We start from the raw sequence: 57671 nt of genomic DNA, 5'->3' as shown, positions 1-57671 counted from the left end.
AACGCGACGAAGATAGCTCCCCCTACTAGATTTCCCAAAAAGACAGGCACAAAATTTTCTACATATTGTGTCCATGTAATATCCGAACCTGCAAAAATAGCGGCTGGAATCACAAACATATTAGCAATAACGTGCTGAAATCCGATAGCAACGAACGCCATAATCGGGAACCAGATCCCTACAAATTTACCGACTGAATCTTTGCTACCATAAGCGAGCCACACTGCCAAACAGACCAACCAGTTACAACCAATCGCCGATACAAAAGCTTCACCAAAACCTTCACCCACTTTGGCATGAGCAATAGCGAGTGTTTTTGCTAAAAAATCGCCTTCTGTTAATCCAACCACATGTCCAAAAAAGTAAGCAACAGCAATAGCACCGATAAAATTAGACAGCAATACCAGTACCCAATTTACCACTACTTGAGATAACGTAATTTTTTTGGCAAACCATGACATCGCCATAACCATCATATTCCCTGTTAATAGCTCTGCCCCTGCAAGAATCGTTAACATAAGACCGACAGGAAACACCGCTGCTCCAAAAAATCCAGTGATCGAACCTAATTCTTTGGGTGCTGTCCCGATCACACGTATATCTGCCAAAAATCCAAGCGAAATAAAAGCGCCTCCAAGAAACCCTAAAATAAGTACTGTCCAGAACGGTAATTTTGATTTTTTGAGACCATTTTCAGCGGTGATATTCATAATTTCTTGCGGGGTGTAAAAAGACATTGTAAACCCTCCATGTTCATCGTGGTTGTTACTCATCGTTGGTATTATCAGTTCAAAAACGCCAAAAAACCACCATTAACAATGCCCTAATATTCCTCTTATATATGGCTAAGCATCAAGAGGGCTAGAGAATAATTAATGCTGGTTAATGCCCTTACAGACTCCTATAAGGATATCAATCAACGGTCGATTCAGGTTTAAAGCAAAAACATCACATGAGTCTGCTTCAAACACATATTGCTACTGCTCATTAAGATTAATCTCGCCTTAGAAATTTGTCAATACTGTGACAACTAAAATTTTGCAATATACAATTCTGCTACATTTTGAAATAAAAAAATAGAAGGGTTGCCCCTTCTATCCTCCAATATGCGACATTTCTACTTTATGACCATTCGGATCATTTTTGTCAGAAGCTAATCCTCGTTCTAACGAATACTGGTCTTTACGATTGGTCCATACCGCTTGTATATAATCGGCAATCTGTTCATCACTACGATCTGAACGCAGCCATTCTCTTAAATCATGACCTTTTGTAGCAAATAGACAAGTGTATAATTTGCCTTCTGCTGACAATCGTGCTCGTGTGCAAGAAGAGCAGAATGCTTCTGTTACTGAAGAAATAAAGCCTACTTCTCCAATACCATCTGCAAATTGATACCGTGTAGCAACTTCTCCATCATAATTTGGCGCAATCGGTTGAAGTGGGAAATGTTCTCCGATCCGATCCAGTAATTCTTGCTTGCTGACTACATGCTGACGATTCCAGCCATTGCTATTGCCTACGTCCATATATTCAACCATCCGCAGAATATGACCTTTTTGCCGGAAATAATCGACCATCGGGACGACAGCATTTTCATTGAATCCTTTTTGTACGACCATATTCACTTTGACTTGAAGTCCCGCTTCTGCCGCCGCATCAATCCCATCAAGCACAGGCTGAACACGACTTCGTCCTCCATTCATCTGTAAAAACATATCGTCTTCCAGACTGTCCAGACTCACAGTGACACGATGAAGCCCGGCTTGTCGCAGACTTACAGCCATACGAGATAACAGACTGCCATTGGTCGTTAGCGAGATATCTTCTGCATCCAATCGAGATAGACGCTCTATAATATTAGGCAAGTCTTTACGCAGTAAAGGTTCTCCGCCGGTAATTCGTAATTTTTTGGCTCCTAATGATACAAATATTTTAGCAATTCTACCGATCTCTTCCTCTGTCAGTACGCTTTCTTTAGGTAAAAAAGAATAATCCTTACCAAAAATTTCTTCTGGCATACAATATCGACAACGGAAGTTACAGCGGTCTGTGACAGAGATGCGTAAGTCTCTTAATATACGATTATGCTGATCTTTTGAAGTCATAGACACCTCTCCATTCCTCACTTATACCGTGTTGCAACGACTTCGAACTGTATATTTATTTTTCGGTTTCCTACTAGAGTATCATAGAATCCGGTGCTATGTCCTGACATTCCAAAATTCTTTGTGAATGTGTATATACATTGCAAGAATCTCCGCGAATAAATCCAACTGTGGTTATACCCAAATGATCGGCTAACTCTAACGCTAACCCTGTAGGAGCAGATTTGGACAAAATCACTTCACAGCCAATCTTAGATACTTTCGTCAAAATCTCGGAAGACATCCTTCCGCTAAATACAATAATTTTACCTTCTAGACTTAGATTCTGCTTTAAGCACCAGCCATAAATTTTGTCCAAAGCATTATGACGACCAATATCACTTCTTGCTACAATAATCCCATCAGGATCACACAAAGCAGCGGTATGCACACCACCGGTATGCTGAAATAATTCTCCACTGTGTTGCACTTCATCCATCAGCCGAAAACAATCTTCAAACGACAACGTAACATTTACTGTATCCATCACTTTGGCTGTACGAGCATCGTTAAAAAAAACAAATCCTTGCCGGCTTGTTCCGCAACATGAAGTGATATAACGCTTCGTAAACAATTGACGGTGCTGAGGTTTCCAGCGATCTGTGCGTACATGCACAAACCCTTCTTCTGGCTGTACCCACAGTTCTTGAATATCGTCATATTGTTTAATGACTCCTTCAGAAGCTAAAAATCCTACAGTCATATCTTCAATATATTCAGGCGTACAGACCAACGTAACAAATTCTTCGCCGTTTACTTTGACTGTAATCGGTTGTTCACGAACAACCTGATCTGTGGTCGTGGTGACTTGCCCGCGCCGATAACGCACAATCGTACGGTCTTGTTGCAATTCTTGATCCATCTGCCTCATCCTTGCTCAATATTTTTTTCAAAAACGAATACAGAGATGGCAAAATCATCTTCCACCTTAATATCGGTAAACAAATGCTGTAGTTTAGAACCGCATAATTCTTCCATTCCATCCGGAACATGCTGATCATATAGCCCTTGAACCATCTGTGTACGTGCACGGTGTACCATTTCTTTGCCTTCAGGAGTAAGAGCAATAAATTTTTCGGTAGGTGTAAAATTACCCCACATTTTAGTAATCGCCATATTATCAACAAAGGTCGTATGAATCCGTTCAGGGCCTTTGCCAAATGTATCTTTACGCACTTTACGTACGATTTCATTGAAAGTTGTTTCTTTTTTCATCAATAATCCTCCTTGCTCTGATGTTTTGATCATACACCTCATTTTGTAGATTTCAACTATTCCAAGCTAGCATATCGTGTTAATTGTGTCTTGAAATTTCACAAAAGAAGAGTATAATTTAGAGTATTCACATTTTCGTCATAATATAATGGGATTGGTCAGTTAGTATGTCATTGCTAAACGATTACTCCACTTTAAAAGTGCTACCTGAAAAGAGGTAGTGATTTTAAGGTGGAGTTTTTTTATGCTCTTTTTTCTATACCCTTTATATGTATCTAATAGATAATAATACATATAAAAGAAATAAAAGTATAAATATTATACTACAATTATCCGTTATCCATTATATTATGCGCTAATGCTGGGCGATATTTTGTTTCACAAAAATCATTTTTGATTTCACTAGAAGAAGCCGCATTTATATTGCCAAATGCTTACATCTAGAAATACAACTGTTAAATAAAGGGGTATCTGCATGAGCGAACAACCTATCAAAATTACAATCAATGGCGAATCGTATGAAGCTGGTTCTGGATTAAGTGTACTGAATGTGATCAATCTTGCTCAAATTGAGCATCCACAAATCTGTTATGTTCCTGAAGTCGATCCTATTCAGACGTGTGATACGTGTATTGTTGAGATCGATGGCAAATTAGCACGTGCCTGTTCGACTATCATTACAGAAGGCATGAATGTGCAGACGGACTCTGTCTCTGCCAAAGCGGCACAAACAGAAGGTATGGATCGTTTACTTGAAAATCATATGTTGTACTGTACCGTTTGCGACAATAATAACGGCAATTGCAAACTCCATAATACGGTCGAAGCGATGGGTATTGAACATCAAAAATACCCTTTCCAACCTAAAGTGCCTACAACCGAAGTGGATATGTCACACCCATTTTATCGCTATGATCCCAATCAATGTATCGCTTGTGGTCAATGTGTAGAAGTGTGCCAGAATTTACAAGTCAATGAGACATTGTCGATCAACTGGGAAGCCGAACGTCCATACGTAATGTGGGATGAAGGCGTTTCTATCAACGAATCTTCCTGTGTAAGTTGTGGGCAATGCGTCACGATCTGTCCATGTAATGCTTTGATGGAGAAATCAATGCTTGGCGAAGCTGGATTTATGTCCGGGATTGGCGAAGAGATGCTGAATCCAATGATTGATCTAATCAAAGATGTAGAACCAGGATACAGCGGTATTTTTGCTATTTCTGAGATCGAAGCAGCAATGCGTGATACACGTACTCGCAAAACCAAAACTGTCTGTACTTTCTGCGGAGTTGGTTGTTCATTTGAGGTCTGGACCAAAGGTCGTGAGATTCTTAAAGTACAGCCTTCTCATGATGCACCGGTAAATGCTATTTCTACTTGTGTTAAAGGTAAATTTGGTTGGGACTTTGTTAACAGTGATCAACGTTTGACCACTCCATTGATCCGTCGTAATGGTGAATTTGTAGAAGCGACATGGGATGAAGCACTGGATCTTGTAGCTGAAAAAATGTCAGCAATTAGCAAAGAACATGGTAGTGACAAATTAGGATTTATTTCTTCTTCCAAAATTACAAATGAAGAAAACTATGTGATTCAGAAATTAGCGCGTCAAGTATTTGAAACGAACAATGTCGATAACTGTTCTCGTTATTGCCAATCTCCTGCTTCCGATGGTCTGATGTCTACTGTAGGTATCGGTGGAGATGCAGGTACGATCAAAGATATCGCCGCTGCTGGTCTGGTTATTCTAATCGGCTGTTCACCGGCTGAAGGTCATCCGGTACTGGCAACTCGTATCAAACGTGCACACAAATTGCATGGTCAACAATTAGTTGTCGCTGATCTACGCAAGCATGAAATGGCTGAACGTGCAGATCTATTTATTCGTCCACAACAAGGAACAGACTTTGTCTGGATTACAGCGATTATGAACTATATGGTTGAACAAGGCTGGCATGCAGCAGACTTTATCCAGCAACATGTTAACCAATTTGATGAATATCTCAAAGCATCGGAACCGTATACACTGGCTTATGCAGAAGAAGTGACCGGAATAGCTCAAGCTGAATTAATCCGAATTGCTGAAATGATTCGTGATGCAGATGGTACTGTTATTTGTTGGGGTATGGGCGTTACGCAAAATATCGCCGGATCACATACATCGGCAGCCATCTCTAACTTGCTGTTAGCAACAGGTAACTATATGCGTCCAGGTGCAGGAGCGTATCCACTTCGTGGTCATAACAACGTACAGGGTGCTTGTGATATGGGTACTTTGCCACCATGGTTGCCAGGTTACCAACATGTCTCTAATGATGAAGCACGTGCTAAATTTGAAAAAGCTTATGGTGTATCGATCTCTTCTGCTCCTGGTAAAGATAATATTGCTATGGTTGATGATATTGCGCGCGGAGAACTTAAAGCGATGTATCTTGTAGGGGAAGATATGGCATGGGTCGATTCCAATGTGAATCATGTACATGAAATGCTAGCTCAACTTGAATTTTTTGTTGTTCAAGATGTATTTTTGTCCAAAACGGCTCAATTCGCAGATGTTGTGTTACCTGCTGCTCCATCACTTGAAAAAGACGGTACATTCTCAAATACCGAGCGTCGTGTACAACGTCTATATCAAGTGCTTGAGCCTTTGGGCGATTCCAAGCCAGACTGGTGGATTACAACCCAACTTGCCAAACGTTTAGGATTCGATTGGGGTTATACTCATCCTTCTCAAATTTTTGATGAAATGGCAAGTCTGACTCCTTTCTTCTCTGGTTGTAATTACGATGTATTGGAAGGTTGGGGAAGCTTCTTATGGGGTTCAAGCACAGGCGAAAGTACACCTTTGCTTTACACCGATGGTTTCCATTTCCCGGATAAAAAAGCTCGTTTCTCTCTCGTACAATATGTTCCTGCGGCAGAGTTCCCGGCTGAATTCGATCTGGTGCTCAATAATGGACGTTTACTTGAACATTTCCATGAAGGCAATATGACGAACAAATCTAACGGAATTAATCGTAAATTGCCGGAAGTGTTTGTTGAAGTCTCTCCTGAGCTTGCAGTAGAACGCGGTGTTGAAGATGGTACACTCGTTCGTCTGGAGTCTCCATATGGAGCGATCAAATTAAGAGCAGTCGTTACTGATCGGGTACGTGGTAATGAAATCTATGTACCGATGCACTCTACTAGTCACGAAACAGCGGTCAATCTGTTAACCGGTTCTGCTGTTGATGTACGTACACATACACCTGCTTACAAGCAAGCTAAAGTACGTATGATGGTCTTAAATGTTAAAGGGGTTAATCCATTACCTTCCTCTAATCCTCGTAACAAAAAACGCCATCCGCAAAATGGTGTTGAGGTGCAACGCAAATGGAATCGTGATGATTATGTTTCTTTGGTGGATATGTAGGTGGGAGGGTTGATGGCGCTTCGTGAGTGAATTGTTCTTGTCGTCGCTGTTGTAACAGAATCCCTTGATTTACCGCTGGGCGGTAGGGATTCTATTACAAAGGCGAGCGCTTCGCTCTTTCAGAACAATCTCACTCCCTTCGCTGGTGCAACTTGGGGTTGTGGAGCAGGGTAAGGCATAGAACCTTTTAAAGAGTTTAGTCCTTAATTGCTTTAGAGAATTTAATAAAGTAGTTTGTTTTTTTGTTTTATAGAGATTGGTTTTATAAGGATTGGGTTTTACTTTTATCTGTTCTTCATTTTATCTACTTTCATTTTATTTGTTCTTTTTTATTGTTGGGCTTGTGGTTTGGATGTTTGATGGTGAATTTATATGTTTTGTAGTGGTATATCTTATTAGATGTGTGGGAGAAAGGAGAATGAATATATGGCGACTCCGATTACTACGATTCGGAAGCGGGTGCTGACGGAAGAGGAACAGCAGCAACAGACGATTGATGAATTGAAAAAGGAATTAGCTGAATCTAATGCGGCTCTGGCACGTTCGATGTCGATTTTGCGGGAGTTGAATGATAGCGGGATTTTGGAAGCGGCGGAATCTATGCTCAAAGCAAAAGCACATATTGCAGAGATTGCACTCGGGCAAGTATCACGTAAAGAAATCACTAATCTAATTAACAATGGGATGGCGGCAGCGGGTGCGTTAACTGCGGTTGATCCTGCGCAGACTACCCAGTTAATGAACAGCGTTACCAAAGGATTAGAAGAAGCAGGCAAAGACGATAATACAAAAATAGGTGTATTTTCGCTGATGAAAGCTTTGAAAGATCCTGATATCAATCGAGCGATCCGATTCGGTATGCGATTTATGAAAGGACTTGGTCAAGGATTGAAAGAAAAAAATCCTACAGATCATTCCTAATATATAGCATTAACTATAGCAGACAGTACAAAGTTTATTGACTTTGTACTGTTTTTTTATATCCAAGTAGTCATATCATATCTATATAATCATACCTATAAAGTAGCCTTTAAAAACTTGACAATTGGTTGTTAATCGTTTATTTATAATAGTGATTGCTACTTTATTACTCAGGAGGGATATTTAATGAACAAAAAGGTTGGTTTGGGGATTCTAGCAGCTACATTGACATTTGGAATAGGGACAGGTGCTCTAGCGGCGACAGGATTAGAACCTATCAAAGCTTATTTGAACAGTACAATTTCTCTGAAAATGAATGGTACTACAGTTACTGCTAAAGATGCGAATGGCAAAGCTGTTCTCCCTATTACTTATAACGGTACAACTTACTTACCTGTACGTGCAGTCGGCACTCTAATGGGAACTTCTATTACGTATGACAGTGCTTCTTCTTCTGTTATTATCGGAGGTTCAGGTAACACAGGATCACCTACAACTCCTGTAGAAACAAGCGCACAATCTTTAAGTACACTGGGCACTAAAGTATTGGGTAGCTCTGACTGGCATACCAAAGATCCAAGCAATACTGTGTACAAAGATAAAGATTACAAAGACGTTTTCCTATATACAGGCGAAAATAACCAGAGTAAAAGCTTTCAGATTATGACTGAAAATAAATATTCCAAACTACATCTAGAACTAGCAGCACTTAGTGGTAACCAAAAAATTGTGATTACGAATCAGGATAATACAACACTCAAAACGTTATCTGTTAATCCTGACAATGGCATGGTGAGTGCTGACGTAGATATTGCTAATACCCAAGCCATTTATGTTGACATTAAAGATGCTGATAATGATTCCAAATTATTTGTGCCTTTAACAACTTCTTCATTAACTAAATAATCTATAATCAATTTATGTTGCAAAAGAACGAGAGAATAGTGTTAACGATAGATAGAGTATTCGTTGACTTATGATCTCGTTCTTTTCTATATACATCTACTCTTTAATGATCTGCGCAAATTAGTTAAATAGTGAATCTTCTGGCTTTGACTATGATTTTATAGATTGACTCTCCTGCAAATGCTCTATCAATTCATTTCCCATCTCTACTACTATTTCGATCACTTGATTAATCTCTTCCCCACTGATCTGATCAATATGAACTCCTCCACAGATTACAAAATTCCCACGCCATTGTTTACGTAAATGGATAGCGATTTCTTCTGTAAAATAAAATTCTTGATGTTGTTGAAATTGGATCGTTTGCAGTGGTTGGTTCGGAGTGCCTGCGGTAATGGTTCCTATATGAGGACGATCTCCTCCACTGATCAATATCACGATATCGTCTGTACCCATATAATAAACATCCATTTGAATCTGGATTCTTCCTCTACTTTTATGTATATGAATCATAATCTCTCCTCGCTTTCTTTAATTATTAAAAGCGACCAGATCTAATGACACAATGAACTTTATAACAATGATATGTATTATCTTTCTGCCAACCCAAACAAAAAAAGCCAACGCTCGGGGGAACGTTAGCTTTTTTATATATAAACTACTCCATAAGCATTTGGCAGATACTTAAGGGTAGATAATATTTAAGCCGATCAGATGGCAGTTGATCGAGAATGTCTAAATTCTTATTTTTGAGGAATAGTCAATTGGTATCCAGCAGGTAGAAGGTTGTTGGCAGCAACCAATTCGTCTACAGTTACACCATATTGAGCAGCGATTTCAGTAAGGCTAGCACCTTGTGGAAGAACTACAGTGATTTTGTTGTTTGTTACTGGCTCAGTTGTTTTTGTAGGCTCAGTAGTTGTGTTGTCTGTTGGTGTAGTAGGTTCAGTTGTTTCGTTAGCAGTTCCGAACATAGAGTTGATTTGTGCACTTACAGAATCTACATAAGCTTGGTTGTTAGCACGTTGTTCTGCTTTGTCTTTGTTTTTCTCGTGGTTGCTTTGATCGTTAGAAGCTGCAGATACTTGGTTAGCTCCGATTGGTGCTACAACTGCTACTGCTCCAAGACCTAGTGCTAAAGTAGTTGACAATAAAACTTTTTGAAATTTGGTATTCATGATTAATTTCTCCTTTGGGATGTTAGCTGTTTTTTGGTAACTAATTTTCTCTTAGTAACCTTATGAATTAATAATAACATTAATTCAAGAATATTGCAATACTATTTAAAAATATTTTATTATATTTTGTACAATTATTCTTCGATATTATTTATTAACCAACCTATCTAAATTTTAAACAGCTCTTTCCTACTATTTTCGTACTATTTTTACTTTCCAATAACGCTTCTATCTCTTCTTAATCGAAGCTTTACTTGGTGATACGGTGTACTCATTCGCAAAAAATGCTACAATACGAAAGATGATGTAAAAAGTGAAAGCGAGGAATCCTCTCTATGATTATTAAACCTAGAACACGTGGTTTTATTTGCACGACAGCTCACCCTGTCGGCTGTGCACGTCAAGTTCAAGAACAAATTGAATATGTACAATCTCAACCTAAAATTAGCGGACCACGCAATGTACTTGTGATCGGTGCTTCTACTGGATACGGATTGGCTTCTCGCATTGTAGCAGCATTCGGTGCAGGCGCTAATACGATTGGTGTTTATCGTGATGGTGGTTCTGTCAAAGGACGTACTGCTTCTGCTGGTTGGTATAACTCGGCAGCTTTTGAACAAGAAGCTCAAAAAGCAGGTCTCAAATCTTGCAGTGTGATTGGCGATGCTTTTACCAACGAAATCAAAGCCAAAACGATCGAAGCGATTCGCAAAGAATTCGGTCAAGTCGATACTGTCATCTATAGTGTAGCGGCTCCACGTCGCACAGACCCAGCAACAGGTGAAACATTCAGTTCTGTTCTTAAACCTATCGGTGCTGAGTATACGAACAAAACGGTTAACTTCCATAATGGCGAAGTGACTCCAATCACGATCGAGCCTGCTTCTGAACAAGAAGTACAAGATACGGTCAAAGTTATGGGCGGTGAAGATTGGAAATTGTGGATGGATCAATTACACGAAGCAGGTGTATTAACTGAAGATGTAACCACAGTGGCTTACTCTTATATCGGTTCTGAAATTACACAAGCGATCTATCGTCAAGGTTCGATAGGTCAAGCAAAAGATGATCTAGAACGCACTGCTCAACAAATGAATGATCAATTGAGTGCAACAGGCGGACGTGCTTTTGTCTCTGTAAGTAAAGGATTAGTGACTCAATCCAGTTCGGCGATTCCTGTTGTTCCTCTTTATATCTCAGCATTGTACAAAGTCATGAAAGAAAAAGGTATTCATGAAGGTTGTATCGAGCAAATGTATCGTCTATTTGCAGATCGCTTGTATACAGAAGGCCCTGCTCCTGTCGATGAAAAAAATCGGATTCGTATTGATGACTGGGAGTTGCGCGAAGACGTACAAGCAGAAGTTGCTGAAATCTGGGATAACTTAACATCAGAAAATATTTATGAATTGACTGATCTGGAAGGATATCGTCGTGAATTTTTCCAATTGTTTGGTTTTGAGACCGATCATGTTGATTATGAAGCTGATGTAGAACCCGATGTAAAAGTTCCTAATATTTATTCAGAATAAGCTTGTCATACCAAAAAGCACATGCCTATCTCATATAGGATGTGCTTTTTGTGTATAACTATAGTATAAGGATCAAAATGATCTACATCTCTTCTATCCCTCATCGCGTAGCTCCAAATACATGTTGTAGATCAGCAGACTCCGATTGTAGTGATAGCACTAATTGGGATGGATCTTCAGGCAAATAGATAACACGAATAATCTGTCCTTGTTGAACTTGAGCTAGACTGCTTTTAAAAATTTCTTTTTGCACATTTACAGTTAATGTCTCTCCTAATGGTTGAGTGATACTAAGTGTAAGTTGAAGACTTATTTTATGTGCGTCGATATCTCCTAAAGGTACAACATCAATTATTTTAGCGTACGCTTGTTGACCCTGTGTAGCGATATTCATCATTTCTGGTGATACGCCTTGTTTGATCATTTGCTCATTTAATAATTGCTGTGCTTCTGCTTGCGAGACCTGCCCTTTCCAATCGATTCCTACTTTAGATGGATCTTTAGGAGAAACGAGTAATGGAATCAGTGCACCTGGTTGAAATTGAGCCAACGATGTAAGCGGCACTACAACTCGCAATTCAGCAGGATATGAATCTTCACCCTGACAGGTCACAATCACTTTACACTGAATCTGCGGTTGCTCATTGATATAAGTACCTGTTTGTTGAATAGACTCAATAAGACCAACTGCGGACTTGCCAGATTTGACAGTTTTGAGACTGAATACTGTAGAAAGAATCGTGGGTATAAAAATAAGCGCAATTCCAATATAAAGCAAAGGATGATACCACGGTTGATCTATAACTTCTAGCACATCGCCCCCTGTGATATTCAAGTACATCGGTAGTCCCCATACAAGCACTATACATAATATACCTATTGTTAGCAGAATTTTTTTCATTATTATGGCTCCTTATTTGTTCAAATGGTTGTTTGTTTGGTTGTTAATTATGAAGAAGATATGATTCCCATATAAATAAAATTAGCAGGTGAAGATGGATGAATGCCTAATCCTATATGATCACCCGGACGTGGAATATGCATTTTAGATACCATTGTTTCTAATGTTTTCTGATATCGGGTTCCATTGTTCTCAGTCACATCTAAGACCAGAATAATAATAGGATCAAAATTTACTAACTTGCCTGTATCTTTTACAGAGATAACCTGTGCGGTAGCAGTGATCGGAATTTGTCCACTTGCAGAGGATTGGGCTTGGCGTGCCATCTCTAGGCTAGCATTTATCTGATCTCGCTGTTCTTTAGGAACTATACTTTTCATAATTAATCCGCTTAATCCTTTGTTCATAGCTTGATCTGCTTGCTCCATATGATCTTGCTCTTTTTTATTTCGTTTAAAAAATCCCATAAGTGTATGCTCCTTCTGTTCAGGTATATTGTGGTTCTGCTTTTATTATATAAATGCTTTTGACACACAACAATAGATACAGGCACATACAAAAAAAGCAGACAAATCGTCTGCTTAATCTATCTTTTCTATCAAAATAGGGTTCGTTTCAGTAAATATTCGCAAACAATACGTACAAACCTTTGCTTTAATTCTTTTTCACACTTAGATATTTGTAAATTAATCAATATTTTTATTTAAATAATATAGATATATGAGCCAATAATATTAATAAGTACGTAACAAATAGACTAATTTTCGATAATACTGAGCAGCTTCTTTGTATCGTCGCTGATCTTCTGATACAACTGCTAAAGCTTCATATAATATACTGAGTCGGGTAGATTGATGGATTGATTCAAAGTAAGGCAAACACACCAAAGCTTTTTCAATAAACAGTTCTGACTGTCCTTGAGACAAAGCTATCTGACTTTCATAAAATGTAACAGCCATCTGCTGATCCTGATGAAGAGTGAGCGTATTCAATTGTTCGATATGATTTATTACGGATGCCCAATCTTTGGTCGCAAGTGCTATCTCACAACGATAAATAAGTAACACAGGCAACATATTTTGCTTTGTTTCTTCAGACTGATGATCCACAATCGCTTCAAATCGTAGAATCTCTACTTCTGCCTGTTCTAGTTGCTCTGTCATGGTTAACATCATAATCCGATTATTCATAATCACACTTAACATATCACTTTGATGTTCTGCATAGACGAGATGAGCTTCTGCCATAGAGAGAGCAGTTAGCGATTCTTGTATAAATTTCATCGAAAAGCAGTAACCACTATAGATGATATACAGACCGGATAATCGGTGAAACCATCGCTGTTCATACACTTGCTTCATAATTTGTTCAAAGGTTTTTTTCGCTTCTTCAAACTGCTTGGTATGTACATATGCTTCCATCCGAATATGTTGCGCTGTAAGCCATGTTTCACTACCGGTCTGAAGCAATGCAATCCAGCGTTCTACTTGATGCAGAACATCGTAATATTGATGCTTGGAGCGGAAATGTTGAATTTTATAAAATAACAACGCTTTGAGTAATGGAATAGGCAACAGAATATCGTCAGGTCGTCCAAACTTATCCAGATAAAAATTCAAGTACGATTGATGCAAATAGTCGTACGCATCATGATCATTCAATTGTTGAAAATAGGTCGCTTTCATCAAAGCCGTTGTTAATTCTATCGTTAAAGTATCATCACGATCAGGAAGATCATTTACTTCTTGCTCAGGAATACTGGAAGCTTGCATCGATAATCGTTCAAAAATCTGTTCAGCACGTTGTAATGTCTCCAGATCATCAGCTGCTGTACGTTCCAAATACACCTTACTCACACCCAGACGTTCAGCAATCTGCTCTGCCAAATCTTCTGGTAGTGGATAACGTTCTGCTAAAATATTGGCAAAATGAGCTTGAGTGACTAATCCTTCTACCAAGTCTTTACGAGTAATCTCCTTTTTTTTGCACAAATAATCAATACGTTCTTTTAGCATAATATAACCTCCTTGAACGATTGTTGTAGACATGTAGCTACTGCTCATTGTAATCAAAAACAACCTGACGGTCATCTATTCTGTTAGTTTATGCACAGAATAAATGATCATCAGGTTGTGAGAGATTGATTATATTTTGAAGCGACTTACTAATGCTTGTAAATCTTCGGCAAGGCTTGTTAAAGCGACAGCAGAATGTAAAACTTCTTCACTAGAAGCTAATTGCTCTTCGGTTGCCGCTGCAATTTCCTGTGTGCTATCTGATATTTCTTGCGTGCCTTTAGTCATCGTTTGCATAGAATCGGCAGAGTTTGCAAACGAATCGTTAACATGTGAAGCATTGGAAGCAATACTTTCAGTTTTAGTAGAAATTTCTTCAACAGCACGTAAAATATCATGGAATTGCTGTACTGTTGCTTTGGTCATTTGATTACCTGTTGCCACATCTGTTTGAACAGTTTGAATAGCAGACATCGTAGATTGAGTTTCTAACTGAATATGACTAACCAGTTCTTTGATCTGTTTACCTGCATTAGCTGATTGTTCTGCTAATTTTCTAACTTCTTCTGCGACGACTGCGAATCCACGTCCATGTTCTCCAGAACGAGCTGCTTCTATAGAAGCATTTAAAGCAAGTAAGTTCGTTTGAGAAGAAATTTCATTGATTAGGGTAGTAACTGTATCTATCTTAGTGGCATGTCCTGCCAGTACGCTAACACTTTGATCTGCACGAGACACTGAACTTTGGATAGACGTCATTTGCTCGCCTACACGTTCTATAGACTCTGTTCCTTTTTCAGACTGCTGTTTCATCAATTGCGAGAAGTTCACCATCTGAGCTGTATTATCTGAAATTTCAGACAATTTGTGGAATGAATTTTGTAACGATGTAGATTGATACCCTAGTTGTTTGGCTTGTCCACCTGTCTGATCTGCAATCACTTGCATCGATTCAGCAACCTGTTGGGATGTAGACTTGGATTGCTCTGCACTGGCTGAGAACTCTTCTGCTGAAGCTGCAACCATATCAGATGATACCCCGATCTGGCTAACAATCGAATGTAATGTAGCTACAAAAAGATTAAAACTAGAAGCCAATGTACCAAATTCATCTTTTTGCTTCAAATCAATCGTTTGAGTCAAGTCTGCTTCACCTTGAGCAATCTCTAACATTTGACGATTTAATAGATGTAACGGTTTGAGGATAGCACGTAATAAAAGAATACCTAGAATAATGCCTATTACAGACGAAACGATAATGACAACGACAATAACGACTTTACTGATATGTGCTTGTGCTTCGTTTTGCGCTTGTAATTGAGCTACTTCTTGATCCAGTTTGGTAATCACATCATTGACTACTGGTGTTAATGCTGTTTTGCGTAGTGTACGTTCTTCGCCGAAATGATATTGACTAGCAGCGGTAGGATTTTCGCTTTGTAATTTGACAACATTGGCATTTAAATCCACGACTTTAGCAAAAGTAGTACTGATGTTTTGCAAAGACGTTTTATAAGGTGCACCTGCGGATGATTGTTGTAACAACTGTAATATATTATTAATTTCAGTGATCTTTTTCTGCATCTCAGGTACGTATTCTTGTTCACCTGTAAGTAAGTAACCACGTTCATCATTTGAAAGTCCTGCTAACCTAAAATCGATTTGTTTCATATTTTTTTGCATTTCCATTTTCGATTGCAATAGAGCACTTTGTTCAATCGTATTAGAGATGGTGACATAAGATAATATCCCGCTCCCTAAAATAGTAAAAATCAATAAACTGATAGTGGTGATTAATCGTGTTCTGACTGTCATGGTGTATCTGCCTCCGGTATATTCTTGTATAAAAATATTAGTTAATAAGACCTAATAATATTATCGAATTTTGTCGTATTATGTATTAGCTTTTTTCAAAAATTTTACACTGCGTTAACAAATCAAAAAAACTTTATCTCTGGTATGATAAAGTTTCGTGTTTATTTTATATTTTTTTCTAGATTGCGGTCATTCTTCATACAAATATAAGTAAATCTGACATGCCATTCGTACGTTAAACCACTCATCTCCATGATCAAAAGAATAACCTAATAATTCTTGAATCCTTCCAAGACGATAATACAGCGTATTATGATGAATATTTAACGATTGAGTAGTATTTTTAAGATTACGGTCATATTTTACAAATGAGACTAACGTGATCATTAGATTGGCTTTTTTTTGCTGATCATATTGAATAATTGGTTCTAATACATCATTCAAATACTCTTCTAACTCTTCATGCGATTGTTGCATAAAAAAGCGAATCACACCTAGATCACCAAAATAAATCAATCGCTGTTGATTGCCTTCTTTGAGCAATAACTGCATACATTGTTCTGCATCTTTGTAAGACCGACTCACTTTATCTAACCCTTGATACATTCTACCAACACCCGATGACAATTGACGATCTCGGCGAAGCTCTCGTAACAATAATTGAAATTGGGATTGACGTTCTTCTTTATTTAGATTTCCTGCAATATTAACAATAATAATCGTATGATGATGCCGTTCAACCAATAGATAATGGATATGTAGCTGACTCATAATAGATTCAAACGAATGTCGCGCAGTCACTGACAGGGGTTGCATTAACATCACTGCATAATGATCTTCCTGTTCAAATCCAAGTACACGAGCTTGTTCTTGTAAAGACATATTCATTTCACCCGATAGAATACTTTCGAAAAAAACATCTTTGGCACGCATCTGAGATTGTTGAACGGCTTCTTTTTTCACCCAATCTAGCGCAAGCACAGTAGCGCTGTATTCAAAAATCATTTTATTGGTACTCATCACTTCCTGACTTCCTGTCCAAGCACACAAATAACCGAGCAACCGATCAGTGCCAACAATCGGAGTAACAATAATAGATTGAGAATTATCTTCTTCCAGTACAATTCGTTGCCACTTTTTGCTACGTTGTACCCACTGCATCGCAGGATGTTGCAGAAATTGATCAGGTAAATGAGGGGTCACTTCAGCAGGTAAATAATCAATCGGTGTGAGTAATAGATCAAATACAGCGATAGGCATTTTGACATTGCGATATAAAGCAGACAAAATTTCAGGCGTTCCATATCCTTTGGCTGCTAAGTTATTAATCTGATTATGAAAATCCATTGTGATTTGCAAACGTTCATGTTCTTGACGTAAAGCATCATGAGTCAAAAATAATTCATGATTCTGCTCTTGCACCTGTCGAAATAAACGATGATGTTCAATCGCTATCGTTGCCAGATCACAATAGATTTGTAACGTTTGAAGATCATGTTCAGTTAAAGCTTGTGAATCAGTAAAATTATCAAGCGTTATTACTCCTATACAACGATTATCAGATAATAAAGGTACTGAAATACAACAACAAGGAGTTTCTCCTTGAGTAGATGATTCTACATAATATTTGTAATTAAAAGCACTCATATTATCCATAGCGCTTTGTAGCTCAGAAAGATTGTTGATTCGAATAGGCATACGTTCTGCAAAGACTTTGCCTGATATCCCTTCACCTGAAGACAAGCGAGTCATCGTCATCACTGCCGGAAGATAGCCGACTGTAGCTTGAATAATCAACTTATTAATTAACGGATCATGCAAAAATAAAAATCCTGCCCCTGCGGCTGGAATACTATCTATCGCTGTCTGCAAAATCAGTTGAAGCATCTGTTCTTCATGAACAGGAGACATAATCGTCTTCATGAAGCGCATCAGAGAATGAATCGGTGGATGCTCCATCGGTTACGCCTCCTTTAAGTTCATTTTGTGCTATAGATTACAAGTAATTGTTGTGTATCTATGCGGGTGATCCAGACTGTTCAAATGTAATCTGTCCACCTGCAATTGTGAATGCCACTTCGCCGGAATCGGTTAATGGATGTGTATTCCAGATCACGATATCTGCATCTTTGCCTACTTGTAATGAACCTGTAGAATCTGCTAGATGCAAATGACGAGCAGCTTGAATCGTCAACGCTTCCCATGCCGCATCTAGTGGTAATCCTGCTTGAATAGCCATTTTGGCAGACGTTGGCAAATATTGAATAGGTAATACAGGATGATCGGTTGTGATCGATATTGGCACTCCTGCTTGGTACAAAGCAGGATACGTTCCCCACGAAAGGTTACGCAATTCTACTTTACTACGTGCAGATAATGTAGGCCCTATACTGCAATAGCGACCAGATGCTGCTAATTCTTTGGCGATTTTGATCCCATCCGTTGTATGTTCAATCGTAAGATCTAATCCAAATTCATCTCCTAATCGCAGTGCTGTAGCGATATCATCGGCACGATGTGCATGAAAGCGAACAGGGATTTTCTTTTCTAATGCAAGCCCTAAAGCTTCCATACGTAAATTACGTGGTGATGTTGGTATCGATTGTTCTGTCTCTATCGATTGCCGCTCTGCTAAGTAATGTTGAGCCTGTACTAATTGTTCACGAATAATACCAGCTATCCCCATACGAGTCAATGGGGCTCGGCCACTCGCTACTCCATGATATTTTTTAGGGTTTTCGCCTAATGCCATTTTAAGACCGGATGGATGTAGTACTACCATCTGCTCTACAGTTGAGCCTGGAAGTACTTTGAGACAACACATTAACCCTCCAATCACATTAGCACTACCCGGTAACACTTGAACGGTAGTCACCCCTGTTCTAGCGGCATCGACAAACCCATCATCATAAGGATTGATTCCATCTAAGGCGCGCAGATGAGGAGTCACCGCTTCAGATGTTTCATTGTAATCCGCGCCTTCCCACCCGATACCTTGTTCATCTATACCGATATGAGTATGAGGATCGATCAATCCGGGTGAGACTAAGCGATGGTGTGCATCAATGATTCGAGTATTTGATACATTGCTCACTTGTTGTTTGTACAATTCCCATTCAGTTGTATCGCCTAAGCCTGCAATTTTATTATCTACGATATGAATCCAACCTTCATTTATCGTTGTTCCTTCCATCGTTAACAGAGTTGCATTGGTAATCAGGATAGAGGATGTGTTCAAAAGAGATGGTGTAGTAAAAGAAGGATCATGTTCTGGAAAATAACTCATCGACTCAACCTTTCTTTTCGAGTGGAATGCCTTTCATAACGGTGTCCACCCAGTCGTAGTATTGTTCAATTAGTACTGACCGATTGCTGTAATAAATTCTTTCTAATTCAAGAATAGGCTCAGGATGATCATCTACACGAAAATCGACATAAGGGAAACCAGGCGTAGCCGCTACTTTGAGCACGGATGCTTGCTTGCCACGACGATCTCCACCAGCATCTGAACCTGCTTTGAGAGCGGCAAGTAGACGCTCTGCTAGTTCAATATCTGTGCTTTGTTCAAAAGCTTGCTTCATAGCAGGTAAAACATCTTCATTTGCAAGCAGATTGCCGGATAGACAAAATTGATCACCGATCAGATGCCCTTTGACATCATCATTCTCACTACCTGTAAAAGCAGCACAATGACCAAACCGATCCATCACAGCCACCTGTCTCAAATCTCGGCCTGGATCTTCCATGAGTAGATCATCTAATACTTTATTAGCGGTAAGCCCTTGTCGTAGCAATTCAATACCACGAGGCCCAAGTGCCGGATTCATCCACCCTTGCGTAGCTACCACACCATATTCAGGATCAACACAAGGAGAAAATGCGCCGACACCGGGAAATTTAGAAGCCGCCGCCGCACCAAATCGCTTCGTTTGGGGACAACGGGCAATAATAGCAAAAGTATTACATTTAAAATCAGCTAAAGGTCGATCTGTCGGATAAAAGATAGGCATCACACACCACTCCTTTCTTCTAAGATGATTTAATGTTTATTGGATTTGGGATCAAGAACATCTCGTAGACCATCTCCCAAAATATTAAAGCTTAATACAGCTATCGTAATCGCCAGACCCGGGAATACAGCAATCCACCAAGCAGATTCCATCCAGTCTTTGCCTTCATTCAGCATCGTTCCCCATGATGGGGTATCTGGTTCTGCACCCAGTCCTAGAAAGCTAAGTGCTGCTTCTGCTAGAATAGCGAATGCAAAAGATAAAGTAATCTGTACAATAAGTGGAGCCATAATATTAGGCAATACATGCTTGAGCATAATTCGAATATGTCCTACACCGATTGAACGAGCGGCTTCGATATAAAGAGAGCTTTTAATCGACAATACAGCGCTACGAGCAATACGTGCAAATATCGGTGTATAGACAATGCCGATAGCGATCATCAGGTTTGTTATACTTGCGCCTAGAATCGCCATAATGGATAAAGCTAACAAAATATCAGGAATCGAAAATAGAACATCAGTGATACGTGAAATAATAGCATCGACCCATTTGCCAAAATAACCTGCAAGAATTCCCATCGTTGCTCCGATAAGTAAAGCAACCCCTACAGCAATAACACCTACTCGCAATGATATCCTTGCTCCATAAATAATGCGAGAAAGAATATCGCGTCCTAACTGATCTGTACCTAGCCAGTGATGAATACTAGGCTTGCCTAACATTTCGCTTCCTAGTGCATACGGATCGAATGGAGCTATCCAACCTGCACCACATGCGATCAGTACAAAAAAACTAATACATAGGAGGCCCATCATGGCGAGTTTGTTTTTGCTAAAACGATACCAAATCTCTTTCATTCAGAGCTCCTCCTAATAACGAATTTTGGGATTTAAGATCGAATACAGAATATCAACAATCAGATTAATGACTACAAAACAAAAACCTACAAATAATATCGTTCCTTGCATCAATGCGTAATCTCGATTCGTAATCGCTTGGAGTGCTAATCGTCCAATTCCGGGTAACGAAAAGATTTGCTCAATAACGACAGAGCCACCGATCAAATAACCAATCTGGATACCGAGTACTGTAATGATCGGAATCATCGCATTTTTGAGTGCATGTCTTATTAAGATTCGCAAAGGCGACATTCCTTTGGCACGAGCCATTTTCATATAATCTTCACTTAATACTTCAAGCATAGTTGAACGTGTCATCCGCATGACTACAGCAGATACCGCTGCACCAAGCGCAATACCTGGCATCCACATATGATGTAAGTTTTCGAGTGGATTTTCCCAAAATGAGATATACCCGCTGGAAGGAGCCCAACCTAACTTCAATGCAAATAATAAAATAAAGATCGTTCCTAACCAGAATCCTGGAATCGAAATTCCTAATAGCCCTACAACAGTTGCCATATAATCCGGTAGTCGGTTATGACGATAAGCTGCCCATATGCCCAGTGGAATTCCTATAAGACTGGCAATCAATACACTGATCAATGTTAATTCTAGGGTGACGGGTAACCGTTCGATAATCGATTGCATTACCGAATCTCCGCTAAATGAAGAACGTCCTAGATCGCCACGTAGTACATTGCCAATCCAGATCAGATATTGTACATAAAGAGGCTTATCAAGCCCATAATAAGCTTTCAATTGTACTGCTTGTTCTTCACTATAACGTGTTCCCAATAGAGCAGTAACCGTATCTCCGGGCACTAACCGAATCATCAAAAAAGTAACGATAGAAATTCCGAATAACACAGGGATAGAAACCAGAATCCGCCGGACAATATACTTCAACATCTTATCCCTCCTTTAACCAAACAGGAACTGATAAGGACAAGCCTGTCAGTTCCTTTGTTCATTGCTAATATTTACAGTTCACACGATATACGCACATCTTTTGTATAGATAGATCATTGTGTTCTATATTTCGATTTACTGGACTTTGGTTTGTTTTAAGAAAATAGAAGTTACTGTCGGTTCTACGATAAAGCCTGTCACATTATTACGATAAGCGGCTGCACGTTCATTCATATACAGGAATACCATCGGAGCTTCATCGGCTACTGTAGTCTCGATTTGTTTGTAAATGTCTTTACGTGCTGCTTCATCTGCAGTGGTACGACCTTTTTCGAGTAAAGCATCCACTTCTGGATTAGAGTAACCTTGTTGGTTATACGCTTCACCTGTATGGAATAGGTTATACGTATATTCGTCTGGATCAACAAATCCTTGCCAGCCGACTACTGCCATCTGGAAATCCCCTTTACCTAAAGCATCAAAAAAGACGCTAGATTCTTGAGATTCCACTTTCACTGTAATCCCTACTTCAGCTAATTGTTGCTTAATCACTTGCGCGGCTTGTACCTGATAATCATATTCAGAACCAACTTTAAGTGTAAGCGAAATAGCTGGACTTCCTGCAGCTTGTAATAATTGTTTGGCTTTTTCTACATTCCGCTGAGCATATGGATGAATATCAGGGTATGCCCAGTGATTTGGAGGAATATTTCCACCATCAAGCACAGTCGCTTTACCCAACTTCACCAGTTGATTGATCTGATTGCGATCTACCGCATTGGCAATCGCTTGACGAACACGAACATCACGTAGTGCAGGGTCTTTAACATTCAGACCAATATATTCCCAGAAAGTACCCGGTTCTGACTTCAAAGTTATTCCTTCTACATTTTCTAATACTTTATTTTCTTTTTCTGTTGTCTCCAAAATTAGATCAATCTCATTATTACGAAGAGCGGTTGTACGAGCAGTTGCATCTGCAATAGGCTTGAAATCCACCTCGTCCAAATAAGGTAACCCTTTTTCATAATAATCAGGATTTTTTTTCAATGTTAGCTGTTGATCTTTTTCCCATTTGACCAATTCGAAAGGCCCTGTTCCTGCATCCACATTATCCAGACTATTGTTGTTTGCTTTTACAATATCGCTATCTACAATGCCATTCATCGGGTTCGCTAGGTAAGTAAGAAAAGGAGCCATCGGCTGTTTTAAATGAAATACAACTGTATATGGATCTGTTGCATCTATACTTTTGACAGCGGTAAATTGATTCGCTCGTACTCCTTTATCAATAATTCGTTCTATGGAATATTTCACATCGGCTGAAGTCATTTCTTTACCAGAACCATGAAACTTCACTCCTTGATGTAGATTAAATGTATAGGTAAGTAGATCATCCGAAATCGTATACGATTCAGCAAGCCCCGGTTCAATTTCACCGTATTTGCCATTGTATTGCATTAATGTACTATACATATTTTCGATATAGTGCATTGAACCTGCATCTGTAGCGGTATGAGGATCAAGCGTTTTGCCATCAGATTGTACTGCTACTCTAATCACATTTGATGCTGTAGATTGATCAGTCGCTGTTGAAGAGGTTGTGGTTTGTGTTGTATTTGGAGCTGAACTAGAACAAGCTGTCAATATAATTAACATTGCAATCAAAATTCCGCCTGTTATCTTTCTCAATATACTCACCTCATCTATAAATTGTTATATTTGATGTTTTTCATGTTAACAATGTTTACTTTTTAAACATACGTTAAATCTACCAAAATCGAAGAGCACTAATTGGTATAATTCCTAAACAAACTATTGACCATTGTCCAAATAATTCGATTCAACTACCAAAACCTATGTATTTTTATCCAATATCATGTGTTGAATAAGTACTACAATTAAAGAAATAACAATTTTTGTCTATAATCAGTTGTCAGCTAAGTTATCATAAAGATAAACTACGTATATAGTTTCTTATAAATAGGCACTTTCGATATTTTGTAACTTTTAATTATACTTTTAGCAGAGTATTTACGTTATATTTGAATTATTAAAATTGTAATAAAGGAGATTGTACTTATTATGATCAAAAATGCTCTAAGTATGTTACGTGTGATTGGTAACGTGGAAGCGGTATCTTATCTTGCGCTAGTACTGATTGCGATGCCTCTTAAATATTTTGCGGATATGCCTCTTGCAGTAACTTATGTAGGAATGATTCACGGGGTATTATTTGTAGCTTATGTAGCAGCGATTGGATTGACTTTGATTTTGCGTAAAATATCATTCAAACAAGCTGTATTGGGATTAATCGCTTCTGTTCTTCCGTTTGGACCATTTGTATTTGATCGTTACTTGCATCGCCAACATCAACGTGATGCGGTAGAACAGACTCAAATTTCTTAATTGTTGACAGATCATCAGGAGTGAATATACATAAAAAGAGATAGATTAGCTTTATTGTGGCAAAGACAATTCTTTTGAGAGAATTGTCTTTTTTGTATAGTATTGTATATAGAAGAGCAATGAACTTAAATACAAAGATAACGATTTGCACAAAGGAGACATGTATAATGCAACTGGAGCAAGAACATCAAGACTCTGCATTAAGACGCTTTCTTTCACCTGTACGTCAATCTAAAGCATTTACATATCTCTGGTTAGGTCAATTGATAGCCATGTTAGGTAGTTCGGTTACTATGATTATTTTGCCGATTCTAGTCTACAGCTTAACCGGTTCTTCTACTATTATGGGGCTTGCGATGACGATCTACATGTTGCCGATCGTCATTATTTTACCGATATCCGGTTGGATTGTAGATCATACTGATCGTGTACGCTTGATTTTACTGACCAATAGCGTCCGGTTTGTTTTGATGCTTAGTGGAGCAATATTGATTTTTACAGATCATCTGTCTTTACCTGTATTGTATGTAGGACTTGCACTATATGGATTGATGGAAGGAATATTCCAACCTGCGTATTCTGCGTTGCGTGCTGAAATATTTACACCTGATATTCGAAATGCGGCGAATGCTCTTACTCAAGTCAGTATTCAATTTGTACGTTTATTAGGCCCGACTTTGGGAGGAATCCTTGTTACAGTAGCTTCTCCGGGAAGTGGATTCGCACTCGATTCCCTTACATATTTATTCTCATTACTTTGCTTTACATTACTTAGTAAGCACTTTATATCCGCACGTCAGCAACAACGGGCAAATCAACAGACTGTCGACAATCTGGACACTGCTCATTCTCTATCTGTAGCAACCAAAGCATCAGTCTGGCAAGAGTTTACCGCCGGGTTTGTAATTTTGAAAAAACAACCCTGGTTGTGGATTACAATTGTTATTTTCTCATTACTGAATATCTGTTATGTCGGTATTACGAGCGTTCTGATTCCATGGCTTTTCAAAATTCATCATCAGTTAGATCCTGTTGTCTATGGACTGGCTATGACATCTGCTGGAGTGGGCGCTATTATCGGGGCAGTCTTATTTGGTAGTCGAAAGCACTGGCGCAAACGCGGTTGGATTGGTTATGGTGGAGCATTGTTAAGCGGAATCGCTTTATTTTTATTATCTGTGATTACATGGCCACCGGGTATGGTGATGATTATGGCTCTGGAAGGATTCGGTTTGATGATGTTTGCTCTAGTCTGGGAGACCAGTATGCAAGAGTTAGTCCCTGTAGAAAGCTTTGGTCGGGTAGCTAGTCTGGATATGTTTGGTTCGTTCGCTTTTTTACCAATTGGATTTCTATTGATTGGTTGGTTAGCAGATCAGATTGGAGGCATAATAACGATTAGTTTATTTTCGGGGATTGGGATGTTACTGGTGATTATCGGGTTATGCGTACCTGCGATCAGACGATTCGACTAAAAGGCATAAAAAAGAAGCATCATCGTGTGTGATATGCTTCTTGTGTTTTACTTTTTGTAATCGTTCTTGTTTGGTAGAAGTTATACGAGTATGTTGTGAGATTGCCGCATAATCTTCGTTGGCTTTGCGACTATACTCTGGAATCCAACTGCCACTGCGTTTAGCTTTACGAATAGCTTTTTGAGTCTGTGTACGTGCCATAAAATCATTCACTCTCCTGAATACAAATAATATCGTTCTTTATGAGTATACCATATTTCTCCAAATAGAATAAATAGTTGAATAAGCGAATAATATGTTACTTATTATCACATATTATTCGCTTATTTTTGTTTAAAACTCAAAATTTGTTGTTCTGAATTGTGAAATATACAAAAAAGGATAAAATCTATAGTAACCCCTTTATTCAAATGTTATAAAATGCTACATAAGATAATTGCAGATTGATAACAACAACACCTATCATATGATTACTTTTTTATGCAATGATCATGTATCGTAGCCAAGCATTTGAATATCAAGGAGGTTTATTATGATTTTTTTTAAATCGTTGTTTTTTCAAATTATTGTAGCTGTTGTGATCGGTATTGGTGTAGGTATAGCCTTTCCCAACTTCGGAGAGCAGTTACAACCGCTTGGAACTGGATTTATCAAACTAATCAAAATGTTAATTGCACCTTTAATCTTCTTCGTTGTGGTAGCCGGTATTGCCAAAGCAGGTGATCTCAAAGCAGTCGGTCGGATCGGTCTCAAAGCTATTCTATGGTTCGAACTTGCTACAACCGTTGCATTAATGCTCGGTCTGGTAGCCGCTCGTGTGTTGCGTCCGGGAGATGGAATGAATATCAATGCCAGTACACTTGACCCTAATGCAGTGGCAGCCAAAACAGGCGGTGCAGAACTTCCACATACTGTTGATTTTATTCTTAATATTATTCCGACCAGTGCTGTCGATGCTTTTGCTCAAAATGCACTGCTGCAAGTTCTACTACTCGCTTGTCTATTCGGCACAGCGCTGGCAGCAAGTGAAAGTAAACTAAAAGATAATGTATTAACTCTAGTCGATCAGATTATGGAACTTATTTTCAAAGTAGTCGGTTATATTATGAAATTAGCGCCGCTGGGAGCATTCGGAGCAATTGCTTATACTGTAGGTGCTTATGGCGCAGCCACTTTAGCTTCTTACGGAATGCTTATTATCGCCTGCTATCTATCGGCAATCTTATTCCTGGTATGTCTGGGACTTGCTGCATGGTGGATAACAGGAATGAATCTATTGCAATTTATCAAATACACTCGTTCAGAAATTATGCTTGCAATCGGTACAGCTTCATCCGAAGTAGTGATGCCGCGTATGATGGAAAAGCTGAACAAAGCAGGTTGCGATAAAGCCGTAGTCGGATTAGTCGTACCGACAGGTTATTCGTTCAATCTTGATGGCGCTTCGATCTACTTATCGTTAGCTACCGTATTCCTTGCTCAAGCTGTAGGGATCGACCTATCGTTAGGACAAGAGATTACGATCTTAGCTGTATTGATGCTTAGTTCAAAAGGAATGGCAGGTGTACCCGGTTCAGCATTTCTAGCGTTATCTGCTACAGCAGCAGCGCTGAATGCTTTCCCTGTAGCGGTTGTAGCGTTATTGCTTGGCGCAGATCGATTTATGGATACGATGCGTGTATTTACCAATCTTATGGGTAATTGTGTAGCTGCTTTTGTGGTGGCTAAATGGGAAGGCATGTTAGATACGAAGAAAATGAGAGCTGTACTTTCAGGAGAATGGACAGAAGAAGAAAGCGAGCAGATCGCTACTACCAAACATACGAAATCACCAGAAACTATCCCTTCTCCACTTGGTCATCCATTGGCTCAATCTTATACTGTATACGATAAAACCTAATGTAGTCTGCTAATCTAGCTACGAATATATCTATGTATCATCGTTCTCTACCACCATAGCAAAAAGCTGTTACCTTTTAACATAGGGTAACAGCTTTTTGTTGTCATTCAACTATAGTCATTCTGGTACAACTTTTTACTTATTATCTAAAGAAATCGTTTTGTTATCCGCTTGAGATTGGAAAGCAGACAAAATCACTGATAATGATTTTTTGCCTTCTTCACCTGAAATGGACGGTGGTGTATTGGTAACGATAGATTCGATAAATGCGTCTACTACACCACTTACTTCTTGCTTCTCATTTGTGGAAATTGCTCCAACACGATATTTCTCGACAGTACCATCACGAAGTTCTACAATAACTTGATCATCAGGATCAGTACCAATTTTCATAATACCGTTCTCGCACCACAAGTAAGTACCGTTATCTTCACCACGATAAGCTGTCCAGCTCGCTACCAGTGTACCGATCGCACCGCTCTTCATACGAAGCAAGCAGATCGCATTATCATCCACATCGGTATCTTTTTTATCCAATGTGCCGATAAATGCACTCACATCCACCACTTCATCATCTAGCAACCAGCGAATCATATCTGACTTATGTACGCCTAGATCACCCATCGCACCCATGATTGCTTCATTTTTGCGGAAGAACCAGCTTTCTTTACCATCGATACTCCAGAATTCTGGACCTCCATGACTAAAAGCAGTACGGAATGTGAGAACGCGTCCCAATTTCCCTGTTTGCAATACTTCTTTTGCTTTTACATGTGGTGGCATAAGGCGTTGATTATGACCTACCATCAAGTAAACATTGTTCTTTTTCGCTGCATCAATCATAGCTTGTGCTTCTTCTTCAGAGACAGCCATAGGCTTCTCAACCAATACGTGCGCGCCAGCATTCGCAGCCGCTATCGACATTTCAGCATGGAAAATATTTGGGGTGCACACGCTTACAGCATCGAACCCACCAGCTGCTAATAATTCTTTATAATCACTATATGCTTTGGCATCGAAACGTTTCGCATAACCTTCAGCACGTTCTATAATTGGATCAGCAAACGCTACCAATTCTACATTCGGATGTTCTGCATACTCTGGAATATGGCGACGTTCCGCGATACTTCCACAACCTATAACTGCTACTCTGACTTTAGTCATCGTTACATTCCTCCTGAAATATGAAGTTAAGTGTTCCACAGCTATCTTATAGTAATCCGCTCAAATTATCTACCTCTTGCGCTAAAGATTCTACATTTTCAGAGCTAAAAAACAGCTTTTTTCTAGAAAATAGTTATCATTTATCTACCATATATAGAAATAATTTTATTTCACGTTCTAAATATAGGTCGAATATCCATAGTATTTCGACAAAAAAATCTAGATATTTATTTTTAAATTTAATAATTACAACGTGTAAAAACATCAAAAAATGTAGTTCAACCCTGTTAGATAGACAACAGATTGAACTACATTTTTATAATAAACGATATTTCTATTTATTTGGAAGTGATCGGTACTTTTGTTGATAATGTTTGGAATGTTTTGAGATACGTAGCCACTTGAGGTTGGATCTTTTTAAAGTATTTCAGATTCGCTTGATTCTCTAGCTTTTTGGCAGCATCGTTTTCCGGGAAAATAGAGTATTCTTTATCTATTTTGCCTTTGCGATACTGAATTTGAATCAACTTACCGGTTGCCCAGTATTCTGCTATATTCTGGTTATCTCCATAAATCTGTAACCAAGTATCTTTATCTTTGTAATTGAAGCTAAAAGCAGGATCTGCTAACGCTTGAGTTACCGTATAGCCATTTTGAAAAACATCATTTACAAATTGACCTTGTTGGATCAAATTCGCTTCCGTTTGACCGGCTTTACTTTTAATAATTTGTCTCACTTCGCCCAGACCATTCCGTTGGTCTTTGCTCCATTCCCCTTTATAAGTAACGACAAATGTCCGTCCTTTTAACGTATATTTGTTTACATATTTTCCGGTACCTTGCCGAATTCCATCGACCCATTGTCCGGCATAAGATTTGGAATCACCCCAGCGAATCGTACCTGTTCCATTAGGCTTGCCATTTTCCACCTGTCCGTAATAAGAAGCACGACCAGAAAGTTGCAGAGATTCTTTATCCGTAGCCGCATGTATCGTTGTCGGCACAAATAGCCCTATCGAAGTAGCAATCATTATCGCAGTTAAAGCTATCTTTGTATATGTATGTACTAATGCTCTCATTGCTTCATCCCCTTTAGTGTCTCTAACGATAGAAAAAAAGAAAATCATACATATTCGTCTGTACGATTTTCTTCTCTCTAAAGCAAGTTACCTTTATGCTATTTTATACCCTGAACAGGTCATTTATAATCTAATGGATTAGATATCTTCGCCAGTCAGACGATTAAGGAACTGCTTAGCACGATCGCTTTGTGGATTGTTTAGTACATCTTTGGGATGTCCTTGTTCTATAATATATCCGCCGTCCATTAGAAGCACATGGTCAGCAACATCTGCGGCAAATTTCATTTCATGTGTTACAATAACCATCGTTCTGCCTTCGATTGCTAATTGTTTGATAACTTTCAGCACTTCACTAACCAATTCAGGATCAAGGGCAGAAGTAGGCTCGTCAAAAAGAAGTACATCAGGCTCTACAGCCATTGCACGTGCAATTCCTACACGTTGTTGTTGTCCACCGGATAATTGATGGGGATATGAATTGCCACGATCGCCTAAGCCAACTTTGGCAAGTAATTCTTGACTGGATTGGCGAGCTTCTTCTTTGCTTTTTTTCTGTACTGTAATTTGGGCTTCCATTACATTCTCGATCACCGTTTTGTGAGGAAACAGATTATACGATTGAAAAACCATCCCTGTCCGTTTACGAAGTTCAGTCACTTCTTTGCTAGACACTTTACGACCTTTTTGAAAATTTAAGGAACGATCACTTAATTTGATGTTTCCTTGATCTGGAGTCTCCAGTAGATTCATACAACGTAGCAAAGTGGTTTTGCCTGAACCAGAAGGCCCGATTATTACCAGTACTTTTCCTTTGTCCAAGCTTACATCGATTCCTTTAAGTACTTCCAATGCACCGAATGACTTGTGCAAATTACGAATCTCGATCATCATCGGCTAATCTCTCCTTTACTTCTTCAATGACTACTCTGTATGATAGTTAGTCCGCTGACGAGCGACCTAATCTTTTTTCTAATTTATTTTGGAAAAACGATAAAATTGAAGTGAATACAAGATATATGACTGCTGCTTCGGAATATACTAATAAATATTCGTACGTAGTTGCTACGATTTCTTCAGACTTACGAAATAATTCTACATAAGTAACAGTTCCTGCTAGAGACGTATCTTTCACTAAGCTAATAAATGAATTTGATAATGGTGGTAAGGATACACGTGCTGCTTGAGGAAGAATAATTCGGCGTAACGCTTGTCCACGCGTCATCCCTAGAGAATAAGCCGCTTCCCATTGACCTTTATGAATCGATTGAATAGCCGCACGTACAATCTCAGAACCATACGCCCCTACACTTAAAGAGAAACCTATCAATGCTGCTGGAAAAGGATCTAACTCAATCCCAATCGTAGGTAGTCCGTAAAAGATAATCGCTAACTGCACAATTAAAGGTGTTCCACGTATAATCCAAATATAGAAACGTGCAATAAAGTCTAAAATTTTCACACCCGATAATCGAGCTAATGCTGTTAATACAGCCAAAATCAAGCCAATAATAAATGAAAAAATAGCTAATGGAATCGTGAATCGTATCCCTGCTTCAAGCATAGGCCAAAACGAATTCACAAGTATCTCTATTTGACGATCGTCCATATTCTAACATCCTTTATTTTCAACAATTTGGAGTGGTACATCATGTATATACTAAGTAGATATCTTAGAAAGGCTTACAACGAACAAATATCTTGACGAGTAATTATTCGTCAAGATATCGTTATCGTCGCATATATACAAAATCAAACTAAACGTATTATTTAGATACATCTTCTCCGAAATATTTCTCAGAGATTTTCAAATAAGTTCCGTCATCTACCATATCTTTTAACGCTTTATTTACAGCTTGAACCAAATCTTCGCCGCCTTTGTTGAAAATAGCTCCACTTTGAGAAGCATTTGCTTCTTCAGCTACAACTTTGATCGGTGCATCTGGTTGTTGTTTTTTCAAATCAAGATAAGACAAGTTGTCGTTAATCGTAGCTTGAGCGCGATTGGACGTTAACAAACCTATAGCTTGTGTAAATCCATCTACAGAAACGATTTCTGCTCCATTGTCTTTAGCGATTTGTGCAAGGTTACTTGTTAAAGATTGAGCCGATTTTTTACCTTTTAAATCAGCAAATGATTTAATATCTGTATTATCATCACGTACAATCAATACTGCTTTGGAAGCGATGTATGGATCAGAGAATAAAAATGTTTTTTGACGTTCTTCAGTAATACCTACTTCATTAAATACAGTATCAAAACGTTTGGATTCCAAACCACCAAGCAAGCTATCCCAAGCTGCTTCTGTAAATACAGGTTCTACGCCAAGACGTTTACTTACTTCTGTTGCGATGTCTACATCAAAACCAGTTAATTTACCACTTTCATCATGGAACGTAAATGGTGCATAAGTTCCTTCTGTACCAATACGCAATTTACCGCTTGCTTTGACAGACTCTAATGTTGCCGCTTTGCCAGAAGAAGCTGTGTTGTCTGTTGTAGCCGCTCCAGTTGTATCTGTATTGCCTGTCGTTGCTGTATTAGAACTGTTACCACATGCTGCAAGAACAAGCATGGTCAGTATCATAACCAGTGTAAAAGAACCCCATTTTTTCATTTAAAAAGACCCCTCTCAGATGTTGGTGAGCACGCTTATGGTTGGTGATTCACTACTTATTAATAACGTACTGCAAATTGTATAGTACACTGTCTTTCATCGCACGTCAACTCTTTTTCCGATAAAAATACTTGGTTTTATTAAAAGCGATCTAATTCTGTCATATTTCTTACCCTTTATACGCTGATTTGAACAGTATTTCTCTCTTTTAAAGCAATATATGTATTCAAAATTAGGGTATATACTTTTTAGAATAATGATCTCAGCAAGGAGGATTTTATCCAGATGATATGGATCACGTTAGAACATATTTTAAGAGTATTAATCGCTGGATTAGGCGGAGCTATTATAGGATATGAACGAAGTAGTCGGCAAAAAGAAGCAGGAATTCGCACTCATTTTATTGTGGCGATTGGCTCTTCATTGATGATGATTATTTCCAAATACGGTTTTACAGATATGGGGAACTGGAATAATGTATCACTTGACCCCTCCCGGGTAGCTTCACAGATCGTTAGCGGAGTCGGATTTTTGGGAGCAGGCACTATTTTTATGAATAAACAAAAAGTCAAAGGATTAACGACAGCGGCGGGCATATGGGCAACAGCCGGAGTAGGAATGGCAATAGGAGCAGGGATGTATACAGTAGGGATCGGCGTTACACTTTTAATAGTAGCTGTTCAATTCGCTATGCATCGCCATCGTAAGCCTTTTGCAGCGACTCGTGTGCCTCATCGACTAACTGTGCGGATAATTAATCGTGAGGGGGCGATATCATCGATTCTAGACGTTCTGGATCAGCATCAGGTACGTGTGGTTAGTCTACATTCTGAAGTAGAACCCTCTGTACATCATCATGATGCCTCTGATACTTCATATTTGCTGTTACAATCTTCGGTTCAACTGGATTCTACTATTAAGAGTAAAGATATTGTTCCAATCCTTCAATCGATTCCCGATGTACAAATGATCAAAATAGATGAATAACTTTCAGTTCACTTTTAAGAAGTACCCATCAAAAAGCATCCTGCTATGATCCAAGAACGAACATATTACGGGTTCAGTTCTATTAGCAAGATGCTTTTATTGTATGATTGCATCGAAATATTAAGATCATCAAAAGTTTTGCTTTAACTGATCAAATTGATGACGTATCCGATCTCGTACATCTTCTGCCCCGTTTTTAAAATAAGCCTGACGCTGGTTATTCATTCGTTGTCTGGCTTCACGTTGCAATTCACGTTCTACTTCATATGCCTGATCAATCTCTGCTTCGACATCAATCACATCATGGCGACATATGAATTGAGAACCTAATTGACTTAACACATAGTTGAATACGCTTACATTATTTTCTTGCACAATACTGATCAAAGCCATTTGTCCTTCATCTAGTGAAAATAGTGTAGATTGAATCAGTCCCATTTCTTGTTCTGCGACTTCGTGAGTAAATGGCATACTAATGATCGAATCAATACTACGTTCTAATAAAACACCCAAAGGCCCTGCAAAAATACCAATCATCGAACCTAACAAACCACCTGTTGTCCATTCGCCTGCAAGTGCTCCTTGTGTACCGAATCCATCCCAAAATACGACTTTGCCTTTCTCACGTGCTACAATAGCAGCTTCCAGTACCGCATATCCTTCTGTAATTCGACTATGTCGAAGTGTAGATAATGCTCGATATGCTTTACACTCATCTGTAAAAATAACGGTCACTACATTTTCCATAGGACACCCACTTTCTTTTGCTTATCAAGTTGTAAACGTTCTCAGGTAGGGTTAGATAGCTAGATTTAGAAGTAGAAATAGAGATCATCAAACGGTTGTTTCTTTTATCTTATGCTATTTTACAATTAAATCAACTTATTTTATTGTAAAATAGTAGAAATAACGCGAAATTGAAATATATTTCATTTTTAGTATATTATTTAATCTAAAGGAGGGTATATGATGTTACAGGGTGTAGGTATATACGGGCTTATTTTGTCTATTATTGTATTGGTTGCTTTTGTGATCGCAGTACGTTGGTTGGTAGCGAAGTTATTTCGAAAAAGCTCTTAGATTAGTAGACTGACTTAGGATAAGATACACAGCTTACATATTCGATAGATACGAATGGAGTGAATACTAATGACTCAACCTCATCATTCATCTGCTGAATCAAGATCGACGATAGAAATGAACATAGATTCTTCTTTTAATAGTGTTACCGAGTACAATCATACAATTCTAGGGGTTCCCCGTACCGGGAATATCGAAAATATTTCGGATATGCCTGCTCCGATACGCTGGTTTGGCTATATAGCTTTTGGTGCTATTGCCGTAGGCGGAGTAGCTATTCTGGCTATTGGACTATTAATGTAGAGTTAGAACATATTCATATGTGTTCTTTGATAGAGGATAGCGTATTGATTATATTCATTCAGAGTTACGTCTAATTGTTGAGATTTATCCAAAACACGATCATCTGAAAATCCGTACATTTCAGCTAATTGATGCATCTCTTGACGTTGTTGTTCTATTTTCTGTAGGCATTGGTGTAAGTTCAATGTGCCACTCTACTCCCTCTCATTTTTTCTTGGATACAGACAGATCTTTATCATCTTTATTATTCTGTTACTTTTTCTAATGTGATATCTATAAAGAGCATATAAAAATCGATTATTCTTTTTTCTATATACTTTATATCGAGCAGTTTTGACTGTTGTGTGAATAGTTCCGAAGTCTGCTTTATTCGACATTATAATCACATGTGCTATGTTGGTAGCTATATGCAAATAGAAAAAACCCGACTTTATTGAACGATCTGTTCATTAGTCGGGTTTTTATCATTTTACATTATATAAGGGATATATCTATTATTCTGTAACTGTTCCGTACACCAATGTTGGAGCGTCTGCATGATCTGCGATACGAATACTTTCGTATAGTTTTTTCAATACATCTTCTACATTTTCACGATTAGCGTGGATGGTTACTAGAGAGTCGCCCACTTTAACAGCGTCGCCTACTTTTTTGTTTAACATTAGACCTACAGCAAGATCGATCTCGGATTCTTTCGTTGCGCGTCCAGCACCCAATAACATTGCTGCTGTACCGATCTCATCCGCTACCAGTTCAGCGACAAATCCGTCTTCTTTAGCAGGAACTTCGATTAAGAATTTAGCTTGTGGCAAACGTTCTGGTTGATCGACAACAGACGCATCTCCACCTTGGCTTGCAAGGAATAATTTGAATTTCTCTAACGCTTTACCGTTAGCGATAACTTCTTTCAATTTTTCTCTTGCTTCGTCAAGTGAACTTGCTTTACCTGCAAGATATACCATTTGACTTCCAAGTGCCATACACAATTCTTCTAGATCCGCAGGGCCTTCACCTTTTAGTGTATCGATGGCTTCTTTCACTTCAAGAGAGTTACCGATAGCTAGACCTAGTGGTTGGCTCATATCTGAAATAACTGCCATTGTTTTGCGTCCTACGTTGTTACCGATACTTACCATAGCATGAGCTAATTCTTTAGCATCTTCTGCTGTTTTCATAAATGCACCAGCGCCTGTTTTAACATCCAATACGATAGCGTCTGATCCAGCAGCGATTTTTTTACTCATGATTGAACTTGCAATCAACGGAATCGAGTTAACCGTTGCTGTTACATCACGCAAACCGTATAACTTTTTGTCCGCAGGTGTTAAGTTACCGCTTTGTCCGATAACTGCGATTTTGTTTTCGTTGACTAATTTGATAAATTCTTCGTTCGTGATTTCTACGTGGAAACCTTCTACTGCTTCTAATTTATCGACTGTACCACCGGTGTGACCTAGACCACGACCAGACATTTTAGCTACTGGAATATCCAATGCAGCTACAAGAGGAGCCAATACCAATGTTGTTGTATCGCCTACGCCGCCTGTAGAGTGCTTGTCGACTTTGATTCCTTCGATAGCCGATAGGTCGATCGTATCACCGGAGTTCACCATTGCCATTGTCAGGTCTGCACGTTCGCGTTCAGTCATATCTTTGAAAAAGACAGCCATTGCAAATGCACTCATTTGGTAATCTGGAATTTCGTCGTGTGTATAGCCATTAATAATAAAGTTAATTTCTTCTGTTGTTAGTTCTTTACCATCACGTTTTTTTTCAATAAGGTCTACCATTCTCATAATTATTCTAGCTCCTTGTACGTTTTATTTTTGAAAAGAGATTGCTGAATCTAGTGCAACTTCCATCATTTCGTTAAATGTAGATTGTCTTTCTTCAGATGTAGTTTCTTCGCCTGTTAGCAAGTGATCACTTACTGTCAGAATCGTCAAAGCATTCACACCGAACTTCGCTGCTAATGTGTACAATGCGCTTGTTTCCATTTCAACGCCTAGTACGCCATATTGCATTAATAGTCCTGTTACTGTTTTGTCGTCGCGGTAGAATGAATCTGAACTGAACACGTTACCTACATGCAAGTTCAATCCTTTTTCTACACCACGATCATACGCAGCTTTGAGTAAAGGGAAACTAGCTACAGGTGAGAAATCGTATCCGCCGAAAATATGACGGTTCATGCTGGAATCGGTACAACATGCTTGTGCCAAAATGACGTCACGAACACGTACATTTTCTTGCATTCCGCCACATGTACCTACACGGATCAAGTTTTTGACGCCGTATTCGCTGATCAATTCATTGACATAGATGCTGATCGATGGCAAGCCCATACCTGTACCTTGTACAGAGATACGGTTACCTTTGTATGTTCCTGTAAATCCAAGCATACCGCGCACTTGATTGTAGCAGACTACATCTTCAAGATACGTGTCTGCGATGTATTTAGCACGAAGTGGATCACCTGGTAAAAGAATTGTTTCAGCGATTTCGCCAGCTTTGGCTTCAATATGAACGCTCATTTTATAAAAACCTCCAAAGTGTGTGTTTAATAGTGGTTGCTTGGGTTGATCCGCTACGGCTAATGGATTGGGTTCCGCTCTCTGGTAAGCATAGATATCTTGAAAGACTGCTGATGCAGTCGATATCTATACTTACGAGGAGAGACTACACTCCAATCCATTAGCCTTCGCTCTGTGCGGATGCAACAATATCATAAAACAAAAAGGTTGGTGGTCAGCGCTGGGACTCGCTTGACCGGGTAGGGCAAGGATTAAATGATAAACATTGATATTGATTTTAGACATTGGTTTAGGATTGGGCTACGGGTTATTGGGTATGGTTTGATACTTCTTTGTGATACCTCAATAGATGTGAGCTTCGTCTTTAGGAATTCTATTGTTGTTTGACCAACTTAAATCAATGTATTTATTACTTAAGATCAGACAGGAAGCTTGTTCCGTACTCAGGGCTTGTTACACCGAAGTTTTCGGCTACTGTAGCAGCGATGTCTGAGAATGTTGTACGTAATGGCAATTCTTTACCGCCATTAGCAAAACGTTTGGAATATACAAGTAATGGTACATATTCACGAGTATGATCTGTTCCTGTGTAGGTTGGATCGTTACCGTGGTCAGCTGTAATGATCAATAGATCATCTTCTTCCATACCTGCAAATACTTCTGGTAAGCGAGCATCGTATTCTTCCAATGCGTCAGCATATCCTTTAGGATCGCGGCGGTGTCCGAATAGCGCATCAAAGTCAACCAGATTCAAGAAGCTTAGTCCATGGAAAGGCTTCGCTAGAACGTTTACCAGTTGATCCATACCGTCCATATTAGACTTGGTACGAATCGATTCTGTTACGCCTTCACCATCGTAGATATCAGCGATTTTACCGATAGCAATTACATCTAGACCTGCATCTTGCAAAGCGTTCATTGTCGTCGGTTTGAACGGTTTGAGTGCATAGTCATGACGATTGGATGTACGTTGGAAGTTACCTACTTCGCCGATAAATGGACGAGCGATAATACGTCCCAACATGTACGGGTCTTCAAGTGTAATCTCACGACAGAATTCACAGATTTCATACAATTCTTTCAAAGGAACAACATCTTCGTGTGCTGCAATTTGCAATACGGAATCTGCGGAAGTATAGATGATTAGTGCGCCTGTTTTCACATGTTCTTCGCCTAGTTCATCCATGATTTCTGTTCCACTTGCAGGTTTGTTACCAATGACTTTACGTCCTGTTTTTTCTTCGATGCGTCCAATCAATTCATCCGGGAATCCGTTCGGGAATACACGGAAAGGTGTATCAATATATAATCCCATGATCTCCCAGTGCCCTGTCATTGTATCTTTACCGCGGGATGCTTCTTGCATTTTAGTGTAATAAGCAAGCGGTTGATCAGCTACAGGTACGCCTTGAATCTCGCTGATATTCGATAATCCTAGACTTGCCATATGTGGCATGTTCAGACCGCCATTTTCGCGTGCAATATGTCCGAATGTATCGACATCAACATCTCCAAATTCAGCTGCATCCGGTGCTTCTCCGATTCCTACTGAATCCATAACTACTAGATGAATACGTTTAAATTCGCTCATTTGTATTACCCCTTTCAATGTTGTCCATATTCTATTGTGCTCGTTGCTCGTATACATTCCCATATCCAAAATGCGCAGTAGAGCATTTGGCTGCTATCATGCTTATGCAAAAATAGTGTACCAAATGCTCTATGTTATACCTATATCTGCTTTTTGAAAAGTCGGTTCATGATATGAAGATGTAACATTGCTCCTCTAATTATAAACCAAACTGTATTGATGGTAACAAATGTGGAGACATCTTACTTATTTTAAGAACAACCCTGTAATTGTAGCAGAAAGCACACTTACCAGTGTAGCACCATATAACAGTTTCAGTCCAAAGCGAGCTACAACATTACCTTGTTTCTCGTGTAGACCTTTTACAGCACCAGCAATAATACCGATAGAAGAGAAGTTAGCGAAAGATACTAAGAATACAGATATGATACCTAGTGTACGTGAGCTAAGTTCTGTGTGTTTAACTAGATCTAGCATCGCTACGAACTCGTTCGATACCAATTTCGTTGCCATAATACTACCTGCTGTTACAGCTTCACTCCAAGGAACACCCATCATGAATGCAAATGGTGAGAAGATATAACCCAAGATTTGTTGGAACGTAATACCGAAGATTAAGCCGAATAGACCGTTGATCATACCGATCAATGCTACGAAACCAATCAACATGGCTGCTACGATAATAGCAACTTTGAATCCATCTAAAATATATTCGCCCAACATTTCGAAGAAGGATTGCTTCTCTTCTTCTTGTACTTCTAAAATATCTTCTTCTTTGGTAACAACATAAGGATTGATAATAGAAGCGATAATAAAGCCACCGAATAAGTTAAGCACTAATGCAGTTACAACATATTCAGGTTTCAACATCGTCATATATGCACCTACGATAGACATCGATACCGTAGACATGGCTGATGCACAAAGTGTATACAGACGGTGTTTAGGAAGCGCACCGATTTGTTTTTTAACAGAGATAAATACTTCAGATTGACCTAAGATTGCAGATGCAACCGCATTGTATGATTCCAATCTACCCATACCGTTGACTTTACTAAGCACAAGACCAATGTATTTAATAATAAACGGTAGAATTTTGAAGTATTGCAGAATACCGATCAATGCTGAAATAAATACGATAGGCATAAGAACACTTAAGAAGAATGGTGTAGAACCTTCTGCAAAGACAAATCCACCAAATACAAAACTAATACCTTCACCAGCATAGGCTAATAAGTGTTTAAAGACAGTTGCAAATCCTCCGATAATCCATGTTCCTACTACTGTATTCAGAAGTAGAAATGCTAAAATGGCTTGCAACACGATCATAACAAACAATGGACGATAACGAATATTTTTTCTATTGTTACTTCCCAAGTAAGCTAATGCAAACACCAAAAGAATCCCCAAAATTGCGATAATATAACTCATAAATAATTAGCTCCCATTCTGCACTCTGCTTCATAATCACTTACTTAAAATCTTTTGAAACAAATTGAAATAATCAGAAATTATACATTAAGCGCTTACATTATTCGTAAAAAAGAACAAATCCTTGCGGATATATTCTTTTTTTGGATTATTCAGCAGGCTGGCTATGGTCCATATCATGTGCCTGGAAAAATCCTGGTAACATTTGAGATATCGTCCACTCGGTAACATCACCTTTAAGGTTAGTCAGGTATACTTTCGTATTCTCATCACTGAATTCAGCAATAACTTGACGACAAGCACCACAAGGAGAGACCGGACCTTCGGTATCCGCTACGATCGCAATCGCTTCGATCTTACGCTGACCTTCAGATGCAGCTTTGAAAATAGCGGTACGTTCTGCACAATTGGTAAGACCATAAGAAGCATTTTCTACATTACATCCCCCGTAGACTTTGCCATCTGCAAGCAGAGCAGCACCTACTTGAAACTTGGAATAAGGTACATAGGCATTTTTACGTGCTTCGATTGCTGCTTGAATCAATTGATCTTTCATGATAGGTCTCTCCTCTGACGGATAAGATAATTAGATTGGTAAGATAGATGTCGCATTTTTACTGCCAAATGCTTAGGTAAGATATTTTGCTTTGCAAAAATCACTTTTCATCCTACCAGAAGATATCGCATTTTTACTGCCAAATGCTAGTAAGAAGAAGTTCCTTCTTCGCCTTCAACGATTTTGACACCAGAGCTTGCACCGATGCGTGTTGCACCTGCTTCAACCATGTTGTTCAAGTCTTGAAGATTACGTACGCCACCAGATGCTTTTACGCCAACATCAGGTCCTACTGTTTTGCGCATCAAAGCTACGTCTGCCGGTGTTGCTCCACCTGTAGAGAAACCAGTTGATGTTTTTACAAAATCAGCTCCAGCTTTTACAGACAATTCAGAAGCACGAACTTTTTCTTCGTCTGTTAGTAAGCATGTTTCGATAATGACTTTGACTAAAGCTTTACCTTTAGCAGCATCTACTACAGCTTGGATATCACGTTGCACTAGCTCGTTATTACCATCTTTCAATGCGCCGATATTGATAACCATATCAACTTCAGTAGCACCGTTTGCAATAGCATTGCTTGCTTCAAAAGCTTTCACTTCTGGAGTTGTTGCTCCTAGAGGGAATCCGATTACCGTACATACTTTGACAGGGCTACCTTTTAATTGTTCTGCACAGTACGCTACCCATGTTGGGTTAACACATACAGATGCGAACTCATATTTTCTAGCTTCTTCTGTCAATTTAGTCACTTCTGCTTGTGTAGCATCCGCTTTCAATAACGTATGGTCGATCAATTTTGCTAAGTTCATATTTTTAAGCTCCTTTGAGTAAATTAGATAGGAAACATAGTAGTAAATCGCTTCAATATCCACATCATAACACCAACATGAACATATGTAAAATGATTTTTGAAATTATGTTCAGACACAATTTGATGATCTTGTAAACATTCTTTTGCAGATTGCCTTACTCTGTCCGCTAGCCGCATATCAGTGTAACAGGAAAGTAGGATTCGTGCTATTTTTTCGTTATAATACGGTATTGTATGTAGCTTTTTTGATGGATGATTTCCTTTATGACTTTACCACTTCACTTCTGAAAGGAAGATTAGATCATGACTCAATGGACACGTTATACATGGAATAAGCTCAATAGTGAGCAGCGGCTTCAATGGTTGCAAGAATTAGTAACCCGCCTTCCTGAAGGGTTTGCTTTGAAAAACATGCAATCCTTTAACAGATATGGACAACAGATCGAAACAGGTATTTTTTCATATCAACAATCTGAGTTTGTTTTTGTACCGGGTGATGAAGTTACACTCGGTTGGAATGATCCTCATGTATCTTGGGATCCATCTACATTAGAGGACTTGGAAAGTGGATTAGAGGAAATCGAACTAAATATAGACGAAGCTATACCGATGATAGCCAAACAAATGTCTCCTGTGCGAACAGTACATATTCCATCGTTATTAGTAGAACGCCGTACTCATTCTGTAGGTTGGCAGGAATACACACTTGAAGAACTTGATCCTATCGAAAATAAAGAGATTATAGATGCTCGCGCTACCTTCTCTCTTTCAAATTATAGCAGTCATGAAATGTATCAAGATTATCGCTTCGTACGAGATGGGCAACAAATCCGTATTTATGTATTTGAAGAAACAGAAGATGTTCATGAATGGCAAAAGCTTTCTCTAGAACACCCATTTACTATTTTTACCGAAGATGAATGGGAATATGTATATGGCGGTGGAGCTAGAACCTTATTTCCATGGGGAGACAGCTTTGACTATACGATGAATGTCAGACATTACGGCAATCTAAATCCAGCCGAAGATGAACCTTCTGATACAGACTCTGCACTTCCTTACGACTTGGAACAACCGAACGGATTCGGTCTTTGTTTTCTTGGCGATCCTTATGAAGCAGAACTAACGATTACGTCAGATAATCAGGTAATCGACAAAGGAAGTGACGGTGGTAGTGGCATCTGTGGAGGTGTTGGTATTTTATTAGGTTATTTACCTGTAGCGACTTATTACCGTAATCCTTATCAAGATCAATTGGAGTGGAATGAACGAATCAGTTCGATGCATTATCGGCGCATTATCCGGCTATAAGAGCGATAGTATCACTAGCGTATGAACAACAGCTTTATTGCAAATAAATCTATACCAAAAACCCCGTTCGCTTTCCAAGCTGACGGGGTTTGATTGGTTATTTTGAAATGGTAGGACGAGTAATTATACGAGATTGTACATAATATAAAACAATAATCACAATCGCTAACAATGCTTGTATAGAGAAAATATTGCTAAATACATATCCATCTGCATATATTGCCAGCGGATTCAAATGAACCGAGCCATGATTAGCTTCGATCATTTTACCAATAATACTGGTTGCTGTGGCTCCTGCTATAAAGTTCAACAGTGAGAACAATCCCATCCCTACACCGACTTGATCTTTAGTTAATGTACGTGAGATCGTATTAGACATAGCTATCTGCATAAAGGTCTGCCCTACATTACCGAAAATTAGAATAAATAAGACGATATATGGAGATATTCCGACCACGATGGATAATGAGACAAAACAAATAAAAATCAATGTTGTCGCAATATACACAAGTAACGGATTTCCTCTACGATCGGCTAACTTTCCACCTTGACGACCTAACAAAGCTGAACAAATCGCCGCCGGGAACATAATTAATCCGATCAATGCTGGAGATAATCCATTTAAAGCACTTAGAAATTGCGGTGTTACATACGGTAAGCCAAAGCTGAGACCTGTCGCTAGAAAAGCAATCAACAACCCGAATGAATATTGTTTGTTGCTAAACAACTTGGGCTGGATAAAAGGCTCTGCTGCTGTACGTATCCGAATAATAAATAAGATCAACAAAATGACTCCAATGACAGCAAACAACCAGTTTCCTTGAGAAATAGATAATAACAACATGGCTACAGTTCCACTTAATAACAGTCCACCGATAAAATCGATCTTTTGTGCTTCGCCCCGATAATCATCAAGATATTTACGGAAAAATGGCAAAGCAATCAAAGGGAACAAAGATAATAAGAATAAAAAGCGCCAGCTTCCAAAGCTTGTGATCAGTCCGGCAACAATCGGTGCTATCGCTGTTCCGAGAGATAGACCAATCGCTGTTGTACCGAGTGCTCTACCCCTTTTTTCAGGAGAAAAATAACGTACAGGTACAATCATGGCTGTTGCTGGAATTACCGCGGCTCCGGCGGCTTGCAGTACACGTCCGACCACCATCATCCAGAATTCACTAGCAAATAATCCAACTACAGATCCTAATGCAAAAAAGATCAGACCGAACGTTAACAAATCTTTTAACCGATATTTATCCGCAAGCTTACCATATACGACCGAACCTACAGCATACACAATCATATAACCGGTCAATAACCATGTTACATCTGCGGCTCCAATATTAAATTCTTTACTGATAGTAGGCATTACTACATTAAACATCGAAGCGTTCATTACCGAGAATACTAATGTAAATGCGAGTACACGCATTAATTTATCGCCATTAGGATAGACTCGTTCTTGTTTTGTAGACACTTATGCTGTCATCCTCTCTACTCATACCGTTACTGCTTATTTTGATTGTTATTGATACACATCCACTAATTTTTGTAGCAACTTTTTAAGCTGGGTTAACTCTTGATCGGTAAATGTATGAGCAGAACGACTTTTCACTTCATTTACGGCTTGTTGAGCTTGAATATGCTTTTGCTGACCTGCCGGAGTGAGCATTATTTGCTTCATGCGAGCATCATTCGGATGAGAACGGCGTACGATCCATCCCCTTTTTTCAATACCATTTACCAGACTGGTCACACTGGATTTCTCTATCAGTAATTGATGTTCTAGCTCATGATTCGTAATACCGGGTTGGGTCGCTATTTCATATAAAGCCTGACTTTGCTGTGAAGTCATATCCAGTGAGCGTAAAGACTGCTCAATCTGACGCTTAATCGTTATATATGTTTTTTTGATTAAGGGTGTAGGACTATTCAAAGCAGCTTTTGCATACTGTTCATGTTGTTCTCTATCTTTTGAACTCAATATGTCTCCTTCTCTCTTAGTTCGAATTCGAACTAATTTTATTTCAAAATAAAACTATTGTCAATACAAGTTGATGATTATATTTTTATTTCGATATCGCACAAAACAAACAAAAACAGCCTTTTACAAAGCAGTAAAAGACTGTTGACATAAGATAAGTATATTTTTTCTTGTTTATGTTAATAATGCTTGGGCTGTAAATTGATCTGTTACCAAAATGTTAGCATACTTGCCGATTAGCGCAGCTTCGATTGCTTCAATTTTGCGCTGACCCCCAGCGACCAGTATTGATTTTTCTTTTTTACGCAAATCGACCAGATCTATGCCTACTGTACGATCATTAATCGCAGGACTACAGATATTACCTTCTTTATCAAAAAAGCGAGAACAAATATCACCAGCACCGGTCTGTTGTAACAACCGTTGTTCTTCTTCATTGAAGTAACCTAGCCTGAACAAAAGCGCATCTTCTTTCACTGTACCTACTGTAAATACAGCGATATTCGCTTGTCTACCTAATTCAATAATACGCTGAATATGACGATCTTCATCCACCATTTTTTTGAGCTCAATACTATCGAAAATCACAGGTAATGGCAAATAACGAGCAATCGTATGATAAGCTTCTGCAAACAGATTGACTGTTTCTGCGGCATACGTGTTTACGTGCGAGTGACTGACTCCGCCTTTGAGCTGTACGACTTCCACTCCGCGTACTTGTTTTTGTTCCAGATGTTCTGCTACTGCATGCATTGTTGTTCCCCATGTGACTCCAATAATATCGGTGTCTTTGACAATATCAAATAAATAATCTGCGGCACGTTTGCTAATATGCTTTTGGATTTCTTTATATTCATTGATCGGTGAATAACAGACATGTACTGTATCTAATCTATAGCGTTTTTTCAATTGTTCTCCGAGTGCATCCAAATCTTCTAAAGGATCTACAATATCTATCCGCACATAACCTTTTTCTTTCGCATACTGTAGCAATCTAGATACAGTTGGTCTAGATACACCTAGCTTAGTCGCTATCTCTTGTTGACTATAATCAGAAAGGTAATACAACCTTGCTGTTTCTATACTCAAACGCTGTTTGTCATTATCCACGGCTTTTATCATCCCACATCTCTATCAGAATCTAGTTGAACAGTTCAAAGCATCTCATTTCACATATTATACATTTTTTATACATTTTTTAAAAATTTATTTCAAGAACGCTTAAGATCATTGTTGCTTCTCGCTTTCCAGTTGTTAACAGCTTTGTCTACTTCCTTTATATTTTTAGCAAGTTGTTATTTACCGATGGTCGGTTAGAATTTCCTTCATATATGGCGTTTGTTTTCGGCAATATAGGGTATGGATTAAGAGGGCCTTTTATTTCAACAATTTGGGTGTACACCCATTGCTGAACATTTTTGCAGAAGGCTACAAATACAATAATACTGGAGGTAAGATAATGTTCACACGTCTTGACCAAATCATGATTGAAATCCCGGATGTCAAAAAACCAGATCCTAATGCAGCTGCGGCTGTACAAGAATTACTAGGTGGTAAATTCGGTGAAATGTCGACTTTGAACAACTATCTATTCCAATCGTTTAACTTCCGCAATAAATCCAAGTTAAAGCCTTTTTATGACTTGGTAACCAGTATTACAGCAGAGGAATTGGGTCACGTTGAGTTAGTTGCCCATGGGATTAACAAAATTTTGGCAGGTTCTAGCTTGCCAGGCGAACCTGATTCTACACCACTTGATCCGCTTAAAGATGTTCGTCTAAGCTATCATCATTTAGCAGGCGCACAAGGTGCAATGCCTCGTGATTCTATGGGTCGTCCTTGGACAGGTGATAATGTATTTAATAGCGGTAATCTTGTAGAAGATTTGTTGCATAACTTCTTCTTAGAGTGTGGCGCAAGAACACATAAAATGAAAGTCTATGAAACAACTGACCATCCAGCTGCACGCGAAGTTGTTGGTTTCCTTCTAGTACGTGGCGGTGTACACGTTGTTGCTTATGCTAAAGCACTTGAAGTTGCAACAGGCGTCAATGTAACCAAACTTGTACCTGTTCCTTCACTAAGCAACAAATCGTTTAATGAAGCACGTAAATACGAGGAAAAAGGCGTTCATACTCGTCTGTATACACATAGCACAGAGGACTTCAAAGCTATCGATCAGATCTGGAAAGGTACTCATCCAGAAGACGGTTTGCCGCTTGAAGTGATTCATGGATTCCCTCAAGGTGTGCCTGTTCCTGAGTATCCTCCATTGGATGAAGAGTTCGCTCCAGGAATTTCTCAAGAAGATTTCAAAGAAATTGCGAAGCGTCTCAAAATGGCTGGTAACATCACAGACTAAAGCAAAAAAGGCTGGTTTCCAGCCTTTTTTTACATAATTTATTCTTCATATTTAGCGAATTACACCTATTATTTTTAGTTATTTATTTATTAAATTTTGAACATATGGTTTCGATTGCTAAACAATGGTTAATAAATAGACGAGAAGAGATTGCTGAATAAATCTTCTAAGTGCTTGTTGTAACACAAATGTTATGAAAAGTGATTTAGTGTAGTTATTCAACTATCTTAAAAAAGACATTCAATTATTAGGAGGCGACAACAATGGGTTGGTTATGGGCATTAATCGTAGGTGGTATTATTGGTTGGATCGCAGGTATGATCGTAGGACGTGACGTTCCAGGTGGTATTATTGGTAACATCATCGCTGGTTTCATCGGTGGTTGGTTAGGTAACATGTTGCTTGGTACTTGGGGTCCTGAAATCGGTGGATTCTTTATTATTCAAGCGATTATCGGTGCAGTCATCGTGATTGCTATCGTGAGTGCTATCATGCGTTCTTCTAGAAGATCACGCGGTTAACACAAAGCATACTTAACTTGAATATAATATTCAATCAGAAGCCTGTTCCTTTGGAGCAGGCTTTTTTTATGATTTTGGAAATCATTCTATCGTGCACTGGAAAATCGGTTAATAATACGTAACAACATAGAAGATGTAGCAAGGGATGGTGGATATGTACTTATATTCGTTTTGGGATAATATTGTTGCTTGGTATTACAATATCCGCTGGATCGATTTGCTTGTATCAATCGTTATCCTGTTTATTTTTCTCGCTTTTCGCAAATTATTTACGCGCTATTTGTTCACTTTTGTTTTACGACGATTTGATGGTCATTTAGCGATGCTTCGCTGGTTACAAGCATTTGAACGACCTTTACAAGCCTTTTTCACATTGATCGGAACGTATTTGGCGTTACGATACTTTATGCATGAACAATGGACTTTTATTATCGGTATAGATCGTATTTATCGCAGTATCGGTATTATTCTATTAGGTTGGGGAATTTATAATGTGTCTGCCTCCTCTTCTATTATGCTAGAAGGTATGAGTAAGCGATTTGGATTAGATGCAACCAGTATGATTATTCCTTTTTTATCTAAAGTATTGCGTGTGATCGTGGTAGTACTTGTTATAACAATTGTGGGTGGAGAATGGGGATTTAGTATTAACGGCGTAGTCGCCGGTATGGGACTGGGTAGTCTGGCTGTCGCTCTCGCTGCTCAAGAGACATTAAGTAATGTGATTGCAGGGATTATTATTATTTTGGAAAGACCTTTTTCGAAAGGGGATTGGATCTCTACACCGGATATCGAAGGAATCGTAGAAGATATTACATTCCGTAGTTCCAAAATCCGTACATTTACCGATGCATTGGTAATTGTACCGAATTCCAAACTAGCAGCTCAGCCAATTACAAATGGTAGTCAGATGGGGAAACGCAAAATTTCTTTCCCGCTACGGGTTGCGCTAGATTCTAATCGTGATGCATTATCACGAGTGGTATCTCGTATTCAATCTCAGTTAGAAACGGATGATAATGTTGTAGATGATTCAGCAATGGTCAAATTTAATGAATTTAACGAAAGCAGTCTGGGGATTCTGGTACAATGTTTTACCAAAACAGCAGCCTGGGGCGAAAATCTAGAATACCGTCAATATCTTAATTTGATGATTCTGGATATTTTAGAAGAAGAAAAAGTAAAATTAGCTTATCCTACGCAACGTATTGTCATGCAAGAAGCCGAAGCTTCTTCATAATATAGTCGATCAGATATGTATACTTATCTTATCAGAACTAATCACTACACAGCAAAACCACCTGCCTTGCTTCATGCACAAGACAGGTGGTTTTGTTTGTTGTAGGTTTTATTAGTGATGTTACAGTGTTATAGCCACTAGATAGATTTACGCAAAGGCAACCATTCAAGGACACGCTGAATTTTGGTATCCCAATATCCCCATTCATGTTCTCCAGGCTCTTCCTCATACGTTAATTGCAATCCAAGACCATTCACATGATCGCGAAAACGAATATTATGATCATACAAAAAATCTTCTGTGCCACAACATTGATACAATTGTGGAGCTTGCTTACTTTTATCTGAAGCTAATTGCTCAGCTAAATGGAATAAATCATTATCAGAACCACGTAACTCTTCTACTGTTCCAAAAATACGTTCTAGTTCTTGAGTGTATGCTACATCGCCACGTTCGAACAAAGCTGACGCATCTGTCGCACCGGAAAGACTTGCTGCCGCTGCGTAACGATCAGGTAAGCGTAAGCCTAGCTTGAGCGCTCCATATCCGCCCATAGATAAACCTGCTACAAAGCGATCCTCACGACGATTAGATAGCGGGAAAAACGATTCTGCGAGCTGTGGCAATTCTTCACTGACAAATTTAAAATAGTCGCCACCTTGCTTCATATCTGTATAAAAGCTACGATGCGCCGCAGGCATAACAACAGCAATACCATACTCTGCTGCATAACGCTCAATCGATGTCCGTCGTAACCAGATCGAATGATCATCCGAAAGACCATGTAACAAATACAATGTAGGATGCTTACCACCTGTTACTTTGCCTTCCATCCCGATCTGAGAATGAGTTTCCTGTGGTAAAATGACATTCATCGTGGATGAAAGCCCTAGTACTTCTGAATAAAAATCACATTGAATCAAAGCCATTATGATATCCTCCTCGAACTTGTGCTTATGTGTCATTTGTTGAGACATCTATTCTTCTTTTCTATCATACCTTTTTTCACTAATGAAAGCGATATCACCATGATATAAAGAAAAGCAAACAAAAAAAGTAACCGTTGGTGATTATATTCACCGGGTTACTTTTGCAGGTGTTCTATGGTATGCATAACGGTAAGCATGTATTCATAAAGAAACATGCTTAATATGTATATATTATTTTATACTATTTGGATTAAGCACGAGTTTTAACAGGGATTCGTGTAGAGCTCAATTGTGCGTTCAAAATATCTTGAAAGCTTTTAGGTGTTTCTTTGTCTACAGCTTTTTGAACGGTTGCGTTAGATTGCTGTCTGAAGTGGTTGTGGTTGTATGGTGTCATGTGGTGGATACTCATATTCATTTGCTTCACGCTTCCTTTCGTTCATCGAATTTGTTTGTTTTTGTTTTGTATCTTGTAATGTGTATATACCCCTGCTTTTTGCGAATGAAAACATAAATAACACATATTTTAGTATATTTTTGGTAATTGATTCTATAGACCCTGATCCAAGTTCAAAAGCGTTATGTTAACCAGGATCACGTTTGTCGGATGCTGTAGAAAACAAATTCTAAAGTCCTATAATCGACAATATGACTTTAGTTACATATAAAATCAATAAAATATATTCCTAAATTCAAACTATTAATTTTTAACTATCCTTTTGCAACTTATTTGGAATAGCTTGCGTCTGTAACGATAAGCAAGCCAAATCAGGCTAATAATTTATTGAGGTGATGGATCATGAAAAATAAACAAAAATGGATGACTGTAGTAGCGGCTTCTGTATTAACATTATCGTTGAGTGCTCCAACTTTTGCAGCGAGTGGAGATTTTTCAGATATCAGTAAAGTACCTGGACATGAAAAAATTGAATCGTTAAAAGATCGTGGATTTATTAACGGTGTTACCGATGATCAATTCAAACCTAATCAAACCATCAATTCAGCACAAGGCGTGCAAATGATCGTAAAAAGCTTCCAATTGAGTCTGGCTAACTTTAACTTCATCAAAGCGCCAGAAGCAAAAGACTCTTATGATAATGTAAAAGACAATGTGTGGTACTCTGATGCGTTTATTATTGCCAAGCTTAACGGTGTAGATATTCCTGAAAATGTGAATCCTGCGTCTAAAATGACCAAAGAGCAATTCACAACATTTGTGATGCAAGCGATGGAAAAAGCGGGCAATCTACCTATGATTAATATCAAGCCGGTTGATATCAAAGACGATAGCAAAATCAATCCTTCTTATCAGGGAGCGATTCAACGTTCATTAGCACTTGATATTAACACATTAGATAGCAAAGGTAATTTCGATCCGAAAGGCGAAGTTACTCGCGCAGAAGCAGCAGTGATGATCTATAATGCTCTCGAATATATGAGTAAAATCAAAACACCTACTATCGATCCAATACCTGAACCATCACCATCCCCTTCTCCATCCGATGATAGTTTGGATAAATAAAAATAACGTTCACCTGGAATGGTAAAAGAATAGTTTCTGAATCTAATTAATCTATCAAATAGCTCAATCATATTCTCCAATTGATAACGAGTATAAACAAACAGAGTCTATCCCTATCGCAATGTAGGAATAGACTCTGTTTTTGCTGTAATATACAGCGATATATATTTGTAAATCGTGATTATTTATCATTTAGATCCCGTTTTGCATCTGCTGATTCCATTCTTCACGTAAAATACCCATACGAATCGAATCGTAGTAGACACCGTTATACAATCTACATTTACGCAGACGCGCTTCCATCGTCATGCCTAATTTGTAACCGACTGCAATCATCCGTTCATTGCCTGACCATGTGGTGAAACCTACTCGTACCAGTGGCATTGCTGTAAATAAATGATCGATCCACAATGTCAGTGCTCTAGTACCGTATCCTCCGCTCCAATAAGCAGGCTCATAAATAATAATCCCTACCTCTAACCACAGTGAAGGTTCATGCTCCCAGTAATAACTGACGATCCCGATGATATGCTGATTCACTTCAATAATCCAAAAGCTTGGACTGTCTATAATACGTAGTCGATCTTGCCAGTATTGCTCATACGGCACGTGAACATGATCATAATAAGGAGCATCCCACTTTTTCCATTCTGGAGATTCTTCTTTGTATATCAATTCCCATAGTATTGGGATATCAGCTTCAGTTATCGGGCGAATCTGTAATTCTTGATCGGTATACTCGATATGCCTTCAGCTCCTTCAATCTGACTTTTGGATCATCGGTTTGGATCTTATAGGTTACATTTATAAATACTCATTGAACCAACCTGCGATATGATTGAGTCGTTGTATCCGTAATTGTGGATGACCGCTACGAGATAACTCATGATTGGCATCCGGAAAACGAACAAACTTGGTCACAGCACCTAACCGTTTTAGCGCTATAAACCACTGTTCTCCTTGTTCAATCGGACAACGCAAATCTTTTTCCCCGTGCAAAATCAAAATAGGTGTTTTGACGTTAGCCACATAAGCTAATGGCGAATGATCCCACAATGTATTCAAATGATCCCACGGATTACCGGCAATCTGATCTTCTACAAAGTGAAAACCAATATCACTTACTCCGTACATTGAAATCCAGTTACTGATCGAACGCTGAGTGACTGCTGCTTTGAAACGATCGGTATGCCCTACTATCCAGTTGGTCATAAATCCACCATAGCTACCGCCGGTTACACCTAAGCGATCTTTGTCGATCCAGTCGTAATGTTCTAGCGCATAATCTGTGATTTCCATTAAATCTTGATAATCTCCACCACCATAATCATGACGGCACGCATTCACAAATAATTGTCCATATCCATGACTACCCCGCGGATTACCGAAAATGACAGCATACCCTTGTGATACTAACAATTGAAATTCAAGCATAAACGTATACCCGTACATCGCATGCGGCCCGCCATGAATTTCTAGAATCGTCGGCACTTTGGTATGTTCTGCTTGATCACCTGCCGGACGCATAATCCAAGCTTGCAGACTTTTACCATCTACAGAGGTAACACTCATTTCTTCAGGCTTACTCAAAATCAGTTGTTGTAGCAAATCATCATTATGATGAGTCAGACGTGTCTCTACTTCCGTCTCTACATTCCAGCCAAACAATTCACCCGGTTGTAGTGGATCAGCCGCTATAAAGATCAGATGTTGCTCTGCTGTGCGGGCAAAATAATGAATATTACGCTGTCCACCTAATATCGTCTGCACTCCTGATCCATCGGTTGCTATCGATAGCAAATGACAAGCTCCAAATGTAGTGCATAACACATCTATCGCTTGACCATTCGCTTGATAGATCGGCTTATACGTAGAACTGAGTCCTGTATCCCCGACTACAGAATTTAACAACATGATATCATCATGATCACATAATCCAGTGATCTTTCCTGTAGCTAATGACAATTGATACAATCGATTTAATGTAGCATTATAATAAGACTGATCGTCTGCTACCATAGCGATAAATTGCCCATCCGGTGACCAATTCAGACTCGAAATCACATATTGATGTTGTGTCCATTGATGGCGCTCATGACCTTCTGCATTGATCGTAAACAGATCATTTTTAAGCGAAAAATCAGGATCAACTTCATCTGTTGATGAGATATGAGCGATATATGCGATTTGTTTGCCATCCGGTGACCATGCAAAATCGTCAATATCATAATCTCCTGATGTAATCCATGTTCCAGACTGGTCTGCTATCTTATGTACATATAAATGCGTTCGACCTCCATCCCACAATCCACCACTATCTGATTTGTAAATGATACGATTGATTTCGATAGCCTTTTTCGATAAAGGAACTGATTGATCCTCAGCATGATCTGGATTTTTCGATGTTGATTGTTCGGATTGATTAGAGATGTCTTGATGAGGTTGTGATGATTTATTTGTTGCTGCAATTAATAACGATTGACTATCTGGCGACCATAGAAAAGAACCGACTCCATCTGCCATATCTGTTGCTTGATGCGCTTCTCCACCATAAGCAGACATAATCCAGACTTGCGGATGCTGATCTGTCCCACTTTTACGTAAAAAAGCAAGCTGTTTGCCATCCGGTGACCATGCAGGCAAGCGATCACTTTGTCCAGCAGTCCATTGGATATCTTCACTACCGTCTGCATTCATACGGCGCAAATGCGAATCATACCCGTCTTGCTTGGCGTTAACTTTCTGCACCTCATATACAATCGTACCATCTAACGGAGAAATGACTAGATTTTTGACCCAGTTAAAGCGATATAAATCTTCAGCGATGACTCCACGTCTACTTCCCATATTTCGTTATCCCCCATCCTATTTAGAGTGTACAAAATGTATGCGTATTCTTGCTTAAATACTATATGATAACATTTTCAATCGCAAGAAGATCACTCCTACACTACGATCTTTTTTACCATCACTATTAAAGGATAATCCCTTTTATTACATTTCCTCTAGCAGCCAATACTTCATTTCAAAGGAACTCTCATCACTTTAAAGGAACCTTCATCACTGTTAGATTACTTACAATTATCACTCAAGATAATTTCTTCTAACAACTTAATATAGCAAAGCAACTTAAAACTACCTCAATCTTCCCCACTACCAATCCCCCATTATATTTCTGTGTATATCTTGTGTTCACCTCCAAATGCTGCTAGCGAAGGGCGGAGGATTGTTCCGTAAGTCGCCTTTAAGATTCGGATATCGACCGCCAAGCGGTCATTCAAGATATCCGATCTTACCAGCGACGATAAGAACCATCCACCGCCCGTAGCGTCCCTCCCATTAAACACCTTTGAACACTTATACACTTTCAATATAAAAACCGCCACAAGTAAAATGTTGCATAGGACTCCCATAACGTCCAACCTGCGGAAAGTTCTAAAATATGGGCTTTTGTCGGTTTGGCATCCATTTTCAATACATGCTTAATCGAATTGTGTAGACCTACATCATCAATAGGAAAAGCGGACGGCATGCGTAGACAGCGCATCAATACATAATGAGCAGTCCAGGGGCCGATACCGCGAATTTTCACCAGTAATTTTTCAGCTTGTTTGACATCTGTAACTTGCAATAATTGTTCTTTGGACAATGTACCATCTACGATTAATTTTGCAGTATCGATCAGATATTCACACTTTTTGACTGTAGTCATACCTGCGGCAGACAGTTCATCTACAGTAAGGCTAGCGATCGTTTCGGCTGTTGGAAAAAGCCAGTACGTCTCCGCTTCATATGTCAGCGCTTGTCCAAAATGTTCTACCAAGCGTCTTTTTAAAGTATACGCAAATCCTAAATTGATCTGTTGACCTAGAATTCCCCAGCAGATCGCTTCATACAGATCAGGAATACCCATATTTCTCAATCCATAAAAGGAAACAACTGCTTGCTCTAGCAAAGGATCTTGAGCCGCCATTTTATAAAAAGGAGCTAAATCTGTGCCTAAATCGAACCAATCGTACACATATTGAGCAACACCTATACGTAATGCAGATGAGATCGACTGATGTTCGTCTACGAATCGAATCAGCATATGGTGTTCATCATAATTGCTAATCTCTATAATCGCCGCTTCTTGATCGACAGCAATCGCTTTGTAAATCATACCGTCTCGTAAAGTATATAAACTTTCATTGGTAGCCGTTGATAAATGACTGTAATTTTCGGTAAAGCTAAATTCTTTCGGTACAGAGATCAACATATCTTGTCCATGATCTTGTATTTGATTCGTAATCGATAGATTAGAGTGAGCATGAAGTTCATGTTGCATAACGTTAGACTGCCTCCATTCCTATCCTTGATCAACAAAATAACTATGTATCCGTATCAGGATGTATCAACCTATTAACCATCTCTGTCTATTCATTAACGGAATGATATCTAATATCAATAGCTTACAGCGCACAACACAAAAAGGAACTTGCAATAACAAGTCCCTTGAATGATATCTATTCTATTGACGATTACACAAAAATCTCTTCAATATGCAGTGCTCTTACTTTAGTCAAATCTACAAATTGATCATTCACCTGCACCAATGGTCTAAAAATATCGAGCGGATTATTTAAAATAATCGTGCCATGTTCTCCATTGGTTAATTGCACTTTTTTGCCTATCAGATTAGGAGCAAGATGATGAATCAATGCTTGAACAGGCTTTTCATTTAATTTGGAAAATCCTAATTCATAAATACTTTGCAGTACAGCCACAAATCCCTGTTTGTTTTGTTCATTTTTGGCGGCAGTCATATTTACAAATACATCTGCTACTGAAACGATCTGGGTAAACGGATGAATTCCTCTTTTGTACAACCGATTCGGATATCCTGAACCATCTCCACGTTCATGATGCTGTAGAGCAACAGATGCTGTCACTTTATCATTCATCGATTCCATAATAATATCGTAACCGTAGGTAGTATGGTTTTTGTATTCTTTCAGCTCTGAAGCATTCAATTCTTCAGGACGGCTACGCAAAATAGAAGGCAAACGACTTTTACCGATATCGTGCAAATACCCGGCTTTGCTGATTCGATAACAATCATGTTTGGAATAATCGAGCCATTCTGCAATATAGTAACTCAACAATCCTACTTTAAGCGAGTGACTATACAGATGATCGTCTTCTTTTTCCAAATGTAATAAAAGAGCGACTACATCTTTTTGTGCATCCAGATCTAGCAATAACGGTTGCAACAATTCGTCAACCCCATCAGCATTGAACTTGCCTTTTGTGAGAGCTTCCAAAAAGATCGACTGATACGCATCAATCGAACGATTGATTTTCTCTTTCAACACAGGTGATAATCCTGTAATCGCTATCATATCAGCGACTGGTTTGATTTCTTCTTTTGCTTCAATATCCACATATTCTACTTTATGACGTAGTAGTAGAGTGATATCTTCCTCTTTAATGTCTACTCCTTTTTTGAGTAATGGGACACCCGAGCTATTAAAGGTATCACTGCTTAACCGCTGTCCTTGCTTGAGTTCAGTAATATGTATAATCAAATATTTTTCCCCATTTCATCGTTTTTTATATTTACATGTCAAAAATCAAAATAGCGTATATACGAGTAAATAGAAGCCAGATCAGTAACTATAGATAGAAGGTAAATGATACACAGATGTTTTTCTAAAATTATGTATACCTTTTTCTGATATTTACTCTATTATATCGACAAATTACTGAAATATTGTATAGCTCTTAATCCTCAATTCTAGGTAAAATGACCTTCGCCTTTATGCAAAAATAGATTTATAGCGTGGATGATCTCTTTTTGGAGAAAATCTCTTATTTGCGAATTATGATGTTGCATCTTATATCAAAAAAAGATGAACCGCCTAATAAACGGTTCATCTCTCATTATTTATTTACCTATTAAGATCATTTATTACATCTGCAACAGCTTAAGAATACGAAATTAATTGTTGAC

The 57671-nt window shown here is 38.8% G+C and carries 53 protein-coding genes (2 of these 53 cut by a window edge); 14 read left to right on the top strand and 39 right to left on the bottom strand.

Annotation, left to right across the window (positions count from 1 at the left end; all coding sequences use genetic code 11):
• From QCD85_RS12340 to QCD85_RS12325, 4 genes are all read right to left on the bottom strand, one after another.
• Positions 1 to 737: the 5' portion of a formate/nitrite transporter family protein gene (locus QCD85_RS12340; RefSeq protein ID WP_301262787.1), read on the bottom strand. It extends 121 nt beyond the left edge of the window; 737 of the gene's 858 nt are visible here — the first part of the coding sequence; its start codon is at positions 735 to 737; its stop codon lies beyond the left edge, outside the window.
• A gap of 357 nt (positions 738 to 1094) precedes the next feature.
• Positions 1095 to 2114, bottom strand: a complete 1020-nt coding sequence (gene moaA / locus QCD85_RS12335) for a GTP 3',8-cyclase MoaA (RefSeq protein WP_273613244.1) — start codon at positions 2112 to 2114, stop codon at positions 1095 to 1097.
• Positions 2115 to 2181: 67 nt separating this feature from the next.
• The gene (gene fdhD / locus QCD85_RS12330) at positions 2182 to 3009 is read right to left on the bottom strand and encodes a formate dehydrogenase accessory sulfurtransferase FdhD (RefSeq protein ID WP_274172131.1); all 828 of its coding nucleotides are present in this window, start codon (positions 3007 to 3009) and stop codon (positions 2182 to 2184) included.
• A 5-nt stretch (positions 3010 to 3014) separates the two neighbouring features.
• The gene (locus QCD85_RS12325) at positions 3015 to 3365 is read right to left on the bottom strand and encodes a DUF2294 domain-containing protein (RefSeq protein ID WP_273616339.1); all 351 of its coding nucleotides are present in this window, start codon (positions 3363 to 3365) and stop codon (positions 3015 to 3017) included.
• A gap of 472 nt (positions 3366 to 3837) precedes the next feature.
• Here QCD85_RS12325 and fdhF point away from each other — a divergent pair, with 472 nt between their 5' ends.
• The 3 genes from fdhF (at position 3838) to QCD85_RS12310 (ending at position 8604) form a co-directional block, all read left to right on the top strand.
• Entirely contained in the window at positions 3838 to 6777 is a 2940-nt protein-coding gene (gene fdhF, locus QCD85_RS12320) for a formate dehydrogenase subunit alpha (RefSeq protein ID WP_301262786.1), read from the top strand.
• Positions 6778 to 7203: 426 nt separating this feature from the next.
• Positions 7204 to 7698 carry a DUF1641 domain-containing protein gene (locus QCD85_RS12315; RefSeq protein ID WP_274172129.1) on the top strand — a complete coding sequence of 165 codons (495 nt, stop codon included), beginning with the start codon at positions 7204 to 7206 and terminating at the stop codon, positions 7696 to 7698.
• A 186-nt stretch (positions 7699 to 7884) separates the two neighbouring features.
• Entirely contained in the window at positions 7885 to 8604 is a 720-nt protein-coding gene (locus tag QCD85_RS12310; RefSeq protein ID WP_301262785.1) for a hypothetical protein, read from the top strand.
• A 150-nt stretch (positions 8605 to 8754) separates the two neighbouring features.
• Here the strand turns inward: QCD85_RS12310 and QCD85_RS12305 are convergent, their stop codons facing one another.
• A complete protein-coding gene (locus QCD85_RS12305; RefSeq protein WP_301262784.1) occupies positions 8755 to 9117 on the bottom strand; it encodes a hypothetical protein in 363 nt (120 codons plus the stop codon).
• A gap of 230 nt (positions 9118 to 9347) precedes the next feature.
• On the bottom strand, positions 9348 to 9782 hold the full coding sequence (locus QCD85_RS12300; protein ID WP_204823093.1) for a LysM peptidoglycan-binding domain-containing protein: 435 nt from the start codon (positions 9780 to 9782) through the stop codon (positions 9348 to 9350).
• Positions 9783 to 10117: 335 nt separating this feature from the next.
• On the opposite strand from QCD85_RS12300, the gene fabV reads away from it, so the two are divergent.
• Positions 10118 to 11314, top strand: a complete 1197-nt coding sequence (gene fabV / locus QCD85_RS12295) for an enoyl-ACP reductase FabV (protein ID WP_274172126.1) — start codon at positions 10118 to 10120, stop codon at positions 11312 to 11314.
• 100 nt (positions 11315 to 11414) lie between these two features.
• Here the strand turns inward: fabV and QCD85_RS12290 are convergent, their stop codons facing one another.
• The 10 genes from QCD85_RS12290 to QCD85_RS12245 form a co-directional block, all read right to left on the bottom strand.
• Positions 11415 to 12215: a hypothetical protein gene (locus tag QCD85_RS12290; RefSeq protein WP_301262783.1), complete on the bottom strand. Its 801-nt coding sequence runs from the start codon at positions 12213 to 12215 to the stop codon at positions 11415 to 11417.
• A gap of 47 nt (positions 12216 to 12262) precedes the next feature.
• Complete coding sequence (locus tag QCD85_RS12285; RefSeq protein WP_301262782.1) at positions 12263 to 12682, bottom strand: integrin alpha; 420 nt, start codon at positions 12680 to 12682, stop codon at positions 12263 to 12265.
• 267 nt (positions 12683 to 12949) lie between these two features.
• Positions 12950 to 14230 carry a helix-turn-helix domain-containing protein gene (locus QCD85_RS12280; protein WP_301262781.1) on the bottom strand — a complete coding sequence of 427 codons (1281 nt, stop codon included), beginning with the start codon at positions 14228 to 14230 and terminating at the stop codon, positions 12950 to 12952.
• A 129-nt stretch (positions 14231 to 14359) separates the two neighbouring features.
• A complete protein-coding gene (locus tag QCD85_RS12275; RefSeq protein ID WP_301262780.1) occupies positions 14360 to 16045 on the bottom strand; it encodes a methyl-accepting chemotaxis protein in 1686 nt (561 codons plus the stop codon).
• 189 nt (positions 16046 to 16234) lie between these two features.
• The gene (locus QCD85_RS12270; RefSeq protein ID WP_301262779.1) at positions 16235 to 18004 is read right to left on the bottom strand and encodes a helix-turn-helix domain-containing protein; all 1770 of its coding nucleotides are present in this window, start codon (positions 18002 to 18004) and stop codon (positions 16235 to 16237) included.
• Between the two features lie 58 nt (positions 18005 to 18062).
• A complete protein-coding gene (locus tag QCD85_RS12265) occupies positions 18063 to 19331 on the bottom strand; it encodes an amidohydrolase (protein WP_301262778.1) in 1269 nt (422 codons plus the stop codon).
• Positions 19332 to 19335: 4 nt separating this feature from the next.
• The gene (locus QCD85_RS12260) at positions 19336 to 20055 is read right to left on the bottom strand and encodes a DUF1028 domain-containing protein (protein ID WP_301262777.1); all 720 of its coding nucleotides are present in this window, start codon (positions 20053 to 20055) and stop codon (positions 19336 to 19338) included.
• A 29-nt stretch (positions 20056 to 20084) separates the two neighbouring features.
• Positions 20085 to 20915 (bottom strand): ABC transporter permease, encoded by an 831-nt coding sequence (locus tag QCD85_RS12255; protein ID WP_273613258.1) that lies wholly within the window; start codon positions 20913 to 20915, stop codon positions 20085 to 20087.
• Between the two features lie 12 nt (positions 20916 to 20927).
• Entirely contained in the window at positions 20928 to 21869 is a 942-nt protein-coding gene (locus QCD85_RS12250) for an ABC transporter permease (RefSeq protein ID WP_273613259.1), read from the bottom strand.
• Between the two features lie 135 nt (positions 21870 to 22004).
• The gene (locus QCD85_RS12245) at positions 22005 to 23561 is read right to left on the bottom strand and encodes an ABC transporter substrate-binding protein (RefSeq protein WP_301262776.1); all 1557 of its coding nucleotides are present in this window, start codon (positions 23559 to 23561) and stop codon (positions 22005 to 22007) included.
• Between the two features lie 393 nt (positions 23562 to 23954).
• Between QCD85_RS12245 and QCD85_RS12240 the strand changes: the two genes are divergently transcribed.
• Together QCD85_RS12240 and QCD85_RS12235 are read left to right on the top strand one after the other, a co-directional pair.
• The gene (locus tag QCD85_RS12240; RefSeq protein ID WP_273613261.1) at positions 23955 to 24278 is read left to right on the top strand and encodes a DUF3817 domain-containing protein; all 324 of its coding nucleotides are present in this window, start codon (positions 23955 to 23957) and stop codon (positions 24276 to 24278) included.
• Between the two features lie 167 nt (positions 24279 to 24445).
• Complete coding sequence (locus QCD85_RS12235) at positions 24446 to 25753, top strand: MFS transporter (protein ID WP_301262775.1); 1308 nt, start codon at positions 24446 to 24448, stop codon at positions 25751 to 25753.
• Here the strand turns inward: QCD85_RS12235 and QCD85_RS12230 are convergent.
• Positions 25721 to 25954, bottom strand: a complete 234-nt coding sequence (locus QCD85_RS12230; protein ID WP_273613264.1) for a hypothetical protein — start codon at positions 25952 to 25954, stop codon at positions 25721 to 25723. The two genes, QCD85_RS12235 and QCD85_RS12230, sit on opposite strands and share 33 nt — an antisense overlap.
• Before the next feature lie 331 nt (positions 25955 to 26285).
• Here QCD85_RS12230 and dctA point away from each other — a divergent pair, with 331 nt between their 5' ends.
• Positions 26286 to 27653 carry a C4-dicarboxylate transporter DctA gene (dctA, locus tag QCD85_RS12225; protein ID WP_301262774.1) on the top strand — a complete coding sequence of 456 codons (1368 nt, stop codon included), beginning with the start codon at positions 26286 to 26288 and terminating at the stop codon, positions 27651 to 27653.
• A 135-nt stretch (positions 27654 to 27788) separates the two neighbouring features.
• Here the strand turns inward: dctA and QCD85_RS12220 are convergent, their stop codons facing one another.
• The 5 genes from QCD85_RS12220 to QCD85_RS12200 all read right to left on the bottom strand — a co-directional run bounded on the left by QCD85_RS12220 (position 27789) and on the right by QCD85_RS12200 (position 32514).
• Positions 27789 to 28817 (bottom strand): Gfo/Idh/MocA family protein, encoded by a 1029-nt coding sequence (locus QCD85_RS12220; protein ID WP_273613267.1) that lies wholly within the window; start codon positions 28815 to 28817, stop codon positions 27789 to 27791.
• A 338-nt stretch (positions 28818 to 29155) separates the two neighbouring features.
• Positions 29156 to 29896 carry a hypothetical protein gene (locus tag QCD85_RS12215; RefSeq protein WP_301262773.1) on the bottom strand — a complete coding sequence of 247 codons (741 nt, stop codon included), beginning with the start codon at positions 29894 to 29896 and terminating at the stop codon, positions 29156 to 29158.
• A gap of 138 nt (positions 29897 to 30034) precedes the next feature.
• On the bottom strand, positions 30035 to 30787 hold the full coding sequence (locus QCD85_RS12210; protein WP_301262872.1) for an amino acid ABC transporter ATP-binding protein: 753 nt from the start codon (positions 30785 to 30787) through the stop codon (positions 30035 to 30037).
• A gap of 49 nt (positions 30788 to 30836) precedes the next feature.
• The gene (locus tag QCD85_RS12205) at positions 30837 to 31505 is read right to left on the bottom strand and encodes an amino acid ABC transporter permease (protein ID WP_204823070.1); all 669 of its coding nucleotides are present in this window, start codon (positions 31503 to 31505) and stop codon (positions 30837 to 30839) included.
• A gap of 157 nt (positions 31506 to 31662) precedes the next feature.
• Positions 31663 to 32514 (bottom strand): amino acid ABC transporter substrate-binding protein, encoded by an 852-nt coding sequence (locus QCD85_RS12200; RefSeq protein WP_301262772.1) that lies wholly within the window; start codon positions 32512 to 32514, stop codon positions 31663 to 31665.
• 285 nt (positions 32515 to 32799) lie between these two features.
• Here QCD85_RS12200 and QCD85_RS12195 point away from each other — a divergent pair, with 285 nt between their 5' ends.
• Positions 32800 to 33501, top strand: a complete 702-nt coding sequence (locus QCD85_RS12195; protein WP_301262771.1) for an MgtC/SapB family protein — start codon at positions 32800 to 32802, stop codon at positions 33499 to 33501.
• A 129-nt stretch (positions 33502 to 33630) separates the two neighbouring features.
• On the opposite strand, the gene QCD85_RS12190 is transcribed toward QCD85_RS12195, so the two are convergent.
• Entirely contained in the window at positions 33631 to 34248 is a 618-nt protein-coding gene (locus QCD85_RS12190) for a hypothetical protein (protein ID WP_273613271.1), read from the bottom strand.
• A gap of 402 nt (positions 34249 to 34650) precedes the next feature.
• Here QCD85_RS12190 and QCD85_RS12185 point away from each other — a divergent pair, with 402 nt between their 5' ends.
• Positions 34651 to 34884: a hypothetical protein gene (locus QCD85_RS12185; RefSeq protein WP_301262770.1), complete on the top strand. Its 234-nt coding sequence runs from the start codon at positions 34651 to 34653 to the stop codon at positions 34882 to 34884.
• A 2-nt stretch (positions 34885 to 34886) separates the two neighbouring features.
• Here the strand turns inward: QCD85_RS12185 and QCD85_RS12180 are convergent, their stop codons facing one another.
• The 7 genes from QCD85_RS12180 to deoC form a co-directional block, all read right to left on the bottom strand.
• Complete coding sequence (locus QCD85_RS12180; RefSeq protein ID WP_274172111.1) at positions 34887 to 35069, bottom strand: aspartyl-phosphate phosphatase Spo0E family protein; 183 nt, start codon at positions 35067 to 35069, stop codon at positions 34887 to 34889.
• Positions 35070 to 35378: 309 nt separating this feature from the next.
• Complete coding sequence (locus QCD85_RS12175; protein ID WP_301262769.1) at positions 35379 to 36680, bottom strand: pyrimidine-nucleoside phosphorylase; 1302 nt, start codon at positions 36678 to 36680, stop codon at positions 35379 to 35381.
• A 24-nt stretch (positions 36681 to 36704) separates the two neighbouring features.
• Positions 36705 to 37418, bottom strand: a complete 714-nt coding sequence (deoD, locus tag QCD85_RS12170) for a purine-nucleoside phosphorylase (RefSeq protein ID WP_301262768.1) — start codon at positions 37416 to 37418, stop codon at positions 36705 to 36707.
• A gap of 409 nt (positions 37419 to 37827) precedes the next feature.
• Complete coding sequence (gene deoB, locus QCD85_RS12165; protein ID WP_301262767.1) at positions 37828 to 39009, bottom strand: phosphopentomutase; 1182 nt, start codon at positions 39007 to 39009, stop codon at positions 37828 to 37830.
• A 246-nt stretch (positions 39010 to 39255) separates the two neighbouring features.
• On the bottom strand, positions 39256 to 40440 hold the full coding sequence (locus tag QCD85_RS12160) for a NupC/NupG family nucleoside CNT transporter (protein WP_301262766.1): 1185 nt from the start codon (positions 40438 to 40440) through the stop codon (positions 39256 to 39258).
• Positions 40441 to 40588: 148 nt separating this feature from the next.
• The gene (locus tag QCD85_RS12155) at positions 40589 to 40996 is read right to left on the bottom strand and encodes a cytidine deaminase (RefSeq protein ID WP_273613276.1); all 408 of its coding nucleotides are present in this window, start codon (positions 40994 to 40996) and stop codon (positions 40589 to 40591) included.
• A gap of 146 nt (positions 40997 to 41142) precedes the next feature.
• Positions 41143 to 41808 (bottom strand): deoxyribose-phosphate aldolase, encoded by a 666-nt coding sequence (deoC, locus tag QCD85_RS12150; protein WP_069329256.1) that lies wholly within the window; start codon positions 41806 to 41808, stop codon positions 41143 to 41145.
• Positions 41809 to 42113: 305 nt separating this feature from the next.
• Between deoC and QCD85_RS12145 the strand changes: the two genes are divergently transcribed.
• On the top strand, positions 42114 to 43121 hold the full coding sequence (locus QCD85_RS12145; RefSeq protein WP_301262765.1) for a hypothetical protein: 1008 nt from the start codon (positions 42114 to 42116) through the stop codon (positions 43119 to 43121).
• 97 nt (positions 43122 to 43218) lie between these two features.
• Here the strand turns inward: QCD85_RS12145 and QCD85_RS12140 are convergent, their stop codons facing one another.
• From QCD85_RS12140 to QCD85_RS12130, 3 genes are all read right to left on the bottom strand, one after another.
• Positions 43219 to 44553, bottom strand: a complete 1335-nt coding sequence (locus QCD85_RS12140) for an MFS transporter (RefSeq protein ID WP_301262871.1) — start codon at positions 44551 to 44553, stop codon at positions 43219 to 43221.
• Between the two features lie 93 nt (positions 44554 to 44646).
• The gene (locus QCD85_RS12135) at positions 44647 to 45105 is read right to left on the bottom strand and encodes a MarR family winged helix-turn-helix transcriptional regulator (protein WP_301262764.1); all 459 of its coding nucleotides are present in this window, start codon (positions 45103 to 45105) and stop codon (positions 44647 to 44649) included.
• 174 nt (positions 45106 to 45279) lie between these two features.
• The gene (locus QCD85_RS12130; RefSeq protein WP_301262763.1) at positions 45280 to 46215 is read right to left on the bottom strand and encodes a sugar-binding transcriptional regulator; all 936 of its coding nucleotides are present in this window, start codon (positions 46213 to 46215) and stop codon (positions 45280 to 45282) included.
• Between the two features lie 349 nt (positions 46216 to 46564).
• Between QCD85_RS12130 and QCD85_RS12125 the strand changes: the two genes are divergently transcribed.
• The 3 genes from QCD85_RS12125 (at position 46565) to QCD85_RS12115 (ending at position 49228) form a co-directional block, all read left to right on the top strand.
• Positions 46565 to 47467, top strand: a complete 903-nt coding sequence (locus QCD85_RS12125) for a manganese catalase family protein (protein ID WP_273613280.1) — start codon at positions 46565 to 46567, stop codon at positions 47465 to 47467.
• Positions 47468 to 47730: 263 nt separating this feature from the next.
• A complete protein-coding gene (locus QCD85_RS12120; RefSeq protein WP_069329254.1) occupies positions 47731 to 47988 on the top strand; it encodes a GlsB/YeaQ/YmgE family stress response membrane protein in 258 nt (85 codons plus the stop codon).
• Positions 47989 to 48142: 154 nt separating this feature from the next.
• Positions 48143 to 49228 (top strand): mechanosensitive ion channel family protein, encoded by a 1086-nt coding sequence (locus QCD85_RS12115; protein WP_301262762.1) that lies wholly within the window; start codon positions 48143 to 48145, stop codon positions 49226 to 49228.
• A 137-nt stretch (positions 49229 to 49365) separates the two neighbouring features.
• Here QCD85_RS12115 and QCD85_RS12110 read toward each other — a convergent pair whose 3' ends face one another.
• A complete protein-coding gene (locus tag QCD85_RS12110; protein WP_301262761.1) occupies positions 49366 to 50157 on the bottom strand; it encodes an alpha/beta hydrolase in 792 nt (263 codons plus the stop codon).
• A 799-nt stretch (positions 50158 to 50956) separates the two neighbouring features.
• Here QCD85_RS12110 and QCD85_RS12105 point away from each other — a divergent pair.
• A complete protein-coding gene (locus QCD85_RS12105) occupies positions 50957 to 51679 on the top strand; it encodes an S-layer homology domain-containing protein (RefSeq protein ID WP_301262760.1) in 723 nt (240 codons plus the stop codon).
• A 192-nt stretch (positions 51680 to 51871) separates the two neighbouring features.
• Here the strand turns inward: QCD85_RS12105 and QCD85_RS12100 are convergent, their stop codons facing one another.
• The 5 genes from QCD85_RS12100 to QCD85_RS12080 form a co-directional block, all read right to left on the bottom strand.
• Complete coding sequence (locus QCD85_RS12100) at positions 51872 to 52423, bottom strand: GNAT family N-acetyltransferase (protein WP_301262870.1); 552 nt, start codon at positions 52421 to 52423, stop codon at positions 51872 to 51874.
• 60 nt (positions 52424 to 52483) lie between these two features.
• A complete protein-coding gene (locus QCD85_RS12095; RefSeq protein WP_301262759.1) occupies positions 52484 to 54526 on the bottom strand; it encodes a S9 family peptidase in 2043 nt (680 codons plus the stop codon).
• A gap of 520 nt (positions 54527 to 55046) precedes the next feature.
• Entirely contained in the window at positions 55047 to 56006 is a 960-nt protein-coding gene (locus tag QCD85_RS12090) for a DNA-3-methyladenine glycosylase family protein (protein WP_301262758.1), read from the bottom strand.
• Positions 56007 to 56199: 193 nt separating this feature from the next.
• The gene (locus QCD85_RS12085) at positions 56200 to 57246 is read right to left on the bottom strand and encodes an HD-GYP domain-containing protein (protein WP_301262757.1); all 1047 of its coding nucleotides are present in this window, start codon (positions 57244 to 57246) and stop codon (positions 56200 to 56202) included.
• A gap of 399 nt (positions 57247 to 57645) precedes the next feature.
• A protein-coding gene (locus QCD85_RS12080; protein WP_301262756.1) for a carboxylesterase/lipase family protein crosses the window boundary here: on the bottom strand, positions 57646 to 57671 show its 3' end. The gene runs 1444 nt beyond the window's last position; the window shows 26 of its 1470 coding nt (coding positions 1445-1470); its start codon lies beyond the right edge, outside the window — the gene reads right to left on this strand; the stop codon is at positions 57646 to 57648.

This window comes from Paenibacillus sp. PsM32, from assembly GCF_030433815.1.
GTDB lineage: Bacteria > Bacillota > Bacilli > Paenibacillales > Paenibacillaceae > Saccharibacillus > Saccharibacillus kyungheensis.
The sequence above is the reverse complement of the archived record's forward strand: the minus strand, read 5'-3'. Positions and strand labels throughout refer to the sequence as shown.

What these genes read in the sequence shown, in the direction of transcription:
- QCD85_RS12310 (WP_301262785.1), top strand. Translation starts at nt 7,885, where the DNA reads ATGAACAAAAAGGTTGGTTTGGGGATTCTAGCAGCTACATTGACATTT.
- deoB (WP_301262767.1), bottom strand. Translation starts at nt 39,009, where the DNA reads ATGAGCGAATTTAAACGTATTCATCTAGTAGTTATGGATTCAGTAGGA.
- QCD85_RS12095 (WP_301262759.1), bottom strand. Translation starts at nt 54,526, where the DNA reads ATGGGAAGTAGACGTGGAGTCATCGCTGAAGATTTATATCGCTTTAAC.
- QCD85_RS12175 (WP_301262769.1), bottom strand. Translation starts at nt 36,680, where the DNA reads ATGAGAATGGTAGACCTTATTGAAAAAAAACGTGATGGTAAAGAACTA.
- fdhD (WP_274172131.1), bottom strand. Translation starts at nt 3,009, where the DNA reads ATGGATCAAGAATTGCAACAAGACCGTACGATTGTGCGTTATCGGCGC.
- QCD85_RS12240 (WP_273613261.1), top strand. Translation starts at nt 23,955, where the DNA reads ATGATCAAAAATGCTCTAAGTATGTTACGTGTGATTGGTAACGTGGAA.
- QCD85_RS12290 (WP_301262783.1), bottom strand. Translation starts at nt 12,215, where the DNA reads ATGAAAAAAATTCTGCTAACAATAGGTATATTATGTATAGTGCTTGTA.
- deoC (WP_069329256.1), bottom strand. Translation starts at nt 41,808, where the DNA reads ATGAACTTAGCAAAATTGATCGACCATACGTTATTGAAAGCGGATGCT.
- QCD85_RS12235 (WP_301262775.1), top strand. Translation starts at nt 24,446, where the DNA reads ATGCAACTGGAGCAAGAACATCAAGACTCTGCATTAAGACGCTTTCTT.
- QCD85_RS12195 (WP_301262771.1), top strand. Translation starts at nt 32,800, where the DNA reads ATGATATGGATCACGTTAGAACATATTTTAAGAGTATTAATCGCTGGA.
- QCD85_RS12145 (WP_301262765.1), top strand. Translation starts at nt 42,114, where the DNA reads ATGACTCAATGGACACGTTATACATGGAATAAGCTCAATAGTGAGCAG.
- QCD85_RS12275 (WP_301262780.1), bottom strand. Translation starts at nt 16,045, where the DNA reads ATGACAGTCAGAACACGATTAATCACCACTATCAGTTTATTGATTTTT.
- QCD85_RS12250 (WP_273613259.1), bottom strand. Translation starts at nt 21,869, where the DNA reads ATGTTGAAGTATATTGTCCGGCGGATTCTGGTTTCTATCCCTGTGTTA.
- QCD85_RS12270 (WP_301262779.1), bottom strand. Translation starts at nt 18,004, where the DNA reads ATGGAGCATCCACCGATTCATTCTCTGATGCGCTTCATGAAGACGATT.
- QCD85_RS12185 (WP_301262770.1), top strand. Translation starts at nt 34,651, where the DNA reads ATGACTCAACCTCATCATTCATCTGCTGAATCAAGATCGACGATAGAA.
- QCD85_RS12255 (WP_273613258.1), bottom strand. Translation starts at nt 20,915, where the DNA reads ATGAAAGAGATTTGGTATCGTTTTAGCAAAAACAAACTCGCCATGATG.
- QCD85_RS12120 (WP_069329254.1), top strand. Translation starts at nt 47,731, where the DNA reads ATGGGTTGGTTATGGGCATTAATCGTAGGTGGTATTATTGGTTGGATC.
- QCD85_RS12280 (WP_301262781.1), bottom strand. Translation starts at nt 14,230, where the DNA reads ATGCTAAAAGAACGTATTGATTATTTGTGCAAAAAAAAGGAGATTACT.
- QCD85_RS12285 (WP_301262782.1), bottom strand. Translation starts at nt 12,682, where the DNA reads ATGGGATTTTTTAAACGAAATAAAAAAGAGCAAGATCATATGGAGCAA.
- deoD (WP_301262768.1), bottom strand. Translation starts at nt 37,418, where the DNA reads ATGAGCGTTCATATTGAAGCCAAAGCTGGCGAAATCGCTGAAACAATT.
- QCD85_RS12115 (WP_301262762.1), top strand. Translation starts at nt 48,143, where the DNA reads ATGTACTTATATTCGTTTTGGGATAATATTGTTGCTTGGTATTACAAT.
- QCD85_RS12125 (WP_273613280.1), top strand. Translation starts at nt 46,565, where the DNA reads ATGTTCACACGTCTTGACCAAATCATGATTGAAATCCCGGATGTCAAA.
- fabV (WP_274172126.1), top strand. Translation starts at nt 10,118, where the DNA reads ATGATTATTAAACCTAGAACACGTGGTTTTATTTGCACGACAGCTCAC.
- QCD85_RS12315 (WP_274172129.1), top strand. Translation starts at nt 7,204, where the DNA reads ATGGCGACTCCGATTACTACGATTCGGAAGCGGGTGCTGACGGAAGAG.
- dctA (WP_301262774.1), top strand. Translation starts at nt 26,286, where the DNA reads ATGATTTTTTTTAAATCGTTGTTTTTTCAAATTATTGTAGCTGTTGTG.
- QCD85_RS12230 (WP_273613264.1), bottom strand. Translation starts at nt 25,954, where the DNA reads ATGGCACGTACACAGACTCAAAAAGCTATTCGTAAAGCTAAACGCAGT.
- QCD85_RS12160 (WP_301262766.1), bottom strand. Translation starts at nt 40,440, where the DNA reads ATGAGTTATATTATCGCAATTTTGGGGATTCTTTTGGTGTTTGCATTA.
- QCD85_RS12210 (WP_301262872.1), bottom strand. Translation starts at nt 30,787, where the DNA reads ATGATCGAGATTCGTAATTTGCACAAGTCATTCGGTGCATTGGAAGTA.
- QCD85_RS12300 (WP_204823093.1), bottom strand. Translation starts at nt 9,782, where the DNA reads ATGAATACCAAATTTCAAAAAGTTTTATTGTCAACTACTTTAGCACTA.
- QCD85_RS12305 (WP_301262784.1), bottom strand. Translation starts at nt 9,117, where the DNA reads ATGATTCATATACATAAAAGTAGAGGAAGAATCCAGATTCAAATGGAT.
- QCD85_RS12220 (WP_273613267.1), bottom strand. Translation starts at nt 28,817, where the DNA reads ATGACTAAAGTCAGAGTAGCAGTTATAGGTTGTGGAAGTATCGCGGAA.
- QCD85_RS12090 (WP_301262758.1), bottom strand. Translation starts at nt 56,006, where the DNA reads ATGCAACATGAACTTCATGCTCACTCTAATCTATCGATTACGAATCAA.
- QCD85_RS12105 (WP_301262760.1), top strand. Translation starts at nt 50,957, where the DNA reads ATGAAAAATAAACAAAAATGGATGACTGTAGTAGCGGCTTCTGTATTA.
- QCD85_RS12155 (WP_273613276.1), bottom strand. Translation starts at nt 40,996, where the DNA reads ATGAAAGATCAATTGATTCAAGCAGCAATCGAAGCACGTAAAAATGCC.
- QCD85_RS12205 (WP_204823070.1), bottom strand. Translation starts at nt 31,505, where the DNA reads ATGGACGATCGTCAAATAGAGATACTTGTGAATTCGTTTTGGCCTATG.
- QCD85_RS12260 (WP_301262777.1), bottom strand. Translation starts at nt 20,055, where the DNA reads ATGCCTATCTTTTATCCGACAGATCGACCTTTAGCTGATTTTAAATGT.
- QCD85_RS12215 (WP_301262773.1), bottom strand. Translation starts at nt 29,896, where the DNA reads ATGAGAGCATTAGTACATACATATACAAAGATAGCTTTAACTGCGATA.
- QCD85_RS12190 (WP_273613271.1), bottom strand. Translation starts at nt 34,248, where the DNA reads ATGGAAAATGTAGTGACCGTTATTTTTACAGATGAGTGTAAAGCATAT.
- fdhF (WP_301262786.1), top strand. Translation starts at nt 3,838, where the DNA reads ATGAGCGAACAACCTATCAAAATTACAATCAATGGCGAATCGTATGAA.
- QCD85_RS12140 (WP_301262871.1), bottom strand. Translation starts at nt 44,553, where the DNA reads ATGCGTGTACTCGCATTTACATTAGTATTCTCGGTAATGAACGCTTCG.
- QCD85_RS12110 (WP_301262761.1), bottom strand. Translation starts at nt 50,157, where the DNA reads ATGGCTTTGATTCAATGTGATTTTTATTCAGAAGTACTAGGGCTTTCA.
- QCD85_RS12265 (WP_301262778.1), bottom strand. Translation starts at nt 19,331, where the DNA reads ATGAGTTATTTTCCAGAACATGATCCTTCTTTTACTACACCATCTCTT.
- QCD85_RS12200 (WP_301262772.1), bottom strand. Translation starts at nt 32,514, where the DNA reads ATGAAAAAATGGGGTTCTTTTACACTGGTTATGATACTGACCATGCTT.